This is a genomic window from Streptomyces sp. NPDC023838 (assembly GCF_040639555.1).
Taxonomy (GTDB): Bacteria; Actinomycetota; Actinomycetes; order Streptomycetales; family Streptomycetaceae; genus Streptomyces.
Map to the genome: position 1 here is coordinate 1 of NZ_JBFAAD010000028.1, position 55,032 is coordinate 55,032.

At 71.4% G+C, this 55,032-nt stretch carries 56 protein-coding genes (1 of these 56 only partly in view); 21 read left to right on the plus strand and 35 right to left on the minus strand.

The window, feature by feature from the left end:
- Positions 1-193: 193 nt before the first annotated feature.
- Positions 194-1,024 (minus strand): NYN domain-containing protein, encoded by an 831-nt coding sequence (locus AB0G17_RS27730; RefSeq protein ID WP_361388688.1) that lies wholly within the window; start codon positions 1,022-1,024, stop codon positions 194-196.
- Between the two features lie 369 nt (positions 1,025-1,393).
- On the opposite strand from AB0G17_RS27730, the gene AB0G17_RS27735 reads away from it, so the two are divergent.
- Complete coding sequence (locus AB0G17_RS27735) at positions 1,394-1,546, plus strand: hypothetical protein (RefSeq protein ID WP_361388447.1); 153 nt, start codon at positions 1,394-1,396, stop codon at positions 1,544-1,546.
- 107 nt (positions 1,547-1,653) lie between these two features.
- On the opposite strand, the gene AB0G17_RS27740 is transcribed toward AB0G17_RS27735, so the two are convergent.
- The 4 genes from AB0G17_RS27740 to AB0G17_RS27755 form a co-directional block, all read right to left on the minus strand.
- Complete coding sequence (locus AB0G17_RS27740; RefSeq protein WP_361388450.1) at positions 1,654-2,259, minus strand: MarC family protein; 606 nt, start codon at positions 2,257-2,259, stop codon at positions 1,654-1,656.
- 205 nt (positions 2,260-2,464) lie between these two features.
- On the minus strand, positions 2,465-3,328 hold the full coding sequence (locus AB0G17_RS27745) for a PHP domain-containing protein (RefSeq protein WP_361388453.1): 864 nt from the start codon (positions 3,326-3,328) through the stop codon (positions 2,465-2,467).
- Between the two features lie 113 nt (positions 3,329-3,441).
- On the minus strand, positions 3,442-4,080 hold the full coding sequence (locus AB0G17_RS27750) for a DUF6758 family protein (RefSeq protein WP_361388456.1): 639 nt from the start codon (positions 4,078-4,080) through the stop codon (positions 3,442-3,444).
- An 81-nt stretch (positions 4,081-4,161) separates the two neighbouring features.
- Positions 4,162-4,746, minus strand: coding sequence for a suppressor of fused domain protein (locus AB0G17_RS27755; RefSeq protein WP_361388459.1), 585 nt, complete (start codon positions 4,744-4,746; stop codon positions 4,162-4,164).
- A gap of 425 nt (positions 4,747-5,171) precedes the next feature.
- Between AB0G17_RS27755 and AB0G17_RS27760 the strand changes: the two genes are divergently transcribed.
- Positions 5,172-6,299, plus strand: a complete 1,128-nt coding sequence (locus AB0G17_RS27760; RefSeq protein WP_361388462.1) for a magnesium and cobalt transport protein CorA — start codon at positions 5,172-5,174, stop codon at positions 6,297-6,299.
- Here the strand turns inward: AB0G17_RS27760 and AB0G17_RS27765 are convergent.
- Positions 6,277-7,131 carry a DMT family transporter gene (locus AB0G17_RS27765; protein WP_361388691.1) on the minus strand — a complete coding sequence of 285 codons (855 nt, stop codon included), beginning with the start codon at positions 7,129-7,131 and terminating at the stop codon, positions 6,277-6,279. The two genes, AB0G17_RS27760 and AB0G17_RS27765, sit on opposite strands and share 23 nt — an antisense overlap.
- Before the next feature lie 182 nt (positions 7,132-7,313).
- Here AB0G17_RS27765 and AB0G17_RS27770 point away from each other — a divergent pair, with 182 nt between their 5' ends.
- The gene (locus AB0G17_RS27770; protein ID WP_361388465.1) at positions 7,314-7,829 is read left to right on the plus strand and encodes a hypothetical protein; all 516 of its coding nucleotides are present in this window, start codon (positions 7,314-7,316) and stop codon (positions 7,827-7,829) included.
- Between the two features lie 199 nt (positions 7,830-8,028).
- On the opposite strand, the gene AB0G17_RS27775 is transcribed toward AB0G17_RS27770, so the two are convergent.
- Positions 8,029-8,787 (minus strand): hypothetical protein, encoded by a 759-nt coding sequence (locus AB0G17_RS27775; protein WP_361388468.1) that lies wholly within the window; start codon positions 8,785-8,787, stop codon positions 8,029-8,031.
- A 216-nt stretch (positions 8,788-9,003) separates the two neighbouring features.
- On the opposite strand from AB0G17_RS27775, the gene AB0G17_RS27780 reads away from it, so the two are divergent.
- Genes AB0G17_RS27780 through AB0G17_RS27790 form a run of 3 tightly spaced genes read left to right on the plus strand, consistent with a single transcriptional unit; the run spans position 9,004 to position 12,023 of the window.
- A complete protein-coding gene (locus AB0G17_RS27780; protein ID WP_361388471.1) occupies positions 9,004-10,275 on the plus strand; it encodes a CBS domain-containing protein in 1,272 nt (423 codons plus the stop codon).
- Positions 10,268-10,849, plus strand: a complete 582-nt coding sequence (locus tag AB0G17_RS27785; RefSeq protein WP_361388474.1) for a DUF1003 domain-containing protein — start codon at positions 10,268-10,270, stop codon at positions 10,847-10,849. The genes AB0G17_RS27780 and AB0G17_RS27785 overlap by 8 nt, the downstream gene beginning before the upstream one ends.
- A 40-nt stretch (positions 10,850-10,889) precedes the next feature.
- Entirely contained in the window at positions 10,890-12,023 is a 1,134-nt protein-coding gene (locus tag AB0G17_RS27790) for an Mrp/NBP35 family ATP-binding protein (RefSeq protein WP_361388477.1), read from the plus strand.
- A 158-nt stretch (positions 12,024-12,181) separates the two neighbouring features.
- Here the strand turns inward: AB0G17_RS27790 and AB0G17_RS27795 are convergent, their stop codons facing one another.
- The 5 genes from AB0G17_RS27795 to sigE all read right to left on the minus strand — a co-directional run bounded on the left by AB0G17_RS27795 (position 12,182) and on the right by sigE (position 17,190).
- The gene (locus tag AB0G17_RS27795) at positions 12,182-12,859 is read right to left on the minus strand and encodes a hypothetical protein (protein WP_361388480.1); all 678 of its coding nucleotides are present in this window, start codon (positions 12,857-12,859) and stop codon (positions 12,182-12,184) included.
- A 164-nt stretch (positions 12,860-13,023) separates the two neighbouring features.
- Entirely contained in the window at positions 13,024-13,488 is a 465-nt protein-coding gene (locus AB0G17_RS27800) for a sec-independent translocase (protein ID WP_361388483.1), read from the minus strand.
- Between the two features lie 154 nt (positions 13,489-13,642).
- A complete protein-coding gene (locus AB0G17_RS27805) occupies positions 13,643-15,391 on the minus strand; it encodes a trypsin-like peptidase domain-containing protein (protein ID WP_361388485.1) in 1,749 nt (582 codons plus the stop codon).
- Positions 15,392-15,478: 87 nt separating this feature from the next.
- Positions 15,479-16,417 carry a zf-HC2 domain-containing protein gene (locus AB0G17_RS27810; RefSeq protein WP_361388488.1) on the minus strand — a complete coding sequence of 313 codons (939 nt, stop codon included), beginning with the start codon at positions 16,415-16,417 and terminating at the stop codon, positions 15,479-15,481.
- Positions 16,414-17,190 (minus strand): RNA polymerase sigma factor SigE, encoded by a 777-nt coding sequence (gene sigE / locus AB0G17_RS27815; RefSeq protein ID WP_361388491.1) that lies wholly within the window; start codon positions 17,188-17,190, stop codon positions 16,414-16,416. The genes AB0G17_RS27810 and sigE overlap by 4 nt, the downstream gene beginning before the upstream one ends.
- Positions 17,191-17,342: 152 nt before the next feature.
- On the opposite strand from sigE, the gene AB0G17_RS27820 reads away from it, so the two are divergent.
- Positions 17,343-18,047 carry an O-methyltransferase gene (locus AB0G17_RS27820; protein WP_361388694.1) on the plus strand — a complete coding sequence of 235 codons (705 nt, stop codon included), beginning with the start codon at positions 17,343-17,345 and terminating at the stop codon, positions 18,045-18,047.
- A gap of 125 nt (positions 18,048-18,172) precedes the next feature.
- On the opposite strand, the gene AB0G17_RS27825 is transcribed toward AB0G17_RS27820, so the two are convergent.
- A complete protein-coding gene (locus AB0G17_RS27825) occupies positions 18,173-18,340 on the minus strand; it encodes a DUF3117 domain-containing protein (protein ID WP_009997451.1) in 168 nt (55 codons plus the stop codon).
- Between the two features lie 310 nt (positions 18,341-18,650).
- Between AB0G17_RS27825 and AB0G17_RS27830 the strand changes: the two genes are divergently transcribed.
- Positions 18,651-19,451, plus strand: coding sequence for an enoyl-CoA hydratase-related protein (locus AB0G17_RS27830; RefSeq protein ID WP_361388494.1), 801 nt, complete (start codon positions 18,651-18,653; stop codon positions 19,449-19,451).
- Positions 19,452-19,513: 62 nt separating this feature from the next.
- On the opposite strand, the gene AB0G17_RS27835 is transcribed toward AB0G17_RS27830, so the two are convergent.
- On the minus strand, positions 19,514-20,092 hold the full coding sequence (locus tag AB0G17_RS27835) for a DNA-3-methyladenine glycosylase I (protein ID WP_361388497.1): 579 nt from the start codon (positions 20,090-20,092) through the stop codon (positions 19,514-19,516).
- Positions 20,089-20,412 (minus strand): DivIVA domain-containing protein, encoded by a 324-nt coding sequence (locus tag AB0G17_RS27840; protein ID WP_361388500.1) that lies wholly within the window; start codon positions 20,410-20,412, stop codon positions 20,089-20,091. The genes AB0G17_RS27835 and AB0G17_RS27840 overlap by 4 nt, the downstream gene beginning before the upstream one ends.
- 161 nt (positions 20,413-20,573) lie before the next feature.
- On the opposite strand from AB0G17_RS27840, the gene folP reads away from it, so the two are divergent.
- The gene (gene folP / locus AB0G17_RS27845; protein ID WP_361388503.1) at positions 20,574-21,434 is read left to right on the plus strand and encodes a dihydropteroate synthase; all 861 of its coding nucleotides are present in this window, start codon (positions 20,574-20,576) and stop codon (positions 21,432-21,434) included.
- A 270-nt stretch (positions 21,435-21,704) separates the two neighbouring features.
- On the opposite strand, the gene AB0G17_RS27850 is transcribed toward folP, so the two are convergent.
- Both AB0G17_RS27850 and dapE read right to left on the minus strand, forming a co-directional pair.
- Entirely contained in the window at positions 21,705-22,463 is a 759-nt protein-coding gene (locus AB0G17_RS27850) for a TIGR00730 family Rossman fold protein (RefSeq protein WP_361388506.1), read from the minus strand.
- Between the two features lie 76 nt (positions 22,464-22,539).
- On the minus strand, positions 22,540-23,619 hold the full coding sequence (dapE, locus tag AB0G17_RS27855; RefSeq protein ID WP_361388509.1) for a succinyl-diaminopimelate desuccinylase: 1,080 nt from the start codon (positions 23,617-23,619) through the stop codon (positions 22,540-22,542).
- Positions 23,620-23,772: 153 nt separating this feature from the next.
- On the opposite strand from dapE, the gene AB0G17_RS27860 reads away from it, so the two are divergent.
- Positions 23,773-24,741, plus strand: a complete 969-nt coding sequence (locus AB0G17_RS27860; protein WP_361388512.1) for a hypothetical protein — start codon at positions 23,773-23,775, stop codon at positions 24,739-24,741.
- Positions 24,742-25,028: 287 nt separating this feature from the next.
- On the plus strand, positions 25,029-25,481 hold the full coding sequence (locus tag AB0G17_RS27865) for an ATP-binding protein (protein ID WP_361388514.1): 453 nt from the start codon (positions 25,029-25,031) through the stop codon (positions 25,479-25,481).
- 130 nt (positions 25,482-25,611) lie between these two features.
- Here the strand turns inward: AB0G17_RS27865 and AB0G17_RS27870 are convergent, their stop codons facing one another.
- Complete coding sequence (locus AB0G17_RS27870; RefSeq protein WP_361388517.1) at positions 25,612-26,706, minus strand: bifunctional succinyldiaminopimelate transaminase/glutamate-prephenate aminotransferase; 1,095 nt, start codon at positions 26,704-26,706, stop codon at positions 25,612-25,614.
- 118 nt (positions 26,707-26,824) lie between these two features.
- Positions 26,825-27,160: a ferredoxin gene (gene fdxA, locus AB0G17_RS27875; protein WP_067163693.1), complete on the minus strand. Its 336-nt coding sequence runs from the start codon at positions 27,158-27,160 to the stop codon at positions 26,825-26,827.
- A gap of 141 nt (positions 27,161-27,301) precedes the next feature.
- On the opposite strand from fdxA, the gene AB0G17_RS27880 reads away from it, so the two are divergent.
- Positions 27,302-28,300 (plus strand): GNAT family N-acetyltransferase, encoded by a 999-nt coding sequence (locus AB0G17_RS27880; RefSeq protein ID WP_361388520.1) that lies wholly within the window; start codon positions 27,302-27,304, stop codon positions 28,298-28,300.
- A 46-nt stretch (positions 28,301-28,346) separates the two neighbouring features.
- On the plus strand, positions 28,347-29,186 hold the full coding sequence (locus AB0G17_RS27885) for a transglutaminase-like domain-containing protein (RefSeq protein ID WP_361388523.1): 840 nt from the start codon (positions 28,347-28,349) through the stop codon (positions 29,184-29,186).
- Positions 29,187-29,205: 19 nt separating this feature from the next.
- Here AB0G17_RS27885 and AB0G17_RS27890 read toward each other — a convergent pair whose 3' ends face one another.
- The 8 genes from AB0G17_RS27890 to AB0G17_RS27925 all read right to left on the minus strand — a co-directional run bounded on the left by AB0G17_RS27890 (position 29,206) and on the right by AB0G17_RS27925 (position 36,891).
- A complete protein-coding gene (locus AB0G17_RS27890) occupies positions 29,206-29,820 on the minus strand; it encodes a response regulator transcription factor (protein WP_361388697.1) in 615 nt (204 codons plus the stop codon).
- Positions 29,821-29,834: 14 nt separating this feature from the next.
- Positions 29,835-31,058, minus strand: a complete 1,224-nt coding sequence (locus tag AB0G17_RS27895) for a sensor histidine kinase (protein WP_361388526.1) — start codon at positions 31,056-31,058, stop codon at positions 29,835-29,837.
- A complete protein-coding gene (locus AB0G17_RS27900; RefSeq protein WP_361388529.1) occupies positions 31,055-31,795 on the minus strand; it encodes an ABC transporter permease in 741 nt (246 codons plus the stop codon). Before AB0G17_RS27900 ends, AB0G17_RS27895 begins: the two co-directional genes overlap by 4 nt.
- Positions 31,792-32,715 (minus strand): ABC transporter ATP-binding protein, encoded by a 924-nt coding sequence (locus AB0G17_RS27905; protein ID WP_361388532.1) that lies wholly within the window; start codon positions 32,713-32,715, stop codon positions 31,792-31,794. The genes AB0G17_RS27900 and AB0G17_RS27905 overlap by 4 nt, the downstream gene beginning before the upstream one ends.
- Positions 32,716-32,884: 169 nt before the next feature.
- A complete protein-coding gene (locus tag AB0G17_RS27910; RefSeq protein ID WP_361388535.1) occupies positions 32,885-35,080 on the minus strand; it encodes a hypothetical protein in 2,196 nt (731 codons plus the stop codon).
- A gap of 165 nt (positions 35,081-35,245) precedes the next feature.
- A complete protein-coding gene (locus tag AB0G17_RS27915) occupies positions 35,246-35,668 on the minus strand; it encodes a DUF6113 family protein (RefSeq protein ID WP_361388538.1) in 423 nt (140 codons plus the stop codon).
- Positions 35,668-36,555, minus strand: a complete 888-nt coding sequence (gene mshB / locus AB0G17_RS27920; protein WP_361388541.1) for an N-acetyl-1-D-myo-inositol-2-amino-2-deoxy-alpha-D-glucopyranoside deacetylase — start codon at positions 36,553-36,555, stop codon at positions 35,668-35,670. The genes AB0G17_RS27915 and mshB overlap by 1 nt, the downstream gene beginning before the upstream one ends.
- Positions 36,556-36,696: 141 nt before the next feature.
- Entirely contained in the window at positions 36,697-36,891 is a 195-nt protein-coding gene (locus AB0G17_RS27925) for a hypothetical protein (RefSeq protein WP_101389912.1), read from the minus strand.
- Between the two features lie 202 nt (positions 36,892-37,093).
- Between AB0G17_RS27925 and AB0G17_RS27930 the strand changes: the two genes are divergently transcribed.
- Positions 37,094-39,223, plus strand: coding sequence for a prolyl oligopeptidase family serine peptidase (locus AB0G17_RS27930; protein WP_361388544.1), 2,130 nt, complete (start codon positions 37,094-37,096; stop codon positions 39,221-39,223).
- An 88-nt stretch (positions 39,224-39,311) separates the two neighbouring features.
- Here AB0G17_RS27930 and AB0G17_RS27935 read toward each other — a convergent pair whose 3' ends face one another.
- On the minus strand, positions 39,312-40,376 hold the full coding sequence (locus tag AB0G17_RS27935; RefSeq protein WP_361388547.1) for a hypothetical protein: 1,065 nt from the start codon (positions 40,374-40,376) through the stop codon (positions 39,312-39,314).
- 449 nt (positions 40,377-40,825) lie between these two features.
- Between AB0G17_RS27935 and AB0G17_RS27940 the strand changes: the two genes are divergently transcribed.
- From AB0G17_RS27940 to AB0G17_RS27960, 5 genes are all read left to right on the plus strand, one after another.
- Positions 40,826-41,854 carry an ABC transporter permease gene (locus AB0G17_RS27940; protein WP_361388550.1) on the plus strand — a complete coding sequence of 343 codons (1,029 nt, stop codon included), beginning with the start codon at positions 40,826-40,828 and terminating at the stop codon, positions 41,852-41,854.
- A 29-nt stretch (positions 41,855-41,883) separates the two neighbouring features.
- Complete coding sequence (locus AB0G17_RS27945) at positions 41,884-43,671, plus strand: ABC transporter substrate-binding protein (RefSeq protein WP_361388553.1); 1,788 nt, start codon at positions 41,884-41,886, stop codon at positions 43,669-43,671.
- A 64-nt stretch (positions 43,672-43,735) separates the two neighbouring features.
- Entirely contained in the window at positions 43,736-44,713 is a 978-nt protein-coding gene (locus AB0G17_RS27950) for an ABC transporter permease (RefSeq protein ID WP_361388556.1), read from the plus strand.
- A 64-nt stretch (positions 44,714-44,777) separates the two neighbouring features.
- The gene (locus tag AB0G17_RS27955; protein WP_361388559.1) at positions 44,778-45,845 is read left to right on the plus strand and encodes an ABC transporter ATP-binding protein; all 1,068 of its coding nucleotides are present in this window, start codon (positions 44,778-44,780) and stop codon (positions 45,843-45,845) included.
- A gap of 26 nt (positions 45,846-45,871) precedes the next feature.
- Positions 45,872-47,005 (plus strand): dipeptide ABC transporter ATP-binding protein, encoded by a 1,134-nt coding sequence (locus tag AB0G17_RS27960; protein WP_361388562.1) that lies wholly within the window; start codon positions 45,872-45,874, stop codon positions 47,003-47,005.
- A gap of 207 nt (positions 47,006-47,212) precedes the next feature.
- Here AB0G17_RS27960 and AB0G17_RS27965 read toward each other — a convergent pair whose 3' ends face one another.
- From AB0G17_RS27965 to AB0G17_RS27985, 5 genes are all read right to left on the minus strand, one after another.
- Positions 47,213-48,247 carry a dipeptide ABC transporter ATP-binding protein gene (locus AB0G17_RS27965; RefSeq protein ID WP_361388565.1) on the minus strand — a complete coding sequence of 345 codons (1,035 nt, stop codon included), beginning with the start codon at positions 48,245-48,247 and terminating at the stop codon, positions 47,213-47,215.
- Positions 48,240-49,214: an ABC transporter ATP-binding protein gene (locus tag AB0G17_RS27970; protein ID WP_361388568.1), complete on the minus strand. Its 975-nt coding sequence runs from the start codon at positions 49,212-49,214 to the stop codon at positions 48,240-48,242. The genes AB0G17_RS27965 and AB0G17_RS27970 overlap by 8 nt, the downstream gene beginning before the upstream one ends.
- 13 nt (positions 49,215-49,227) lie before the next feature.
- Positions 49,228-50,271: an ABC transporter permease gene (locus tag AB0G17_RS27975; protein ID WP_361388571.1), complete on the minus strand. Its 1,044-nt coding sequence runs from the start codon at positions 50,269-50,271 to the stop codon at positions 49,228-49,230.
- The gene (locus AB0G17_RS27980) at positions 50,264-51,187 is read right to left on the minus strand and encodes an ABC transporter permease (RefSeq protein ID WP_361388574.1); all 924 of its coding nucleotides are present in this window, start codon (positions 51,185-51,187) and stop codon (positions 50,264-50,266) included. The genes AB0G17_RS27975 and AB0G17_RS27980 overlap by 8 nt, the downstream gene beginning before the upstream one ends.
- Positions 51,188-51,259: 72 nt before the next feature.
- Positions 51,260-52,888, minus strand: coding sequence for an ABC transporter substrate-binding protein (locus AB0G17_RS27985; protein ID WP_361388577.1), 1,629 nt, complete (start codon positions 52,886-52,888; stop codon positions 51,260-51,262).
- A gap of 181 nt (positions 52,889-53,069) precedes the next feature.
- Between AB0G17_RS27985 and AB0G17_RS27990 the strand changes: the two genes are divergently transcribed.
- Positions 53,070-53,357, plus strand: a complete 288-nt coding sequence (locus AB0G17_RS27990) for a hypothetical protein (protein ID WP_361388580.1) — start codon at positions 53,070-53,072, stop codon at positions 53,355-53,357.
- Positions 53,354-53,746, plus strand: coding sequence for a hypothetical protein (locus AB0G17_RS27995; protein ID WP_361388583.1), 393 nt, complete (start codon positions 53,354-53,356; stop codon positions 53,744-53,746). Before AB0G17_RS27990 ends, AB0G17_RS27995 begins: the two co-directional genes overlap by 4 nt.
- Before the next feature lie 110 nt (positions 53,747-53,856).
- Here the strand turns inward: AB0G17_RS27995 and AB0G17_RS28000 are convergent, their stop codons facing one another.
- Positions 53,857-55,005, minus strand: coding sequence for a dipeptide ABC transporter ATP-binding protein (locus AB0G17_RS28000; protein WP_361388586.1), 1,149 nt, complete (start codon positions 55,003-55,005; stop codon positions 53,857-53,859).
- A protein-coding gene (locus AB0G17_RS28005) for an ABC transporter ATP-binding protein (protein ID WP_361388589.1) crosses the window boundary here: on the minus strand, positions 54,998-55,032 show its 3' end. Its footprint extends 1,021 nt past the window's final position; the window shows 35 of its 1,056 coding nt (coding positions 1,022-1,056); its start codon lies off the right edge, out of view — the gene reads right to left on this strand; the stop codon is at positions 54,998-55,000. The genes AB0G17_RS28000 and AB0G17_RS28005 overlap by 8 nt, the downstream gene beginning before the upstream one ends.

Below are 55,032 nucleotides of genomic sequence, written 5' to 3' on the forward strand. Positions count from 1 at the left end.
CAGCGTGAACGCGTGACCTGCCGCAGGCGAACACCGCAACCTGAAACAGGAGACGCCTCACGTGGCGACCCACGACCTCAAAACCAGGTCACTAGCAGCAAGCACCGCACCGAAGCCGACCGGAACCACCGGACCTACCGGACCCACCGGACCCACCGGACCCACCGGACCCACCGGACCCACCGGACAGGCCCTAGTACTGCGACTGCAAGTGCTGCCAGAACCCGTCCCGCAGCGCCCGGCGCAGATCCGCGTGCCCCCGCAGCGACCGCTGGAGCAGCCGTTCCGCCTCGACCAGGAGGTCCTGGTCGACCGGGCCCGGCAGATACGGGTGGCCCGGCAGCAGCTGCGCCAGGGCCGCCCGGCCCCGCTCGGACAGCCAGGTCGCCGCGATCTGCGCACCCACGAACCGCACGTCGTCCCGCGTCGGGGTCGGCCCGCTGTCCTCGTACATCGTCACCGGCCGCCGGGTGACGTACGGCTTGCAGAAGTCGAGGTCGAACGTGCGCTGGCTGTCGACCTCCCACAGCAGCGGCTCCGCCTGGTTGCGCCCCTCCGCCGCCTCGATGCCCCAGAGGTGGACCCGGGCGCCGTACCCCTGCGCCGCCTCGACCGCCGAGACCAGGTCCTCGTCGCCGCCGATGAGCGCCGCGTCGCTGATGGCGCGGTGCCGGGCGAGGGACTCCAGGTCGGAGCGGATCAGTGAGTCGACGCCCTTCTGCTGGTTGTTGGCGTTGAGGTTGCCGAGGCGGACCTTGACGTCCGGAAGCTCGGCGATCGACTGCTGCTCGGAGGTGTGGATGCGCCGGCGCGCGCCGTCGTACCAGTAGACGCGGAGCAGCCGGCTGTCCGCGAAGATCGTGCGCGCCTTGTCGATGAACGCCTCGATCAGGCCCTCGGCGTCGAGGTCGAAGGACCGGCGGTCCTCGGTCCCGGCGACCAGCAGGCCCGCCGCCGCGTAGACATAGCCGGCGTCCACGAAGATCGCGTGCGTGGAGGGCGTCTTCGCCACCTCGGCCAGCATCCGCCGCAGCAGCTGGTTGGTGCGCTCCAGCTGGGCGCCGATGTCGGACGCGAAGGAGTCGCCCGGGGAGCCTGGGGCGCTCGTACCGCCCGGGTGGTCCGGGCCGCCGGGCCTGCCTGTGGTGTCGCCTGCTTCGCTCATCGGCTCCATTCTCCGTGGCGTGAGCGACCCCACACAACCGGTCGCCTTACCAGCCAGTATTTAGACCGTGAAAAAATTTCCTTAGCGTAGGGAATGTTTGCCAAGGGCAACCCGTTGAACAGACGTAACGGGCGGGCAACCGTCCGGACTCCGTGAGGGTGCAGGCTGAAGCCGCGCCACCCCGCACCAGCAGTTCTCCTTCAGGAGGATCAGACGAAGGGAGAAGCCATGCGCTTCGAAATCATGCGCCTCAACGACGTCGACGGCTCCGCCGTGGACAGCACCGTCGTGGACGCCGCCTCCGTCAACCGGATCGTGCAGCAGGCCGCCGCAATCGGCCAGCGCATCTACATCCGCCCGCTCGAAAGCTCGGCTTCGTAACGCGTAAGGATCTTCTACGCGGCAAGCCGAAGCGCCCCCGCACCGATCGGTGCACGGGGGCGCTTTTTGCTGCGGCGGACGGGGCCGGGACCGAGCCCTGGGGCAGGTCAGCTGCCGTGGATCACCTGGGTGACGCCGTTGATGATCTGCTGCACCGCGAGCGCGGAGAGCATCATGCCCGCGAGCCGCGTCACCAGCACCACACCGCCGTCCTTGATCACCCGGATGATCAGCAGCGAGTACCGCATGACCAGCCAGAGCACGATGTGCATCGCCAGGATCGCGGTCCACACCGCGACCTGACCGCCGAACGTGTCGTGGTTCTGGACCGCGAGGATCACCTGCACGATCGCGCCGGGACCGGCGAGCAGCGGCATGCCGAGCGGCACCAGCGCCACGTTGACGTCCTTGGTCTGCTTCGGCTCCTCCATCTTGCCGGTGAGCAGGTCGAGCGCGATGAGCAGCAGCAGCAGACCGCCCGCGATCATCAGCGCGGGGACGTCGATGTGCAGATACGCCAGGATCTGGTTGCCCACCAGACCGAACACGGTGATCACGCCGAGGGCCACGGCCGCGGCCTGCCACGCCATCTTGCGCTGCACCTTGGCGGGGCGGCCGGAGGTGAGCGCGAGGAAGATCGGTGTGATCCCGGGGGGATCCATGATGACGAAAAGGGTGAGGAAGAGGGAGCCGAAGACGGCAGCGTCGAACACGGTGGTGCCTTGCAGGAAGAGGGATGTACGGGGAAAGGGGGACCCCGCATGGCGGAGTCCTCCGGGGAGGGCAAGCGAAGGGGCCGGGGCTTGGCGGACTTGCGGAAGGCCGGGGCGGTACCGGCGCCCCTTGAGGGGCGCGGGGAACTGCGCGACCAGCCACAGACAACCCGCAGCCGAACAGACCGCACTCCTCGCGGAGCGCTCAGCGGCCGGTTCCGCCCGCGCCCGGGACGGGGAACGCGCCCGTCGCACGGCGGGTGATCTCGCCGTAGATCTCGGGGTCGGTGGTGCACTCCCCGAGCCGCGCGGCCTTGCGGCCGCCGTGGTAGTCGCTGGAGCCGGTGGTCAGCAGACCGAGCTCGGCGGCCAGTGAGCGCAGCCGCGCGCGCGTGGGCGCGTCGTGGTCCGTGTGGTCGACCTCGATGCCGTCGAGGCCGGCCGAGGCGAGCTCGGCTATCACCGTCTCGGGCACGACCCGGCCGCGCTTGAGGGCGAGCGGGTGCGCGAAGACGGTGACCCCGCCGGCGGCCTTGACCAGCCGGATCGCGTCGAACGGGTCGAGCTCGTGCTTGCCGACGTACGCGCGTCCGCCGTCCGCCAGCCACTCGGGCACGAACGCGTCCGACACCGAGCCGACGACGCCCAGTTCGACCATCGCCTCGGCGACGTGCGGGCGGCCGACCGAGCCGTCGCCCGCGATCCGCGCCACCTGCTCCCAGGTGACGGGGACGCCCAGCTCCTGGAGCTTGGCGACCATCCCCCGGGCGCGCGGCACCCGGTCGTCGCGGACCAGTTCGCGCTCGCGCGAAAGTTCCGGCTCCTCGGGGTCGAAGAGGTACGCCAGCATGTGCAGCCCGATGCCGTCGACGCGGCAGGAGAGCTCGGCGCCGGTCACCAGGGTCAGCCCGGCGGGCAGCGCCGCGGTCGCCTCCGCGTAGCCGCGGGTGGTGTCGTGGTCGGTGAGCGCGACGACGTCGAGACCGGCGGCCGCCGCGTTGCGGACGAGCTCGGCCGGGGTGTCCGTACCGTCGGAGGCCGTGGAGTGGGTGTGCAGATCGATGCGCACGCGTGACTCCAGGGCGTAGAACCGGCAGGGGGGACAATCAAGGATAACTGCGCGTAGCCCCTGTCCCGCCCGTAACGGCTGTGGCGGTCACCGCACTCGGGCGCGCAGGGGGATCAGGAGAGGATCCGCGGCGACAGCGCCCCGCACGGCACCAGCTCGACCTCGGCGCCGGCGTCGCGCAGATCGGTGAGGACCAGCTCGTCGTAGAGCAGCAGCCCCGACTGCTCGGGCCAGACGATCGCCCACAGCCACAGGCCGCGCGCCTCGCCCGCGAAGACCGCGCGGTCGTCGGGCGTGCCGGTCACGTGCCACAGCGGGGTGGGGCGCCCGGCCGCGAGGACCTTGGCCTGCGGCGGTTTGTCGACGCTCATGTACGGGCCGGGGTCGGGGCCGTCGATGCCCGCGTACCGCGCGCCAAGGCCCACGCCCAGCTCCTCCGCGACGAGCAGCAGCTCACCGATGCCGCCCAGCGGGCCGGGGCCGGAGCAGGCCACGGCGGTAGCGCGCCCGCCGCTGCGGTCGTCGCCCGCGCACGCCACCCCCGTGAAGAGCCAGCCGATCGGCAGCGGCCACGGCATCCAGATGGGCACCTTCGCCCGGTGCACCACGACGCCGAGGGCCTCGACGCTCGGGGGGACCACCGGTTGCAGCGGATGCACCGTCCCGTGCAGATCGCACTGCCAGGAGTCGGCAAAGAGACCGGGCGCCCTGACCCGGCCTCCGCACTTCGGGCAACTGGGTTCGCCCCTCATACATGCCAACGGTCCTCCCCGTCCCGCGCCGCGTCAAGGACGATCACCCGTCCGGCGTGTGGCAACCGGTGACGAAAGGCCCTAGTCCAGGCGTACCGACGTACGCAGCGGATCCCGCAGGTCCGTCCCGTTCGCCAGCCAGCGCTCCTCCAGCTCCTGCGCCCCCCGCACCCGCTTCCAGGCCGCCTCGTTGGCCGTCATCGGCAGCAGCGGCAGGAAGCGGACCGGGTCCATCGGGTCGTCGAGCTCCAGGTCCTCGACGAGCCCGCCCGGCTCGGCCACCAGGACCGAGCTGAACGGCGCGCCGGGCCACAGCGGTTCCCCGATGTCGAGCGAGGCGCCGGGGGCCACGATCACGCCCTCGACCTGCGGGGTGGAGGCGAGGACGGCGAGCGGCCGCAGCACCTTGTCCGTGTCGGCGAGCCCGGCCCGTACGGAGAGGACCAGCTCGGCGCGCGGGCCCTTGACCGGGTCGGCGAGGGCGGCGGAGGGGTCGGTCATGGGCTGGGCCGACATGCCGAGCGTGGCGTAGCGGACGATGTCCCCCTCGGCGAAGCGCAGCACCTCGATGCGGTCCGTACCGAGGAAGGTCACCGCGGCGCGCGCGTCCGGTTCACCGAGGGCGGTGCGCAGCCTGGCCTCGACGAGAGCAAGAACATCAACCATGCAGCGAGCATAGAAGGCGTATCGAACGGGCAAAGTGCGGACTTGACACTTGCGCCGACTGATAGTCTTGGCCGCTGTTCAGGGCAGCAGGAAGTCCCTCACGGGGGACCGGCCGGAGGAGGTGGGGCTGCGATGGATCGAAGTCGGCCTGGCAGTACCAACCGCTCTTCCGTGCGCCTTCGTTGTTCCCTGTGATCGAGACCTCCTTACCCGGCCGTTCCACCGGGAAACCTCTGAGTCTCATGGCATTTCGCACGACGGAAGAGCACATCGCCTCGCCCAGTCCGTTTCAGTAGCGAACGCCGTCACCGCACTCGCGGTACCGCCCGCTTTGCGGACGTACGCAGATACGCACTCGTCGCGTCACGTCCCCATTCCGGGCAGTGCCACGCCCGCCGGCGGCCTCTCCGCGAAGGAGTCCTGCCATGTCCATGATCCGTGACCTGCGCGCCGCGGTCCGCCCCTCGCTGCGCCCGTCGCTGCGCAAGGCCAGCGCCCCGCACAACTCGTACGACCCCACCCGCGACCCCTCCGCCAGCAGCGCCGTCGTCGACTGCGCGGTCTACCGCGACGGGCTGCGCATCGAGGCCGACTCCTGCCTCTCGCCGCGCGAGGCGATGCGGTACGTCCGAGAGGACGGCGGCTTCGCCTGGATCGGTCTGCACGAGCCCACCGAGGCCGAATTCGCCGGTATCGCGGCCGAGTTCGGGCTGCACCCGCTGGCCGTGGAGGACGCGGTCCACGCCCACCAGCGGCCCAAGCTGGAACGGTACGACGACACGCTCTTCACCGTCTTCAAGACCGTCCACTACGTGGAGCACGCCGAACTCACCGCGACCAGCGAGGTCGTGGAGACCGGCGAGGTCATGTGCTTCACCGGCCGGGACTTCGTGATCACCGTCCGGCACGGCGGCCAGGGCTCGCTGCGGGCGCTGCGCAAGCGCCTCCAGGACGACCCCGAGCTGCTCGCCAAGGGCCCCTCGGCCGTGCTGCACGCCATCGCCGACCAGGTCGTCGACGGCTATCTGGCGGTCGTGGACGCGATGCAGGACGACATCGACGAGGTCGAGATCGACGTCTTCTCGGCCCCGACCAAGGGCAGCCCGCGCGGCACGGACGCCGGGCGGATCTACCAACTCAAGCGCGAGGTCCTGGAGTTCAAGCGGGCGGTCTCGCCGCTGCTGCGGCCGATGCAGCTGCTCAGCGAGCGGCCGATGCGGCTGGTCGACCCGGACATCCAGAAGTACTTCCGGGACGTCGCCGACCACCTCGCGCGCGTGCAGGAGCACGTCGTCGCCTTCGACGAGCTCCTGAACTCGATCCTCCAGGCCAATCTGGCCCAGGCCTCGTTCGCCCAGAACGAGGACATGCGCAAGATCACCTCATGGGCGGCGATCATCGCCGTACCGACGATGGTGTGCGGGGTGTACGGCATGAACTTCGACCACATGCCGGAGCTGCACTGGAAGTACGGCTATCCGCTCGTCCTGGCCGCCATCGCCGGCAGCTGCCTCGTCATCCACCGCACGCTCAAGCGGAACGGCTGGCTCTGACGACCAGCGCCAGCCCGCCGAGGATCACCACGAGCGCGGGCCAGGCGAGCGCGGGCGGCCGCTGGCCCAGCCAGAGCGCCGCGATGAGGGCGGCGCCCGGCGTCTCCAGGAGGATCGCCGTGGACGTCACGGAGGCCCCCAGGCCGCGCACCACCCGGTTGAGCAGCGAGTGGCCGAGCAGCTGCGCGGCGACGGTGAGCGCGGCCAGCTTGACCCAGGTGACCCCGGAGTACGAGGTGAGGTCCGCCCCGCTCGCCAGACAGGCGCCGAGCAGCCCGGCGGCGGCCGTCCCGTAACAGAGGTAGGTGTACGGGACGGTGTCCACGGTCCGCCGGACCTCGGCGCCGAGCAGCACGTACCCGGCGGCTGCGACGCCACCGCCGAGCGCGAGCGCGTCACCGGCGAGGGCGCGCGGCGAAGTGGTCATGTCGATGCCGGTGAGCATCACGACGCCCGCGCAGGCGACCAGCGTTCCGGCCCAGACCATGGCGGGCGGCCGGTGGCCGCGCAGGCGCAGCGCGATGGTGGTCCAGATCGGCGTCGTGGTGCACAGCGCGGTCGAGGACGCCACGGACGTCATCCGCAGGCTCGGCAGCCAGAGCCCGAAGTGCAGCGCGAGCAGCGCCCCGGCGGCGACCGCGAGGCCCACCTCGCGCCGGGTCAGCCCGCGCAGCTGCGCCCGGTACCTGACCGCGGCCAGCGGGGTCAGCGCGCCGACGGCCATGGCGTTGCGCCAGAACGCGATGGCCAGCGCGGGGGCCGCCGTCGCGGCGATGAGCGGCGCGGAGAGCGACACGCTGGCGATGGCGACGGCGAGCAGCGCGAGGTCCAGCCGGGGGGCGGCCGGAGCAGCGGCGGCCGAGGCCGGGGTGGCGGCGGGCGCGGTGGTGGCGGCGGGCGCGGGGGTGGTGGGCACGACGAGAGAGTAAGGCGCTAAACATATTTACGGAACTGTCGATCCAGGCTGTGGACAACGCCGACACCCCCGTACCGGCCGTCCCATAAAGTGACCCCATGACACCTGCGCTGCTCGACCGGGCCCTCGTCGAGGAGGCCACCAAGAAGTCCGGGCTGATCTGGGTGCGCGGCACCGGGACCGCCGACCGCGCGCTGTGGCACGTGTGGCACGAAGGCGCCGCGTACGTGGTGGGCGGCGGCCCCGGCGAGCAGCCCCTCGAAGGCCTGGTCGACGGCGGCACCGCCGAGGTGACCGTCCGCAGCAAGGACAAGGGCGGCCGCCTGGTGGCCTGGACAGCGGCGGTGAGCGAGGTCGCGCCGCACGGCGAGCTGTGGGAGGCGGTGGCCACCGAGCTGAAGGCGAAGCGGCTGAACGCGCCGGACGGGGAGGCGGTGACGGGGCGCTGGGCGCGGGAGTGCCGGGTGCTGCGCCTGGCGCCGGTCGAGGTCAGCACGGAGATGCCCTCGGGCTCGCTGGCGGCCCGCCCGGTCGAGACCCCGGCGACCACCCGCCAGCCGATTCCGGCGGCGCTGCCGAAGCTGCTGCTGAAGCGGAAGCGGAAGCGGGCCTGAAGGTCGGTGGTTCGTCTGCGGACCGTCTGGGTTGCTCGCGCAGTTCCCCGCGCCCCTATGAATGCCGCTGCGCGGCAATCCCCTGGGCGGACCGGAGGGGCGCATCTTCAGGGGCGCGGGGAACTGCGCGACAGCCACAGACGGCCCGCAGACGAAGAACGAGCCGTTCCGCGGAGCGGGCAGGCGCAGGGGCCGGGCCCTACGTCTTCGGGAGTTGGCGGCCGTAATCCACCGTCGCGTCCTTCGACGGAGCCGCCAGGGCGAAGTCCTGGTTCCAGTCGACCAGTTCGAGCACGCCCGCACCGCCCGCGCGCTCGAAGCGCAGGGGGTACGGGATGCCCTGGAGCGAGATGTCGAGCGTGCCGCCCTCGCCGTCCTTGCCCGCCTTGACGCGGATCGTGCGCACCCCGCCGACCTTGGACCGGTCGCCCTTGGACAGCTCGCCCTGGAGCCCGAGCATGCCCCTCAGGAGCGCGCTCTTGTCCGTGAAGCCGCGCAGCTCCTGGTAGGAGGGGTCGCCCGAGGGCACCTTCACGTACTTGTCGTCGAGCTGCTTGCCCACCGCGGCCGCGCTGCCGGAGTCGCCGGAGCCCTTGTCGTCCCGGTGCGACCAGAACCCCGCGTCGGCCTTCAGATAGAGCTCGTCGCCCACCCGCAGCAGCCCGAACGTCGTGTTCTTCGAGGTGACCGTGCCGGTGGCGCCGGTCCCCTTCAGCCGCATGTCGATCTTGTACGAGCCGCCCTTGCTGACCAGCGTGCCGCTGAGGTGCACCGCGTCGGCGCCGTCCGCCGCCGTGCGCGCCTTGCCCTCGATGTCGGTGGCGGAGAGCTTGCCGACGCCGTTGGTCCCCTCGTCCGGATCCGAGGCGCACGCCGTGACGGCCGTGGCGAGCCCCGCGCAGAGCGCGACGGGGAGCGCGGCCCGGCGGGCGCGCACGGACAGGGAGCGAGTGGTCACCGGCACACGGCCTTTCGTCGGAGCGCGCGAGGTGGGGGGCGCGAAGTCGGGGTCGGCAGACCGCACCCTACCCGGGCCGTCTACGCTGCCCAGCAGAGAGCCGTACGGACGCCCCTCAAAGGCGTACCGGATGGTCACCGGCTAGCCTGAATCAGATATTCAGCGCCATTTCAGGCCACGACAGGGTCGGATCACGCTCAAGAGGAGGCGCACGGCATGGCGGCAGGCGCCCCCCGGATCTTCGTTTCGCACCTCTCCGGCGTCGCCGTCTTCGACCCCAACGGCGACCAGGTGGGCCGGGTACGCGACCTGGTCGCGATACTCCGCGTCGGCCGCCGCCCGCCCCGGCTGCTCGGCGTCGTCGTCGAAGTGGCCGGCCGCCGGCTGATCTTCCTGCCGATGACCCGGGTCAGCGGGGTGGAGTCCGGCCAGGTCATCACGACCGGCGTGGTCAATCTGCGCCGCTTCGAGCAGCGCCCCACCGAAAGGCTCGTCCTCGGCGAGCTCCTCGACCGCCGGGTCACCCTCGTCGAGTCCGGCGAGGAGGTCACGGTCCTGGACGTGGCCATCCAGCAGCTGCCCGCCCGCCGCGACTGGGAGATCGACAAGGTCTTCGTACGCCGGGGCAAGGGCGGCGCGCTGCGGCGCAAGGGCGAGACCCTGACCGTCGAGTGGTCCGCCGTCACCGGCTTCTCCCTGGAGGAGCACGGCCAGGGCGCCGAGAGCCTGCTCGCCACCTTCGAGCAGCTGCGCCCCGCCGACCTTGCCAACGTGCTGCACCACCTCTCCCCCAAGCGCCGCGGCGAAGTGGCCGCGGCCCTCGACGACGACCGGCTCGCGGACGTGATGGAGGAGCTGCCGGACGACGACCAGGTGGAGATCCTCAGCAAGCTGAAGGACGAGCGGGCCGCCGACGTCCTGGAGGCGATGGACCCGGACGACGCCGCCGACCTGCTCTCCGAGCTGCCCGAGGAGGACAAGGAGCGGCTGCTGACCCTGATGCAGCCGGACGACGCGGCGGACGTGCGCCGGCTGCTCTCGTACGAGGAGCGCACCGCGGGCGGTCTCATGACCACCGAGCCGATCGTGCTGCGCCCGGATGCCACGGTCGCCGACGCCCTCGCGCGCGTACGCCAGCAGGACCTCTCGCCCGCGCTCGCCGCGCAGGTGTACGTGTGCCGGCCGCCCGACGAGACGCCGACCGGGAAGTACCTGGGCACGGTGCACTTCCAGCGGCTGCTGCGGGATCCGCCGTTCACCCTGGTCTCCTCGATCGTGGACAACGACCTGCCGCCGCTGTCCCCGCAGACCCCGCTGCCCGCCGTGACCGCGTTCCTCGCCGCGTACAACATGGTCGCCGCGCCCGTCGTGGACGACAGCGGCTCGCTGCTCGGCGCGGTCACCGTCGACGACGTGCTGGACCACCTGCTGCCCGACGACTGGCGCGAGGCGGAGTTCCACGCCTCCGAGGGGGGCTCGGATGGCTGACCGCACCGAGGAGCGCGACCGCACGCGCGCGGCGGGGGCGAGCGCCATGCCGCGCGGCCCGCGCGCCCGTCTCGACCAGCCGCGCGCGCCCCGGCTGCGGCTGCTGCCGGCGTACGACCCGGAGGCGTTCGGCCGGTTCTCCGAGAAGATCGCCCGCTTCCTGGGGACCGGGCGGTTCATCGTCTGGATGACCCTGGTGATCATCCTGTGGGTGGTCTGGAACATCTTCGCGCCGCCGCCGGTGCGCTTCGACGAGTACCCGTTCATCTTCCTGACCCTCGCCCTGTCCCTCCAGGCCTCGTACGCGGCCCCGCTGATCCTGCTCGCGCAGAACCGGCAGGACGACCGCGACCGGGTCAACCTGGAGCAGGACCGCAAGTCCAACGAGCGCTCCATCGCCGACACCGAGTACCTCACCCGGGAGATCGCCGCGCTGCGGATGGGCCTCGGCGAGGTCGCCACCCGGGACTGGATCCGCTCGGAACTGCAGGACCTGATCAAGGAGATGGAGGACCGGCGCGTCGTATTCCCGCCGGAGGCTCCCTACAGAAGTGACGAATCAGACCGCCGCTAGGCCTTTCCGGGGGCGGCACCCGGCGCCGTACCATCTCCATATGGTTACGGATGACGCGGTGCGCGAAGCACTGGCGACGGTGAACGACCCAGAGATCCACCGCCCGATCACTGAGCTCGGCATGGTCAAGACGGTCGAGATCGGGACGGACGGGGCGGTCGCTGTCACGGTGTACCTGACGGTCTCCGGCTGCCCGATGCGCGACACGATCACGAAGAACGTGACCGAGGCGGTCGAGCGGGTCGAGGGCGTCACGCGCGTCGACGTCACGCTCGACGTGATGAGCGACGAACAGCGCAAGGAGCTCGCCGCGTCGCTGCGCGGCGGCACCGCCGAGCGCGAGGTGCCCTTCGCCAAGCCCGGCTCGCTGACCCGGGTGTACGCGGTGGCGTCCGGCAAGGGCGGCGTCGGCAAGTCCTCGGTGACGGTGAACCTCGCCGCGGCGATGGCGGCGGACGGGCTGAAGGTCGGTGTCGTCGACGCCGACATCTACGGGCACTCGGTGCCCCGCATGCTGGGCGTGGACGGCCGTCCCACCCAGGTCGAGAACATGATCATGCCGCCGTCGGCGAACGGCGTGAAGGTCATCTCCATCGGTATGTTCACCCCGGGCAACGCGCCGGTGGTCTGGCGCGGGCCCATGCTGCACAGGGCGTTGCAGCAGTTCCTGGCCGACGTCTACTGGGGCGACCTCGACGTCCTGCTGCTCGACCTGCCCCCGGGCACCGGCGACATCGCGATCTCGGTGGCCCAGCTGGTCCCGAACGCGGAGATCCTGGTCGTCACCACCCCCCAGCAGGCGGCCGCCGAGGTGGCCGAGCGGGCGGGCTCGATCGCGGTGCAGACCCACCAGAAGATCGTCGGCGTGGTCGAGAACATGGCGGGCCTGCCCTGCCCGCACTGCGACGAGATGGTCGACGTGTTCGGCACGGGCGGCGGCGAGAAGGTCGCGGAGGGCCTGACGAAGACGACCGGCGCGAACGTGCCGGTGCTCGGCTCGATCCCGATCGACGTGCGCCTGCGCGAGGGCGGCGACGACGGCAAGCCGGTGGTCCTCTCCGACCCCGACTCCCCCGCGGGCGCGGCCCTGCGGGCGATCGCGGGCAAGCTGGGCGGCCGCCAGCGCGGCCTGTCGGGCATGTCGCTGGGGATCACGCCGAGGAACAAGTTCTAGGCAGCGGATACGAGTAAGGGGCGCCCACAATGACGGGGCGCCCCTTACTTGTGCCCGAGGTTACGTCTGCCCGAGGCACGGCCCCCTGGGGGCGCGGGGAACCGCGCGGCCAGCCCAGCACGCTCCGCAGACAGACACCCGCCCACCGCAGCGGAGCGTCACGCGTACGACGTGATGTCCTTGACCACGGCGAACCCGAGCCCGTACGCGCTCAGGCCGCGCCCGTACGCACCCAGATGCACCCCGCCCCCGGCGGAGCCGGCCAGCACCCACCCGAACTCGGACTCCCGGTAGTGGAACGGCGTGGCGACCCCGTCGACCGGCAGCGAGAGCGTGGTCCAGTCCGCCCCGGCCAGATCGTCCGCAAGCTCCCACGCCGCCTCGGTCTGCTGGTCCAGCCAGTCGTTGCGCAGCACGTGGTCCATCTGGGCGGGCCAGGTGAACGAGAGCAGCCCGGAACCGGCCAGCCACGCCGCGGAGGAGACCGAGGTGGCCTCCAGCACCCCCGTACCGTCGCCGCTGCGCCGCGTCGGGTTGGCGGGGACGCTCACGACCACCGCGAAGCGCTCGCGGTCGGCGGCGGAGCGGTCGGCCGCGTCGGGCCGTATCGACGGCTCGTCGCCGTGGCCGGTGGACCCGTGCTGCACGGTGCCGTCCGCCGCCGTGGCCACCTGCATCAGCCAGCGCGGCCCGGTGAAGGCCTCGTCCAGGCCGTACCAGGCGAACGGCGCCCGCAGATAGCCGTCGACCGTACGCCGGGCCGCCGGCACCCCTTCCGGTGTGGACGGGGTGTCCTCGGTGGGCCCCTGTGCCGTAACCCGACTCGTCGTCTCCACTGCCCGGCCGCCTCCTCGATCCGTAGGTGTCCGGAGCGGCCCGCCCCCCTCGGGCGACCTGGCTGCCGGACCTATGGAGGATAGCCACCCCGGCCGTGCCCACCGGGAATGACGGTCCGGACGTGGCTCAGATTGACGTCCTGTACGAAATCCGGGGGGTTGTGTCAGGTGGCGTCGGCGTCGAACGGGGGGCGCTCGCCGGGGTCGAGCTTCTCGCGCTTCTTGAGGAGGTCGGGCGTGCCCGCGACCCCCGCCGCCGAGCCGTTGGCGGCCGTCGTGGCGGCGGCGGACCCGGTCACGCTCTCGCGGCCGTGCACCGCGTCCGCGACCTCTTCCATGTCCTTGCGCAGGTCGAAGCTGTTGCGGATCTCCTTGAGACCCAGGTCGTCGTTGTCCATGAGCTGCTTGCGTACGAACGTCTTCGGGTTCAGGTCCTCGAACTCGAAGTCCTTGAACTCCGGGCCGAGTTCCGCGCGGATGTCCGCCTTGGCGGTCTCCGAGAAGCTGCGGATCTTACGGATGAACCCCGACACGTCCTGGATCAGCTTGGGCAGCTTGTCCGGGCCGAAGATGAGCACAGCGAGGACCACGAGGGTGACGAGCTCCATGGGCCCTATGTCGTTGAACACCTGCTGCTCCTCGTGGCTCTGCTCCCGGGTCCAGTCATGGACCGCTCCACGGTACCCGCCGAAACTGTCGAAACGGTACCTTCCCGGTGACCTTTGGCCGCCGCTTGCCCCACGGGTGACCGAGAGGGACCCATGGGGCAGGGCGGGCAGTACGTCAGGAGGTCGCCGAGCCGAGGGTCAGGGTGAGCCGCTGCTCCTGGCCGCCGCGCTTGAGCGTCAGCTCCAGACGGTCGCCGGGGCGGTGCGAGCGGATCTTGACGATCAGCTCCTCGGCACTGTGCACCCGCTGGCCGTCGACCTTGGTGATCACGTCCTCGGGCTTGATGCCCGCCGTGGCACCGGGGCCGCCGGGCAGCACGGACGGCTTGCCATCGGCGGCCTTGGTGCCGACCCGGGCGCCGTCGCCGGTGAACTTCATGTCGAGCGTCACCCCGATGACCGGGTGGGTGGCCTTACCGGTGTTGATCAGCTCTTCGGCGACCCGCTTGCCCTGGTTGACCGGGATCGCGAAGCCCAGCCCGATGGAGCCGCCCTGGCCGCCGCTGCCGCTGTTGCCCGCGGCGCGGATCGCGCTGTTGATGCCGACGACGTGGGCGCGCGAGTCGAGCAGCGGGCCGCCCGAGTTGCCCGGGTTTATCGGGGCGTCGGTCTGGAGCGCGTCGACATAGCTGACGTCGCTGCCGTCGCCCTTCTCGCCGCCCGCCGTGATCGGGCGCTCCTTGGCGCTGATGATGCCCGAGGTGACGGTGTTGGAGAGGTCGAAGGGGGCGCCGATGGCCACCACCGGGTCACCGACCTGGACGTTGTCGGAGTTGCCCAGCGGCAGCGGCTTCAGCCCGGAGACACCGGTGACGCGGACCACGGCGAGGTCGTACCCGGAGTCCCGGCCGACCACCGTGGCGCGGGCGGTCTCGCCGCCGCTGAACGTCACGCTGATGTCGCCGGACGAGCCCGCGGGCTCCACGACGTGGTTGTTGGTGAGGATGTGCCCGGCGTTGTCGAGCACGAAGCCGGTGCCGGTGCCGGACTCGCTCTCCCCTCTGACGTGCAGAGTGACCACGCCCGGCAGGGCGCTGGCGGCGATCCCGGCGACGCTGTCGGGCGCGCGCCCGGTGGGCCCCTTGCCGGCCTGCGGCAGATCGACGTGCGTGGTGCCGGTGCGCTCGATGTACGCGCCGACGCCGCCGCCGATGCCGCCCGCGACCAGCGCGAGGACCACGGCCCCCAGGACGAGCACCCCGCGCCGCGACTTCCGCTTCCCCGGCACCCCGGCCGTGCTCAGCGGCCGCCCGGCCGCACCCCAGGGGTCGTACTGCATCCACTGGGACGAGGGCGGGGCAGGAGTCGCGCCTTCGGGGACGGGGTACGGGGCCGGGGCCGGGGCTGGAGTCACACCCTCGGGTACGGGGTACGGGGCCGGGGCCACGCCTTCCGGTGCGGGGTACGGCGCCGGGGCCGGGGCCTCCGGGGTCGGGTACGCGCCCTGGGGCGGCACCGGCCCGGCGGGCGGTGCCGGACGCTGCACGGGCGGCGCGGGCGCCCACGGCCCGGGCCCGCCGTACGGCGGCGTCCCGTACGGATCCGGCGCGTGCAACGGCCGCCGGGGCGGCTCGGTGCCCTCGGGCCGGGCGGGGTCGTGGTCGGGCTCATCGGCCGGCGCGGGCGGCGCGAGCCGATACGCGGACTCGTCCTCGACGGGCTCCCCCGGAGCGAGCGCGTACGGCCCTTCCTCGTCGCCAGAACCTTCCGGCGCCCCGGAAGCCCGCACCTCCGTCGCCCCAGGAACCACCGAATCACTGTGAACCGGCTCACCCTGGACCGACGCGTCCCCGCCCACCGGCTCACCCGGCACCGGCGCCTGCGGCGCCATCCCCTTGGACCCGGTGGGCTTCCCGTCGTTCATGCTCTCCCCGCAACTGTGCCGCGTGCCCCCGGGGGCACCCCTCCCACGGATTCAACCAGGTTTGCCGGGAGGAGCGCAGGGCACGGGTCAGTGACGGGGAGCCGCCAGAGGCGTCGGCGACGAGGACGGGGTCGCGCCCGGGAGCGCGGGCACGGGCGAGCCCGGCCGCACCGCCAGGGTGGCGACCGCCGGCCGTATCAGCGGAGGCAGTGACGAACTGCTCAGCAGAGCCGCGCGGAAGGGATTGCCGAACGGCTGCGGGGCCGGCTGGGACGGCACTCCGTTGAGCCCGGCCAGCCCCATCGCCACCGGCGCCGTGGACTCCGGGGCCACCGGTGCGCGCGCCGAACCGCCCCGTCTGCGCTCCGACTCCATGGACAGGGGCGACAGGGGCGCCCGCGAGGCGGGAGTGGCCGACGGGCTCTGGGCGCGCAGCGGCGTGACCGTGCTGCCCGAGCCGTCGCCCCGGGCGCTCGTCTCCGCTCCTGAGTCCGACGGGACCGCGCCGCCGAGCGCGATCGCCGCCAGGGAGACCGCGCTGGCGGCGGCGAAGGCGATTCTGCGCCCGCGCCACGGCGAGCCGGAACGCTCCTCGGAGCGGGCCACTTCGTGGATCCGGAAGCCGCGGCCGGGCAGCCCGCCGCCGAGAACGGTCGCATGGGCCCCGCCGGGCACATAGCCGAAGCCCCCGACCGGGTCGTGCGGATCGCTCAGGGCTCCGGGCGAGAAGACTCCGCCGGCAAGGCGGCCCCCGCCGAATGGTCCCCGACCGTCGTCGTCACCTCCGGGTCCCCCGGGCAGCCCCTGGAGCCGGGCCAGCAGGCCCTCGGAGGGGGCGGGTGGTGCCGTCTGCGCGAAGACGCTCTTGACGCGGCGCTGCGCGTCGGCCTCCGCCTTGCACTTGGGACAGGTGGCCAGATGCGACAGGACCCGCTCGCGCGCGTCATGGCTGAGCTCGCCGTCGACCAGGGCGGCGAGGCGGTCCCCCAGGTGCTGCTCGGCGGGGGTGGGACTGGTGCCGGTCACGCGGTCCCCTCTCCGGCCGCCCCCGGGGCGCCTGGCGCCACCCCCGCGAGGGCACGCTGCTGCTCGGCACGGGCCTCGGGCGAGCGGTGCTTCAGGGCCTTGCGCAGATGCGAGCGGCCGCGGTGGATCCGGCTGCGCACGGTGCCGAGCTTCACGCCGAGGGTGGCGGCGATCTCCTCGTACGACAGGCCCTCGATGTCGCAGAGGACGACGGCGGCGCGGAACTCGGGCGCGAGGGTGTCCAGCGCCTGCTGGACGTCGGCGTCGAAGTGCGCGTCGTTGAAGACCTGCTGGGGGGAGGGGTCGCGGCTGGGGAGGCGCTCGGCCGCGTCGTCGCCCAGGGCGTCGAAGCGGATGCGCTGGCGGCGGCGGACCATGTCCAGGAAGAGGTTGGTGGTGATCCGGTGCAGCCAGCCCTCGAACGTGCCCGGCGTATACGTCGACAGCGAGCGGAAGACGCGGACGAAGACCTCCTGGGTGAGGTCCTCGGCGTCGTGCTGATTGCCCGTCAGGCGGTAGGCGAGGCGGTAGACGCGGCCGCTGTGCGTGCTGACGATCTCCTCCCAGGTGGGAGGGGTCCACGCCGGGGAATCCGCGTCGGCGAAGGTCGCGGTGGCTGCGGATGCTGCGGCGGTGGAACTGTCAGCGGTGTAGGTCACGGATTTCGGCTCACCCGCCGACCTGAGAAAGCGCCGGAGCACTCCTCCCCGATCCACAGGCGCAGCCGCACCTCCCCTGTCGGCTCTGGTGGTGTCCAGCGGAGCCCCTACCATAGCCACCTCGCCCGTTAGCTCCGGATAAGAATCTTTACGCGCATTTGGGGCCGGCTTCGTGCCCCTCGAACCGCGTTGCTTCCCGGACCGCTCGGGGACCGGGATTTCGTACTCGTACATGTCTCCCCCCGCCCTTCATAACGCCCGGTCCCATCTGCGGGTTCCCGGGCGCAGCGGATACAGTCACCGTTGCGCGCCAACTACGGGGACAGGAGAGGGCCATTACCGCCAACCGGCAGACGAGCTGGGCGTTCGCCGACGCCTTTGTCGCCGAGGACGACGCGCTGCGCTGGGCCCGCGAGCGGTCCCGGGAGGCAGGACTGCGTTCGGTGTCCCCGGGGACCGGCGCGGCGCTGCGCCTGCTCGCTGCCACCGCCGACGCCAAGGCGGTCGCCGAGATCGGCACCGGAACCGGCGTCTCCGGGATCTATCTGCTCCAAGGCCTGCGGCCGGACGGCGTGCTGACCACCGTCGACCCCGAGGCGGACCGCCAGCAGTTCGCCAAGCAGGCGTTCCGCGCGGCGGGCTTCGCCGGGAACCGGGCGCGTTTCATCCCCGGGCGCGCTCTGGAGGTCCTGCCGCGCCTCGCCGACGGCGGATACGACCTGGTGTTCTGCGACGGCGACCGTACGGAGTCCCTGGACTACCTCGCTGAATCGTTGCGCCTGCTGCGGCCCGGCGGGATCGTCTGCTTCGAAGGAGTCTTCGCCGACGGCCGTACGGTCGACTCCGGCGTCCAGCCCGCCGAGGTACTGCGGCTGCGCGACCTGCTGCGGACCGTACGCGAGAGCCAGGAGCTCGTCGGGTCGCTGCTGCCGGTCGGCGACGGCCTGCTGTGCGCCGTGAAGCGCGGCTGACGGCGTTCCGCGGGGCCGCGTGGCTCCGGCGACCGCTCCGCGCGGCCCCGAAAACTACTCCGCCCCGGGCCGGTACGTGTGTACCGGCCCGGGGCGGGGGCAGATTATGGGTCAAGCCCGCTGAATCAGCCGACGACCTTCTTCAGAGCGTCACCGAGCGCCTCGGCCTCGTCCGGGGTCAGCTCGACCACAAGCCGTCCGCCGCCTTCGAGCGGAACGCGCATGACGATGCCCCGCCCCTCCTTGGTCACCTCGAGCGGGCCGTCGCCCGTCCGCGGCTTCATGGCCGCCATGCTGTTTCCCCTTCCTGAAACCAGCTCATCGCAGCCGGCGGCCCCATGACAGGCACCGTGTTACCGGCATCGAACACATTGCTTCCAGGTCATTATCCCGCATCGCAGGACCCGATGACCAACATCGGTCGGCATCGCTTGCGCAACGCGCTCTATCAAAACCACCCAATTCGGCGATCCGCCTGCGATACTTCGCCACCCCCGGTCCGGGCGGTGGCCGAGATTGTTTGACGCAGGTCACATGTGCGGCGCCGATGATCTCCGCCATGCTGGGCGGACACGACACCGCAAACCGAGGGGACCCATCCCAATGGCCGACACCGTGCTCTACGAGGTGACCGACGGGCTCGCGACGATCACGATCAACCGTCCCGACGCCATGAACGCCATGAACACCGAGGCCAAGGTCGCCCTGCGGGACGCGGTACGGGCCGCCGCGGCGGACCCCGCGGTACGGGCGGTCCTGCTCACGGCGACGGGCCGGGCGTTCTGCGTGGGCCAGGACCTCAAGGAGCACGTGGCCCTGCTCAAGGCGGACCGCGAGGCGGGCACCGGCTCCACGATGAGCACGGTCCGCGAGCACTACAACCCGATCGTGAAGGCCCTCACCGAGATGCCCAAGCCGGTCGTGGCCGGGGTGAACGGGGTCGCGGCGGGCGCTGGCTTCGGCTTCGCGCTGGCCGCCGACTACCGGGTGGTGGCGGACACGGCCGCCTTCAACACCTCGTTCGCGGGGGTCGCGCTGACCGCCGACTCGGGCGTCTCCTGGACGCTCCCGCGCCTGATCGGCCACTCCCGCGCCGCCGACCTGCTGCTCTTCCCGCGCTCGGTCCCGGCGCGCGAGGCGTACGACCTCGGCATCGTCAACAAGCTGGTCCCGGCCGCCGAGCTGGCGGCCGAGGCGGCGGCCGTGGCCCGCGCGCTGGCCGACGGCCCGACGCTCGCGTACGCGGCCCTCAAGGAGTCACTCGCGTACGGGGCGGGGCACTCGCTGGCCGAGGCGCTGGAGAAGGAGGACGAGCTCCAGACCCGGGCGGGGGCCTCCGAGGACCACGGGATCGCGGTGGCCGCGTTCCTGGCCAAGGAGCAGCCGAAGTACGTGGGCCGGTAGAAGTACCTCTCCGTTGGGCCGAACGGGGTACGCGCAGGCCGCGTACCCCGTCCACGCGCGCGTCAGGCGCCCCTGGCGACGCAGTCGGCGAGGTGGTCGTCCACCAAGCCGCACGCCTGCATCAGCGCGTACGCCGTCGTGGGGCCGATGAAGCGCAGGCCGCGCTTCTTGAGCGCCTTGGACAGCGCCGTCGACTCGTCGGTGACCGGAGGAACGTCCGCCAGGGTGCGCGGGGCCGGGCGGGAGGCGGGGTCCGGGGCGTGCGACCAGATCAGCTCGTCCAGCTCGCCGGGGGCCCAGTCGGCCAGCACGCGCGCGTTGGAGAGGGTCGCCTCGATCTTGGCGCGGTTGCGGATGATCGATTCGTCGGCCAGCAGCCGCGCCGCGTCCTCGTCCGTGAACGCGGCCACCTCGGCGATCCTGAAGTCGGCGAAGGCGCGCCGGAAGCCCTCCCGGCGGCGCAGGATGGTGATCCAGGAGAGGCCCGACTGGAAGGCCTCCAGGCACAGCCGTTCGTAGAGGGCGTCGTCGCCGTGGACCGGGCGGCCCCACTCGGTGTCGTGGTAGTCGACGTAGTCCGCGGTGGACAGCCCCCACGGGCAGCGCAGCCGGCCGTCCGGGCCGGGGATGGCGGTGCTCACTCGGGCTGCTCCTCGTCGCGGGGGGCGTGGGCGGCGCTGAGCGCCTCCTGCAGGTCGGCGATCCGGTCGTCGCGCTCGGCGAGCTCCGCGGCGACGCGGCTCAGTACGTCGTCGACGTCGGCCATCCGGTAGCCGCGCGCGGCCACCGGGAGCCGCAGCGCGTCGATGTCCGCGCGCTCGACGGGGCGGCCCGCGGGCAGCGGGTCGGAGAGCCGCTCGGGGCCCGTCTCGGGCAGTACGGCACCGTCGCCGCCGCCCACCACGGCCAGCGTGACCGCGGCGACCACCACGACCATGGCGCTCAGCAAGAACCAGAACACGCGCGAAGCCTCTCCCCGGAAGCCGGAAACCGTCGGGTCCGATCGTGCCATGCGGAGCTGGGAGTTAGGGTCTGTCGGGCGGCGCAGGCCCGACCCGCCCGACACGGAACCGGACCCGGAGCCCGAGGTCACGGGGGTCTTACCCGAGGAGGAAACAGCGGATGCTGCGGCTGGGACGGCGCGAGTTCGACGCGCACGAGCCGGTGATCATGGCGATCGTCAACCGGACCCCGGACTCCTTCTACGACCAGGGTGCGACGTTCCGGGACGAGCCCGCGCTGGCCCGCGTGGAGCAGGCGGTGTCAGAGGGGGCTGCCATCATCGACATCGGCGGGGTCAAGGCGGGCCCCGGCGAGGAGGTGACGGCCGAGGAGGAGGCGCGGCGCACGGTCGGCTTCGTGGCCGAGGTGCGGCGGCGGCATCCGTCCGTGGTGATCAGCGTCGACACCTGGCGCCATGACGTCGGCGAGGCGGTCTGCGAGGCGGGCGCGGACGTGCTGAACGACGCGTGGGGCGGGGTCGACCCGAAGCTGGCGGAGGTCGCGGCGCGGTACGGGGCGGGTCTGGTGTGCACGCACGCGGGCGGCGTGGAGCCGCGCACCCGGCCGCACCGGATCGCGTACGAGGACGTGATGGAGGACATCCTCCGGGTCACGGTCGGCCTCGCCGAGCGGGCGGTCGCGCTCGGGGTGCGGCGGGACGGAATCATGATCGATCCCGGTCATGACTTCGGCAAGAACACCCGCCACAGTCTGGAGGCGACCCGGCGGCTCGGCGAGATGACGGCGACGGGGTGGCCGGTCCTGGTCTCCCTCTCCAACAAGGACTTCGTCGGCGAGACGCTGGACCGGCCGGTCAAGGAGCGGGTCCTCGGGACGCTGGCCACGACGGCGGTGTCGGCGTGGCTGGGGGCGCGGGTGTACCGGGTGCACGAGGTCGCGGAGACCCGTCAGGTGCTGGACATGGTGGCATCCATCGCGGGCCACCGGCCGCCGGCGGTGGCCAGGCGGGGGTTGGCTTAGCCGCACTTCCCCCGCGCTCCGGACCACCCAGGGGCGGGGGGAACTGCGCGAGCAACCCACCACGGTCCGCAGCCGAAGGGCAGCCCTCGGAGAGTCTCGGGAAGGGGCGGGGTGGGGCGCTGTCGGCCTGAGCCTGTGCGGGAGAGTCGGCGGGCCGGTCCGGCCGCTCCTCGGGCGCGGAGTTCCGGCTGCGGGCCGGTGTGCCGCTGTGCCCACCCGTGCCGCCCCCAGCGGCACGCATGCCCACAGCGGCGCGGGGTGCACCGGTCCCTACCGCCCCACCTCCTTCGTCACCAGCGCCACCGCCTCCTCCACACTGTCCGTGACGTGGAAGAGGAGCAGGTCGCCCGCGGAGGCCTTCCCGCCGGCCACCACCGTGTCGCGGAGCCAGTCGACCAGGCCCGACCAGTACTCCGAGCCGAACAGGACGATCGGGAAGCGGGTCACCTTGCCGGTCTGCACGAGCGTGAGCGCCTCGAAGAGCTCGTCCAGCGTGCCCAGCCCGCCGGGCAGGACGACGAAGCCCTGTGCGTACTTCACGAACATCGTCTTGCGGACGAAGAAGTAGCGGAAGTTGACGCCGATGTCGACATGCGGATTGAGCCCCTGCTCGAAGGGCAGCTCGATACCGAGGCCGACCGAGACGCCGTGCGCCTCACGCGCGCCCCGGTTCGCCGCCTCCATCGCGCCCGGCCCACCGCCGGTGATCACGGCGAAGCCCGCGTCGACCAGCGCGTGGCCGATCTGCACGCCCGCTTCGTACTCCAGTGAGCCCACCGGCGTACGGGCCGAACCGAAGACGCTGATGGCGCTGGGCAGTTCGGCGAGCGCGCCGAAGCCCTCCACGAACTCGGACTGGATGCGCATCACCCGCCAGGGGTCGGTGTGCACCCACTCCGAGTCGCCCTCGGTGTCGAGGAGCCGCTGGTCGGTGGTGCCGGGCTGGACCTGGTCGCGGCGGCGCAGTACCGGCCCGAGCCGCTGCTCCAGCCGCTGTTCGCCCGGAAACTCTCCCTCGGGGTTGGCCATTGCGTGCTCCCTCCGCTGGCTGGTCATATGACGCGTCCGGCCAGGGTAGGACGACTTACGTTACGAATGACGAGATTCAGGCAGTCAGCCAGGCGTGAAGTCGCCGTTCACAGTGGGTGATCCGGTCGACGGCGACGTGCTCGTCCCGCTTGTGCGCGTACAGGGCGTCGCCGGGCCCGTAGTTGACAGCGGGGACGCCCAGTGCGCCGAAGCGGGAGACGTCGGTCCAGCCGAACTTGGGCTGCGGGGTGCCGCCGACCGCCGCCATGAAGGCCGCGGCGGCCGGGTGCGAGAGCCCGGGCAGGGCCGCGCCCGAGTGGTCGTCGACGGTGAACTCCGCGATGTCGCACTCCGCGAAGACCTCGCGGACGTGGGCCAGCGCCTCCTCGGCGCTGCGGTCCGGCGCGTAGCGGTAGTTGACGGTGACCGCGCACGCGTCGGGGATGACGTTGCTGGCGACGCCGCCCTCGATCCGTACCGCGTTCAGGCCCTCGTGGTACTCCAGACCGTCGATCACCGGCCGGCGCGGCTCGTACGCCGCGAGCCTGGCCAGGATCGGGGCGGCCGTGTGGATGGCGTTGGACCCCATCCAGCTGCGCGCGGAGTGGGCCCGCTCGCCCGTCGTGTGCAGGATGACCCGCAGGGTTCCCTGGCAGCCGCCCTCGACCTGGGCGTCGGAGGGCTCAAGGAGGACGGCGAAGTCGCCCTCGATCCAGTCGGGGTGTGCGTCGGCCACATGCCCGAGACCGTTGAGGTGTGCGGCTACCTCTTCGTTGTCGTAGAAGACGAAGGTGAGGTCGCGGTTGGGCTCGGGGACGGTCGCGGCGATGCGCAGCTGGAGCGCCACGCCGGACTTCATGTCCGAGGTGCCGCAGCCCCACAGGATGCCGTTCTCGTCGAGACGCGACGGCACGTTGTCGGCGATCGGGACGGTGTCGATGTGCCCGGCGAGGATGACCCGCTCGGACCGGCCCAGGTTGGTGCGCGCGACGACGTTGTTGCCGTGGCGGTCCACGGTCAGGTGCGGCAGCGTCCGCAGGGCCGCCTCGATCGCGTCCGCGAGCGGCTCCTCCGTCCCGCTCTCCGACGGGAAGTCGACGAGCCACGCGGTGAGCGCGGGGCCGTCCAGGGTCAGGTCGAGTGCGCTGTCTGCCATGGCCACGACCCTAGCGCGCACACCCCGACCAGGGCCGGGGCGTCCACAAGCGCGCGGCGGGGGCCGGACGGCGGCGGGCCCCGGCCCCTTCTCCACCGTCCTCCCCGCCCACCCCCGCACCGTCCCCGGGCCCCCGCCCCGCCCTCCAGTACGGTGGTCCCCGTGTCCCAGCCCGTCACCCCCCACCGACCCGTCAGGCGCGGCCGCCTCTTCCGTATCGTGGCCGCGGCCGTCGTGCTGCTCGCCGTCGCCGGATATCTGGTGGTGCAGTACGTGAGCGGGGGGCCGGGGGCGCCGAGATGCACGGTGGGGTCGGGGGACGACACCTACCGGCTCAGCCCCGAGCAGGCCGAGAACGCGGCGACCATCTCCGCGGTCGGGACCTCGCGCGGGATGCCCGAGCGGGCCGTGACGATCGCGCTCGCCACCGCGCTCCAGGAGTCGGGCCTGCGCAACATCACGCACGGCGACCGCGACTCGCTCGGCCTCTTCCAGCAGCGGCCCTCGCAGGGCTGGGGCACCGTGCAGCAGATCATGGACCCGGTGTACTCGGCCGGGAAGTTCTACCAGCGCCTGGCCGAGGTGCCCGGCTACTCGCGGCTGCCGCTCACCGTCGCCGCGCAGAAGGTCCAGCGCAGCGGCTTCCCACAGGCCTACGCCAAGCACGAGCCGGACGCCGCGCTGCTCACCGCCGCGCTCACCGGCCGCACCCCCGCCGCGCTGACCTGCACGATCGCCAAGGACGCCCGCCCCGGCGACCCGGCGCGGGTCCGCGCGGAGCTGGCCCGCGCGTTCGGCGCGGGCGTAGCTCCGGACAAGGGCGAGGGGCGCGAGGTCACCGTCCCGGTGCGCACGCCCGCGCACGCCGGCGCCGAGGGCGGCGCCGAGCAGCACGGCTGGGAGCTGGCCCACTGGGCGGTCGCGCACGCCGCGGCGTTCCGCGTCGAGCAGGTCTCCTACGCCGGGCGCACCTGGCGCGCGGAGGGCTCCCGCAAGGGCTGGCACACGGACGACACCGACGCCGAGGCATCCGGCGCCACCGGCCGGAACGCGGGCGGCGAGACCGGCGGCGCGGAGAATTCCGGGGCCTTCGGCCAGGTCCGGATCCAGCTCGCCGGATAGCGCGCGACACGCGTTCGGACGGCCACCCGTGCGGGGCACAGATGGCTTTCGCGTACACCGTTTCGTACACCCACCCCCGCGCCCGCCGGAAGAATCGTCAATTCCCTTGGAAACAAAGGGATCGGAAGTGTTCAGCGTATTGTCGCGACGGTTCATTTGCCGTTTTTATCCGAACCCGATAATGCGACGCATTGCGAACTCTTTACCTGGCGCCTCCGCAACCTCCGCCGCACCCCGAGGAGTTGTCACAGCGTCCGAACGCCGTTCCTCCCGTCTCAAGGAGCATCATGTCCCTCCCCCTGACCCGTCGGATCGCCCGTGCCGCACTGCTCATCGCGGCGGGTGCAGTTCCCGTGGTCGGCGCGGCCGGCGCGGCGAGCGCCGCGGCCCTTCCGGAGACCCCGAACCTGGGCGGCCTGACCGCCCTCGACGGCGCGAGCCTCGGCAACACCGCCGACGGCGCCGCGCAGAAGGCCACCGGCCTGGCGGGCGACGCCGGCAGCAAGGCGGTCAAGCAGGCGGTCCCGGCCGCGGGCAAGACCGTCGGCAAGGCGGGCAAGACGGCGACCCCGGCGGCCCAGAAGACGGCCGGCGACGCCGCGGGCAACGCGGGCGACCTCCTCGGCTCGACCGCCAAGTCCACCAGCGTGGACGGCCTCCCGACGACCGGCCAGCTGCCGACCGGCGGCCTGCCCTCCACCGGCCAGCTGCCCCTCAAGGGCCTGCCCCTCGGCGGCTGAGCCGAGCGGCCGCGCGCCGCGCGGCACACGCCGAAGGGGCCCCGGGATCCTGTCCCCGGGGCCCCTTCTCGTGCCTGCGAGCCGGTCCGTACGACTTCGTACGACTTCGTACGACTTCGTACGCGCGGAGCTATCCCAGCCGCTTGACGGCCGCCTCGACGCGCTCGTCCGTCGCCGTAAAGGCCACCCGGACGAACTTCTCGCCCGCCTCGCCGTAGAAGTCGCCGGGCGCCACCAGGATGCCGAGCTCGGCGAGGTGTGCCACCGTCTGCCAGCAACCCTCGTCGCGGGTCGCCCACAGGTAGAGGCTGGCCTCGCTGTGCTCGATCCGGAAGCCGTGCTTGACCAGCGCCTCGCGCAGGGCGGCGCGGCGGGCCGCGTACCGCGCGCGCTGCTCCTGGACGTGGACGTCGTCGCCGAGCGCCGCCACCGTGGCCGCCTGGACGGGCGCGGCCGTCATCATCCCGCCGTGCTTGCGGATCTGGAGCAGCTCGCCCAGCACCGCCTCGTCGCCCGCGAGGAAGGCCGCGCGGTAGCCCGCGAGGTTGGACCGCTTGGAGAGCGAGTGGACGGCGACGATGCCCTCGTACGTACCGCCGCAGACGTCCGGGTGCAGGACCGAGACCGGCTCGGCCTCCCAGCCCAGTTCCAGGTAGCACTCGTCGGAGAAGACGAGCACGCCGTGCTCGCGCGCCCAGGCGACGATCCGGACCAGCTCGTCCTTGGCGAGGACCCGGCCGGTCGGGTTGGACGGCGAGTTCAGCCACAGAAGCTTGAGCCCGGCCGGGTCGAGCCGGGTCGGGTCGTCGTAGACGACCGGCGTCGCGCCGCAGAGGCGGGCGCCCACCTCGTACGTCGGGTAGGCGAGCCGGGGGTAGGCGACCTTGTCGCCCGCGCCGAGGCCGAGCTGGGTCGGCAGCCAGGCCACCAGCTCCTTGGACCCGACCACCGGCAGCACGTTGCGGTGGCCGACGCCGACCGCGCCGAGCCGGCGCCCCACCCATCCGGTGAGCGCGTCGCGCAGCTCCGTGGTCCCCCACACCGTCGGATAGCCCGGCGAGTCCGCGGCCTCGACCAGCGCTTTCTGAACGAGCGCCGGGACCGGGTCGACCGGGGTGCCGACGGACAGGTCCACGATGCCGTCCGGGTGGGCGGCGGCCGTCGCCTTGTACGGCTCGAGCTTGTCCCAGGGGAAGACGGGCAGGCGTGCGGAGACTGCGCCCACGGAGGTGCTCACTTTCTCGTACCGGGTTCCGTACTACTCGGTTCCGTACGGAGGAAACGCCTCGGTCCCGTAGGGCGGCGGGAGCCGTACGGGACCGGGGGGACACGCGGTGTCGGTGTCAGTGCTCGCTGTCAGCGTTGATGTCGGCGGGCAGCGCGGCGATGAACGGGTGGTCACGCTCGATCAGGCCGAGCTTGGAGGCACCACCGGGCGAACCGAGCTCGTCGAAGAACTCGACGTTCGCCTTGTAGTAGTCCTTCCACTCCTCCGGGGTGTCGTCCTCGTAGAAGATGGCCTCGACCGGGCAGACCGGCTCACAGGCGCCACAGTCGACACATTCGTCCGGGTGGATGTAGAGGGACCGCTTGCCCTCATAGATGCAGTCGACCGGGCACTCTTCGATGCATGCCTTGTCCTTAAGGTCGACACAAGGCTCCGCAATGACGTAGGTCACGCTGTCGTTCCTCCTCGATAGGGCGCGGCGGGCCGGTCTGCGGCTCCGTCCACGTGGCGCGCGGGAGCGCGGCGTCGTCGATGCCCACACCTAGTATCTCCGTTCCGGGGCGCGATCCGAACAGGAGGGGCGAAGAGAGCTGTGGAGTTCACCACCGGCGGACGCTTGATCGTCAGAATCACGCCGGAAGATCAGGGCAAACGCGTATCAGTCAGACACCTGGCGAGGTCCGGGGAGCGGGGCGAGAAGTTCACCGACACGGTCGGCGTGCTCACATCGTGGGATGCCGGGGTGCTGTCGATCGTGCGCAGGAACGGGGAGACGGTCCACGTCCCGGAGCGCGAGATGGTCGCGGGCAAGGTGATCCCTGCCGAGCCCGCCCGGCGCCGTGGCCCGGCCGCCACGTTCCGGGAGTTGGCGCTGGTCAGCGCACGTGCCTGGCAGCCCGTGGAGAGCGAGGCGCTGGGCGGATGGACGCTGCGGGCGGCCGGCGGATTCACCCGCCGGGCCAATTCGGTGCTGCCGCTCGGGGACCCGGGGATGCCGCTCGCGGACGCCCTCGCGCACGCGCACGCGTGGTACACGGCCCGTGGCCTTCCCACGTATGTACAGACGTCCACCGGCGCCGAGGGGACCCAGGAGCGGCTCTGTGCCGATCTTGAAAGGTTTGGGTGGGTTCGCGAGGTAAGCGCCCAACTGCGGATCGCCGCACTTGCCCCGATCGGGGACCTCGACGCGGACGTGTCCCAGGTCGCGCTCTCCCGTTCCGTCGGGCCGGGCTGGCTGAGCCGCTACCAGCGCACGGGCACGCCGGGACCCCATGTGCTGAAGGTTCTGGAGAGCGGCCCCTCGACGTGGTTCGCGACGGTGGCCGGGGAGGCGGGCGCGGCGCCCGCCGCGATCGGCCGGTGCGTGGTCGACGGCCGGTGGGCGGGGTTCATGGCGGTCGAGGTGGACCCGGCGCAGCGCCGCCGGGGGCTCGCGACGGCCGTGATGACCGCGCTGGCCCGCCAGGCCCTCTCCGAGGGGGCGTCGGCGGCGTGGCTCCAGGTCGAGGCGGACAATGAAGGGGCGCGGGCCCTCTACGACGCCCAGGGCTTCGCCACCCACCACACCTACCACCACTTCCGGCAGCGCTGAGCGCGGACCGGACTTTCCGATCTCCACGAGCGGGTACGAGGCGTTTATGGACCCCGAAAACCCCGGCGCCGAGGACTGGCGGCGGCAGTTCACCGAGGAGGCCCGGTCCGAGCGGCCGGACCTCGCCACCCTGTGCCTGCTGATCGGCGCGGTGGCCGATCCGGAGCTCGGGCAGCGGGGCCTCGACGACGCCCAGATGGAGCTGGACCGGCTGGCCGGCCTGCTCCCGTACGGCGTCCCGGGGGCCCGCGCCTGGGCGCCGGCCCTGGCCGAACTCCTCGGCCGCGGCTGCGGGTTCCGCGGCTCCCCGGCCGAGTACCAGCGCCTGGAGTCTTCGCTCCTGCCGGAGGTCCTGCGCCGCCGCCGGGGCCTGCCGATCCTGCTCTCGGTGGTCTGGATGGAGGTGGCCCGCAGGGCCGGGGCGCCGGTGTACGGGGTGGCCCTGCCCGGCCACTTCGTGGTGGGCTTCGGCAGCCCCGAGGAGCGGGTCCTGGCGGACCCGTTCGACGGGGGCCGGCCACTGACGGGCGCGGACGCGGAGCTCCTGGTGGCCGGGGCCACCGGCGCCCCGCTCGACCCGTCGATGCTCACCCCGGCCGACCCGCTGGCGATCGTGCTGCGCATCCTCAACAACATCCGGGCCTGGGCGGCGGCCCGCCCGGAGCAGAGCGCGGTCGCCCTGTGGGCCCTGGACCTCTCCCTGCTGCTGCCCACCCATCCGGCCCGGCTGCGCTACGACCGCGCCCAACTCCTGGTCCAGCGCGGCGACTTCCTCGCGGGCGCGGCGGAACTCGACCTGTACGCGGACGTCCTGGAGGCGGTGGAACCCCGCACGGCCGAGACGGTCCGGGGGCGGGCGCGGGCGGCCCGGGCGATGCTGAACTGACGCCGGGCCCGTAGGGTTCCTACAGCCAGCCCTTCTCGCGGGCGATGCCCACCGCCTCCGCCCTGTTGCGGGCCGCCAGCTTCTGGATGGCCATGGAGAGGTAGTTGCGGACCGTGCCCTGGGAGAGGCAGAGGCTGCGGGCCAGTTCCGCGTTGGTGGCGCCGTTCGCCGCCGCGCGCAGGACGTCGCGCTCGCGGTCGGTCAGCGGGTTGGCGCCCTCCGCGAGCGCCGCCACGGCCAGCGTCGGGTCGATCACCCGCTCCCCCGCGAGCACCTTGCGCACCGCGGCCGCGAGCTGGGCGGCCGGGGCGTCCTTCACCAGGAACGCGTCCGCGCCCGACTCCATCGCGCTGCGCAGATAGCCGGGGCGGCCGAAGGTCGTGAGGATCACGATCTTCAGCTTCGGCAGCTCGCGGTGGAGGACGGCGGCGGCCTCGATGCCGGTCATCCCGGGCATCTCGATGTCCAGCAGCGCCACGTCGACCTCGTGGGCCCGCGCGGCTGCCAGCACCTCGTCGCCCCGCGCGACCTGGGCGACCACCTCGAAGTCCGGCTCCAGGCCGAGCAGCGCCGCGAGCGCCTCGCGGACCATGGACTGGTCTTCGGCCAGCAGGAGTCGGATCATGAACCGGATCCTAGGGCCTGTCGTCAAATTCCCGTCTGTCCTGCGACGCCTGGCACGCACTCTCGGGAGGCCAGCGGGATGCGCGCGGTGAGCGTGAAGCCCTTGCCGCACGTGGCCTCGACGCTGCCGCCGACCTTGGCCAGGCGTTCCGCGAGCCCGGTCAGACCGTTGCCCGGGACGGCGGCGCCGGGGCCGCCCCGGCCGTCGTCGGCCACCCGCAGCTCCACGAACCGCCCGTCGAGCGTCTGCCGTTCGCCGAGCGTGACCAGGCACCGCTTGGCCGCGCTGTGGCGCACCACGTTCGTGATCGCCTCGCGGACCACCCAGGCCAGCGCCTCCTCCGCGCCCGGGGGCGCCCCGGGCGGCAGTTGGGCCTCGGACTCGGCGGGCAGGTCCGCGGCGACCCCGGCGGCCGTCAACGCGGTGCGCGCGCCCGCCAGTTCCCCGGTGAGGGTCGCCCTGCGGTATCCGGTGACCGCTTCCCGTACGTCCACCAGGGCCTGGCGGCTGACCTGTTCGATGTCGGCGACCTGCTGGGCCGCCTGGTCGGGGTGGTCGGGGAGCATCCGGCCCGCCAGCTCGCTCTTGAGCGTGATCAGGGAGAGCGAGTGGCCCATCAGGTCGTGCAGGTCGCGGGCGAGGCGCAGCCGCTCCTCGTTGGCCGCCAGCTGGGCCACAGTGGCCCTGGCCTGGCGCAGCTCCACGGTCGTACGGACGAGATGGCGCACGCCCGTCATGGCGAAGCCGCCGAGCAGGGCCGGGATCGCCAGGCCCGGCACGAAGTCGCCCCAGTCGCCCTTGGTGGTCAGGCCGGCCAGGGCCATCGTGGCCGTCGCGCCCGGGATCGCCCACCTGGCCAGCGGCAGCGGCAGCACCGCCCCGCAGCCGACCGACACGTACACGAAGAGCACCAGCCAGGGCGCGCCCAGGGTCAGTGAGGTGATCACCGCGATGCAGGCCAGGGAGACCAGTATCGAGGCGACCGTGACGCGGGCGAAGGGGCGGGCGGTGTGACGGAAGACCAGGGCCAGATAGACCGCGACGAACGCCACCAGGGCGATCCAGCCGAGCGTGGTCGCCCACGCGGTGTGCTGCTCCTTGAGGAGGTCGGACACCGGGGCGCCGAGGAACGCCAGCCAGATGCCGATCCACAGCAGCTTGCGCAGCGCCTCCTGACGGTTCTCCGGCGGTCGGCCGATCGTGGCCACGGTTGCCTCGGCCCCGCGGTCTTCCGTCACGCTCGTCACGCCTTCAGGGTGTCCTTCCGGTACAGCCAGGCCGCGCCGCCCGCGAAGAGCAGGAAGTAGGCGGCGAGGACGGCCACGTCCTTGGTGGCCGGGGCGTTGCCCGCCTCGATGGCCTGCCCGAGGGCAGCGTACGCGTGGGTGGGCAGCCACTTGGCGAGCGACTGGAGCCAGGGCGCGAACGTCGTCGTGGGCATCCACAGACCGCCCAGGATGGAGAGGCCGAAGTAGATGATCATCGTGATCGGACGGACCGCGTCACCGCTGGCGAGGTAGCCGATGGCCACGCCGAGCGCGGCGAAGCAGAGCGAGCCCGCCCAGATGGAGCCGGTCAGCGCCAGCCACTGCCAGGTGTCGAACCGCACGTCCTTGACGGTCGCGGCGACCAGGAAGACCACCACGATGCACGGCAGGGTCACCACGGCGGCGCTCGCGATCTTCGCGAGGACATAGCCGCGGCCGGGCAGCGCGGTCAGCCGCAGCTGGCGCACCCAGCCCTTCTCGCGCTCCTTGGCGATCTTCTCGCTGTTGCCCATCAGGACGGCGGTGATCGCGCCGAACGAGGCCATCGAGACCATGAAGAAGGCGGGGAAGGTCAGATCGGTGCCACCGATCTTGTCCGTGGTGTTCTGCGACCCGGAGATCATCAGGTAGAGCGCCGACGGGTAGATCACCGAGAAGAACATGAACTTCTTGTTCCGCAGGGTGCGGGTGATTTCGAGCTTGATCAGGGTGTTCATGCTGCCTTGGCCTCCTCGGCCTCGGTGATGGCGACGAAGGCCTGCTCCAGGCCGAGCCCGGCGACTTCGAGGTTGCGCGGGTACAGGCCGAGCCCGTACACCGCGTGGACGGTGGCGTCGGCGTCGGTCGACTGGAGGCGGACCGTACGGCCGGAGATGTCGAGGCCCGACAGGAACGGCAGCTCCCGCAGGACCGACTCGTCGATCACGCCCTCCAGGTCGAAGGCGATCCGCCGCGCGCCCGCCTTCGCCTTGATCTCGGACGCGGTGCCGTCGGCGAGGAGGCGGCCCTTGTGCAGGACCAGGACGCGGTCCGCGATCGCGTCCGCCTCCTCCAGGTAGTGGGTGGCGAACAGGACCGTACGGCCCTGCTGCGCCTGCTCGCGCATGGTCGCCCAGAACGCCTGGCGGGCGGTGACGTCCATGCCCGTGGTCGGCTCGTCAAGGACGATCAGGTCGTTGGCGCCGGCCGTGGCGAGCGCGAAGCGCACGCGCTGCTCCTGGCCGCCGGAGAGCTTGTTGACCATCCGGTCGGCGATCTGCCCGATGCCCGCGCGGTCCAGGACCTCCTCGACCGGGTGCGGGCGCGGGTGCAGATCGCAGGCGAGCTTGACCAGCTCGCGGACCCTGACCTCCTCCATCAGACCGCCGCTCTGGAGCATCGCGCCGACCCGGCCGTCCTTGATGGCCTGCTCGGGCGTGGTGCCGAAGAGGCGCACCGAGCCGGCGTCGGCCTTGCGCAGGCCGAGCAGCAGGTCGAGCGTGGACGACTTGCCCGCGCCGTTCGGCCCGAGCAGCGCGACCGTCTCGCCGGGGTGCAGCTCCAGGGAGAGGTCCGCGACGGCGTGGACGTCGCCGTAGCTCTTGCTCACGTGCTCGAAGCTCACCACGGAGGTGGAGATGGAGGTGGTTGTGGTCATGCCCCAAGGTTCGCCCGCAGGGCGGGGGCGGAGGCAGTGCCGGGTGTCGTGAGTGTCGGATGACAGATGTCATACGGGCGGCATGACACGGCCCCCGCACACCTTGGGCGTACGGGGGCCGGGCACAGCCGTGCAGGTCAGCTCGGGTTCGAGTCGCCCGGGGGCCGGGTCAGCTCGGGTTCAGGTCGATCGTCACGACGCGCTCTGCCGGGGTCTTGCCGCGCAGCGCGCTCTGCATCGCCTTGGCCACGTCGTCGGCCGTCAGCTGGTGCTTCTGACCGTCACCCTTCATGATCATCACACCGTCGAAGGTGCTGCCCATGAGCTGCTCGATGGCCTTCTTGTCGTAGACCTCGACCAGCTTCCCCTCGATCGGCTTCATCGAGAGGATCTTCGGGAGCGACTTCACCGGACCGAAGTCGATCTTCTTGCCGCCCGCCTTGACGCTGATCAGGCCGGACATCGCGGGCTTGGCGAACTCGTTCATCGCCCGGTCGATCTCGGCCTGGGTGATGGTGGGCTGGCGCCCGGCGACCGGCAGCCGCACCTCGTTGGGCCTGCCCGTCTCGACCTGCGCCCGGTACGCGTCCTTGACCGAGATCATCGAGCGGTTGACGTCGAGGCTCTTGCCCGCCTTGCCGGGGACGGCCACGGCCTTGCCCGGGACGAACTTGATCGTGCCCTCGACCGCCGAGCCCGACGCGCCCGCCAGGTCGGTCAGCGCGACGCCGAGCTTCTCCTCGTCGACCGGGATGACCGGCTCGGCGACGCGCTTGCCGCCGAAGAGGGAGGAGATGACGGAGACGGGGTTGTAGTCGCTGCCCGCCGCGTTGCGCACGGTCGCCTGGCTGTCCAGGGCGAGGCCCGCCTTGTCCGGGGCGAGCGTCTCCTTCTTGCCGTCGACGCTGAGCCGCAGCGGCTGGGCCGCGCGCTTGCCGAGCGTGGCGTCGAGCTTGGCGACGGCCTGCTCCTTGCTGCCGCCGCCGATGTCGACGCCCAGGACGGTGGTGCCCTTGGGGACCTCGGAGTGGTTGAGCAGCAGGCCCGCGCCGTACGCGACACCGGCCGCGGCGAAGGCGGCGACGCCGAGCAGGACCAGCTTGGAGCGGCCCTTCTTCTTGGCGGGCGCGGGTGTGCTCGGACGGGCCGGGGCGGGCGGCTCCTCGGCCGGGCCCGGGTCGTCGGACAGCCGCGGAGTGAGGTCCGGACCGCCCGCGCCGGGCGCGAACGGGGAGCGGCTCTCCGCCGGTACGACCGGGATCCCGCTGGTCAGCGTGTCACCGGAGACATGGCCGGCCGGCGGGGGCGAGCTCACTCCACCGCCCCCGGCACCCGGCACCGGGGCCGGGGTCTGCGGGGTCAGGATCGCCGTGTCGTCGGACATCCGGGGCCCGGGCGGCGCCACGGGCCCGGGCCGCACGCCCTGGGCGCCCAGGACCGGGGAGCCGTGACTCGGCGTACCGCCGGGACCCTGCGCACCCAGCACCGGGGTGCCGTGGCTCGGGGTGCCCTGCGGGCCGCCCGGCGCGCCGCCGAGCCGCTGCTGGCCCTTGCGGCTGCCGACCGGGCGGGTGGGTAGCGCGGAGGTACCGGTGACCGGGCCGGTGGTGGGCCCGGCGGGGCCGCCGTTCCCGCCGAGGGCGGAACGGCCCGAGCCGTTGGCGGCGGCGGAACCGGCGCGGAAGCCGTTGACACCGGTGGAGCCGGTGGCGTCGGGGCCACCGGGCGCGAAGCCGTTGGAGCCGTTGTTGCCGGGGCCGCCGGGTGCGAAGCCGTTGCGGTCGCGGTCGCCCGGCGCGAAGCCGTTGGAGCCGCTCGTGCCCGCGGAGCTGCCCGGCGCGAAGCCGTTGGAGCCGTTGGAGCCGTTCGTGCCCGCGGGGCCGGTCGGGCCGGGGGCGGGGCCGCCGCCCTCGGTGCCGTTGGCGGGCGCGCCCTGCGGGCCGTCCGAGAAGTACGGGAGGTTCGCGCGCGGCGTGCCGGACGGCGGGGTCGTGCCGGAGCCCGCCTTGCGCGGCGCGAACCAGTCGCTGGCCGGCTTCTCCTCGGCGGCGGGAGCGGCGGCGGCCTCCTCGGCCTCCGCCGCGGCCTGCTGCATGCGCTCGCTCTCCGCGGCGGACGCCTTGTCGGCCTCGCTCACGGGCGTTCTCATCACGACCGGCGGGATGGGCCGGGACCCGGGGATGTTGATCCGGATACGCGTCGTCAGCGTGGTCTCGGTCTTCGGCTCGTCCGGCTCGGCGGCGGCGGCTTCCGGGGCGTCGTGCGCCGGAGAGTGCGGCGTTCCGTACGGCGGGGTACCCGACGGGTACGCAGCTCCGCCGCGCCCCTGGGGGCCGGAGGTCGAACTGTCAGTTTCACGACTCAAGGCAGGTTCTCTCCCGATCGGCTCCGCCACCCGCTCTTGTCTCGTGTGCCTGTGTGCGGGCGGCTCGGCGGCGCGCACCACCATACTGGCCGCCGCCGATACGCACCGGGCGGCCCGGGGAAGCAGGGCACCACACCCTGTACTGCGCCGCCGCGATCGCGTACGTCACTTGCCCGTGCGGACCGAATCACGGGGCGGTTGCAGCAGGTTGCCGATCGTGGCACAGATCACAGCCGCGGCCATCCCGCCGAGCAGGAAGACGTACGAGCCGAGGCCCGCGCCGAAGACGAAGTCGCCTTCGGGCCTGGTGGCGGTGAGGAACAGCACCGCCACCAGCCAGCCCGCGCCCGCCGAGCCGACCCCGGCCCGGCTGCCCGTCAGGTCCGTACCGACGTAGAAGAGTCCGGCCGCGGCGGCCAGCGAGAGCAGCAATCCGCCGGGGAACCAGGCGGCTTGGACGAGCGCGCCCGTGGCCCCGGTGAGCGCGCCGAGCACGAACAGGGCCACGAAGGCGGCGATCCGCCCGGGGCGGGCGCCCGCCGTACGGGAGTTGACGGACGGACCGGACTTAGGGGATGTAGTGCTCATCACACACCCAGCCCGGCGAACAGGTCGTGCTCGCGGACATCGGCCGGGGCTCCGGACCGGCCGCGCGCCAACTCGTAGTACTCGACGGAGAAGAGCGGCTGGCCCAGGTCGTTGGAGAGCGCGAAGAACGGGCCGTCCACGGCGATCTGGGTGAGGTGCGCGCGCATCGCGGCGGCCTTGGCGGCGGCGTGCGCGGCGCCGTCGATCTCGGCGGTGATCTGCGCGTCCTCGACGACGCCCGGGATGTCGGTGACGTCCGCGATGCCGGCGAAGGAGGCACCGGAGGCGCGCAGCCGGGCGAAGCCGGCCTCGGCCACCGGGCGCGGCACCCGGTTCCAGTAGATCTTGGCGATGGTGTGCGGCTCGCCGAGGTCGGGGCGGTAGCCCGGCTCGGCGGCCAGTTCGGCGGCGCGCATCGCCACCCGGTGAGCCTGGATGTGGTCGGGGTGGCCGTAGCCGCCGTTCGGGTCGTACGTCACCAGGACCTGCGGGCGGACCTCGCGGATCACCTCGACCAGGTGGGGGGCGGCGTCCTCGACGTCGGTGTTCCAGAAGGCGCCCGGGCGGTGGTTCTGCTCCAGGCCCATCATCCCGGAGTCGCGGAAACGGCCGGGGCCGCCGAGGAAGCGGTGGTCGGTGACCCCCAGCTCCTTCATCGCGGCCGCCAGTTCGACGGTCCGGTGGGCGCCGAGGCGGTCCTCCCGGTCGGCGGTGAGGTGCGCGAGGTCGGGCGGGATGACCTCGCCCTCTTCACCGAGGGTGCAGGTCACCAGGGTGACCAGGGCGCCTTCGGCGGCGTAGCGGGCCATGGTGGCGCCGTTGTTGATCGACTCGTCGTCGGGGTGCGCGTGCACCAGGAGCAGCCGCCGGGCGGGGAGATCCGTCATACGGGACAGCCTACGAGGCATGCCGCACGGCGGCATGCCTCGGATCCCCCGGCCGCGACGGGAGGCGTCGCGACGGTCGGAACGGGAGTGCCGGAACGGGACTGCCGGAACAGAAGTGCCGGAACGGGAGTGCCGGAACCGTCAGAACTTGATGTCGCTGATCATGCCCGCGACGTTGTTGCTGAGGTCGTTGATGGTGGGCGCCATGGACGAACTGGCGAGGTAGAACCCGAGCAAGGTGCAGACCACCGCGTGTCCGGCTTTCAGCCCGGACTTCCTGACCAGCAGGAAGACGATGATCGCCAGCAGCACCACCGCCGAAATCGAGAGTGCCACGGCGGTTCACCTCCATCTGTCGGTCGGGCAGAGCCAGTCGGTCGGGCAGAGCTACGTGCCTGGGGGCATGCAGATGTCATACCCACCCCCCACTATGGATCATAACTATCCGGCGGAACGCATTGATCGGTGCACGGGCGCACAAGGGGCGCACACCCCCCACGTACGAGCAGGTGCGGACGGGTGCCGCTAGGTTCGCCCCATGACCTCAATTGCCCCTGGGGAACCCTCGTTTCCCCGTCAGTACGCCAGGACCCAGCGCTTCACGCTCGGTGCGCCCCGCGCCTTCACGGTGGCGCCGGACGGCAGCCGGGTGGCCTTTCTGAGGGCCCCTGGGGGTACGGATCCGGCCAACAGCCTCTGGGTGCTCGATCTGGAGGACGGCGCGCGCGAACGGCTCGCGGCGGATCCCCGGGCGCTCCTCGGCGGAGCCTCTGAGGAGCTGTCGGAGGAGGAGAAGGCGCGGCGCGAGCGCAGCCGCGAGGGCGCGGCGGGCGTCGTCGGCTACGCGACGGACGCGGCGGTGGAGTTGGCCGCCTTCGCGCTCTCGGGCCGGCTGTTCACGGCCGAGCTGCGGGCCGGCACCACCCGTGAACTGCCCGTCCCCGGGCCGGTGATCGACCCCCGCCCCTCGCCCGACGGCCGCCTGGTCGCCTATGTGGTGCGGGGCGCCCTGCGGGTCACCGGGGCGGACGGCGAGGGTGACCGGGTGCTCGCCGAGCCGGAGTCGCCGGAGGTCACCTACGGTCTCGCGGAGTTCATCGCGGCCGAGGAGATGGACCGCTCGCGGGGCTACTGGTGGTCGCCCGACGGGGACGCGCTCCTGGTGGCGCGGGCCGACGAGAGCCCCGTGCGGCGCTGGTGGATCGCCGACCCGGCCAACCCCGACCGCGAGCCGCAGCGGGTCGCCTATCCGGCGGCGGGCACGCCCAACGCCGAGGTGCGGCTGTTCCGGTACGGGCTCGACGGGTCCCGGACCGAGATCGTCTGGGACCGGGTGCGCTACCCGTATCTGGCGCGGGTGCACTGGTCGGCGGCGGGCGCCCCGCTGCTCCTGGTGCAGGCGCGGGACCAGCGCCTTCAGGTGCACCTGGCCGTGGACACGGAGTCGGGGAAGACCCGGACGGTCCATGTGGACGAGGACGCGGTGTGGCTGGATCTCTTCCCCGGCGTCCCGGCCTGGGCGCCGGACGGCCGGCTGGTCCGGATCGCGGACGAGGGCGGGGCGCGCGTCCTGGCGGCGGGCGACCGTCCGCTGACCGGAGGGCAGCTGCAGATCCGGGCCGTGCTGGACATCGGAGCCGACGACATCCTGGTCTCGGCGTCGGCCGGCGAGGCGGCCCGTGCTCCCGAAACCGGGGAGATCCATGTGTACCGGGTCAATGAGCTGGGTATCGAGCGGGTTTCGGAGGGTGCGGGAGTGCACTCGGCGGTCCGGGGCGGACCGGTGACGGTTCTCACTTCGGCCCGTCCGGACAGCCCGGGCACCACGGTCCGGGTGGAGCGGGACGGCAAGACGGTCGCGGTGGTCGACTCGCACGCGGAGACTCCCGTGCTCACGGCCCGGGTCCGGCTGACCGAGGGGGGCGCACGCCGCATCCCATGCGCCGTGCTGCTCCCCGCCGATTACTCGGAGGCGGACGGTCCCCTTCCTGTCCTGATGGATCCCTACGGCGGGCCCCACGGCCAACGCGTGTACGCCGCCCACAACGCCCATCTGACCTCGCAATGGTTCGCCGACCAGGGCTTCGCGGTGATCGTGGCCGACGGGCGCGGCGCCCCCGGCCGCTCCCCCGGCTGGGAGAAGGCGATCCGGGACGACCTCACGCTCACCCTCGACGACCAGATCGAGGCGCTGCACGGCCTGGCGGGCAGCTTCCCGCTGGACCTGGGCCGGGTGGCGATGCGCGGCTGGTCCTACGGCGGCTATCTGTCGGCGCTCGCGGTGCTGCGCCGCCCCGACGTCTTCCACGCGGGGATCGCGGGCGCGCCGGTGACCGACTGGCGCCTCTACGACACCCACTACACCGAGCGCTACCTCGGCGACCCGCAAGCCGGCCCCTCGGTCTACGAGGCGAACTCGCTGGTCACCGACTCCGGGCTGTCCCAGCCGGCCGAGCAGCACCGGCCGTTGATGATCATCCACGGTCTCGCGGACGACAATGTGGTCGCGGCACACACGCTGCGGCTCTCCTCGGCCCTGCTCGCCGCCGGACGCCCCCATGAGGTGCTGCCCCTCACGGGCGTGACCCATATGACCCCGCAGGAACAAGTGGCGGAGAATCTGCTGCTGCTCCAAGTGGACTTCCTGAAGCGCTCGTTGGAGATCTGAAACCCGGGAGCCCGGACCCTGGGAGCCGGGAGCCGGGGAGCCGGGAGCCTGGAGACCCGGGCCCCGCCGCTCGCCTCCCTCGCCGCCCTCACCAGCCCGGCGGCGGTGAGGCGGGCGGCGGGGGCGGTCCGAAGCCCGGGGGCGGCGGGCCGAAGCCGCCGCCGTGGCTGTCCCTGGGCGCCTGGGGCGAGTAGGGCGCGTACGGCGGGTACTGCGGCTGCCAGGGCGACCCGGCCGCGTCCGCCGGGTCCTCGGGGCCGCGCCTGGCGAGCACCGGGACCAGCAGGAGCCCCACGACCAGCTGGAAGAACCACGTCAGCACCTGCAACTGGACGGCGGTGTCCAAGTGGCCGAAGCGGTCGAGCAGTTCGAACCGTACGGCCAGGCTGATCCCGACGCCGCCGGAGGCGGCCAGGATCGCGGCGGCTGTCAGGCCGAGCGGCCGTACGTGGACGGCTCGCGCGAGGCCGCCGGCCGCGGCCGTCAGCGCGATCGCCACCAGGACGACCGCCATCCAGCCGCCCGGCACCCAGAGCAGGGGCAGGCGCTTGCCGCTGAACCGCGCCCGGTACTCCTCGCCGGGGAGTTCCACGGCCCAGTAGATCTCCCAGGCCAGCCCCACCAGACCGGCGGCGCCGAGCAGCACGAACGCGGTGAGCGCGGCGCCCGCGCCCGGCCGGGCCGCCGGGCGCGGCCCCGGGGCGCCGTCGGGCCTGCGTCCGGCGGCGGCCGTGATCACCAGGGCGAGCCCGGCCGCCAGCGCCGCGAAGGTGCTGAGCAGCGCCCGCCGGTGCAGATCGTGCAGGGCGGTCGAGTCCGTCCAGTCGTCGTGGTGGAGCACCCACAGGGACGACACCCGCAGCGCCGCGGTGACGGCCCCGACGCAGCACAGCACGGCCGCGGCGGCCGGTGAGCGGGGCACGACCGCGGCCGCCACCGCGTAGACCACGAGGAGGACGAGGTCGAGGACGCCGGTGGTCAGCGGGGTGCCGCCGTGCTTGGGCGCGCCGGACCAGAACCACCACAGGTCGGCCAGGCTGCGGGCGGCCTGGACGTCACGGGCGAGCCAGGCGGCGGTCAGCACGGCGAGGAAGGCGCACAGGACGGCCCCGGTCAGCCGGGCCCCGGCCGTGAGTGTCTGTGGCTGCGTCATGCCCCTTGCCGTCCCCCCGGTTGGCGTACGAGCGAGCGCCTGCTCGGGCGAATCCTCCACCCGCGGTGCTCGGATGGACAAGAGGGGGTGCGTGGCTCGGTCGGGGCGGAGGCGGCCGGCCGGGGCGGTCTGGCCACCCCGGTCGGCCTACGGCACCCGCACGGCCGTACGGTGTTCAGCGTGACGCGTTCGTATATCGGTGATGCGTCAGTCAAGTTGCCTGCTTGTTAACGAAATTGATGGGCATTTATGGAGCCATGTCGCCCGCTCCGCCGCCCTGTCAAGCACGCAGTCGCCTCGATGTGCGAAATCTTGTGCCAAGTTCTCCCGTGATCACACACCAGCATGCTCAAACCCCTTGACGCACAAGGCCGGGCCCATGAATGTTCCGGTCAATCAATGACGCCTTCGGGCGCCGTTCGACTCTCTCGGTGCGGGGGCTATCCGCGATGACGAGTTCAACCCAGGCCGCCACAGAACCAACTGATCCTCTTCCGCCTGGCGGGGATTCCGGTACGGGCACGGGACTGACGGCGACCGAACTCATGGGACGCTCTCCCGGCCGCCTCGCATGGGCGCGGTTCAAACGCGACCGGGTGGGCATCGCCTGTGCCGTCACGGTGCTCGCCTTCATTCTCATCGCTTTCGCGGCACCCTTGATCGCGAAGCTGTACGGGAAAGATCCTTATCAGCTCTACGGCCAGGACCGCGGGCTGCTGAACAGCTACGGCATTCCGCTGAAACCCAACGGCGGTATCGACGGCGACTTCTGGTTCGGCGTCGAACCGAACCTGGGCCGCGATGTGTTCACGCTGCTGATCTACGGGATCCGCACCTCGCTGTTCATCTCGCTGGCGGTCACTGTGGTCTCGGTCGCCACCGGGGTGCTGATCGGCCTGGTCCAGGGCTATCTGCACGGCAAGGTCGACTACTTCCTGGGCCGGTTCTCGGACCTGATGCTGTCGTTCCCGCAGCAGCTCTTCTTCATCGCCTTCACCCCGGTGATCGTCGCGCTGTTCGTCTCGCCCCGGGACGAGGAGCCCACGTACGTACGTATCGTGGCGCTGATCCTGGTGCAGTTCCTGCTCGGGTGGATGGTGGTGGGCCGGCTCGTGCGGGCCCAGGTGCTCTCGCTGCGCGAGCGCGAGTTCATCGAGGCGGCCCGGCTGAGCGGCGCCTCGAACTGGCGGATCATCCGCAAGGAAGTCCTGCCGAACATCTGGTCGACGGTCCTCGTCCAGGCCACACTCCTTCTTCCGGCCAATGTCACGGCGGAGGCGGGACTTTCCTTTCTCGGCGTCGGCATCCAGCCGCCGACCCCGGACTGGGGTCTGCTTTTCCAGTCGGGCGCCTCGTACTTCGAGTCCGACGTCACCTTCATGTTCTTCCCCGGCATCGCGATGCTGATCTTCGTCGTCGCCTTCAACCTGCTCGGGGATTCGGTCCGGGACGCACTCGACCCCAAGACCGTCCGCTGAACCGTCCACATCCTGACAGGCAGGAATCAATGAGAATTCGCAAGGCGCGCTACGCCTCCGCGTTTCTGGCGGCAGGGGCATTGACACTCACGGCCGCGTGCAGCAGCGGTGGGTCCGACGACGGCAAAAAGGGTTCCGGCGGCGACGGCGGCAAAAAGGCGTCGGTGCAGAACTTCGGCATCGGCACCAAGGCCGACTCCACCGGCCCGGCGGTTCCCGTCGACGGAGCCAAGCCGGGCGGCACGGCCTACGACCTGGACCAGGCGGGCTTCGACTATCTCGACCCGGGCCAGCAGTACGTCAGCGACATGCTCTCGCTCCAACTGCTCTACAACCGCTCGCTGACCGGCTACAAGATCGACGCCAAGACCGGAAAAACGATTCTGGTCGGCGACCTCGCCACCGACACCGGCACCTCCTCGGACGGCGCCAAGACCTGGACGTACACGCTCAAGGACAACCTGAAGTTCGAGGACGGCACGCCGATCACGTCCAAGGACATCAAGTACGGCATCGAGCGGCTCTTCGCGGACTACCAGACGCAGGGCCCGCAGTACGTCCAGAAGTGGATGTTCGGCCCCGACTACCGCAAGGCCTACACGGGCCCGTACGCCGGCAAGGAGCTGCCCGACACCGTCCTGGCGACGCCCGACGACAAGACCATCGTCTTCCACTTCAAGGACGCCCACGCGGACGCCCCGTACGCGATGTCGATGCCGAACGTGTCGCCGGTGCCCAAGGCCAAGGACGACAAGCAGAAGTACAACAACCACCCGGTCGCCTCCGGCCCGTACAGGATCGCGGACTACAAGCCGGGCAAGTCGCTGTCCTTCGTGCGCAACACCAACTGGGACCCCAAGAGCGACCCGATCCGCAACGCCTACCCCGACAAGTGGGAGTTCCAGCTCGGCATCGCCGAGCCGGGCCTCACCAACCGGATGGCCGCCCAGTCCGGGCCCGACAAGTACGCCGTGAACATGTCCGGCTCCGCCGACCCGTCGAAGATGCAGACGCTGACGACGGACTCGCAGTACAAGTCGCGGACGGTCAACGAGTACCAGCCGTACGTCGAGGTCATGAACATCAACACCAAGCGGATCACCAACCCCAAGGTCCGCCAGGCGATCATGTACGCCTTCCCGATGCAGCAGGTGCAGCAGGCGTTCGGCGGCGGTGCGCAGGGTGAGCTCGGCACCACGCTGATCAGCCCGACGGTGGCCGGCTGGCAGAAGTTCGACCCGTTCGGCAAGCTCGCCAAGCCCATGGGCGACCCGGAGAAGGCCAAGGCGCTCCTGAAGGAGGCCGGGGTCACCACGCCGGTCAAGCTCTCCTACGCGTACGCCAACACCCCGCGCTGGCAGAACGTCTCGCTGACCCTGCAGAAGGCGCTGGAGAAGGCCGGCTTCCAGGTGGAGCGCAAGGCCATCGACCCGACCTCGTACTACACGGTGGTCGGCAAGGTGAACACGCCGTACGACATCTACCGCACCGGCTGGGGCGCCGACTGGCCGAGCGCCTCGACCGTGGTCCCGCCGACCATGGACGGCCGCAACCTCCAGGACGGCACCAACAACTACGCGTTCCTGAACGACCCGAAGGTGAACTCCGAGATCGACCGGATCATGGCGCTCACCGACATCAGCAAGCAGAACGACGAGTGGCGCAAGCTCTCCGAGTACGTGCTGCAGAGCGACACCTCGCAGATCCCGTTCATCTACGACAAGTACTTCAACCTGCATGGCGACGGCCTCGGCGGCGTCACCTACAACCAGGTCTTCGGCACCATCAACCCGAGCACCATCTTCGTGAAGCAGTAGCAGTGGCGGCCCGGTCCCCGGCCCGGCTCACGGGCCGGGGACCGCATACAGACGGAAGAGTCCGATGCTCCGTTTCCTCGTGCGACGACTGCTCGGCGCCGCGGTCATCCTGCTGCTGATCAGCGCCATCACCTACTTCCTCTTCTTCTTCCTGCCCTCCGACCCCGCGCTGCTCTCGTGCGGCAAGAACTGCGACCCGCAGAACGTCGCGCTGATCCGCAAGAACCTGGGGCTCGACCATCCGATCTGGGTGCAGTACTGGCACTTCATGGTGGGCATCTTCGCCGGGCGCGACATGCCCGTCGGGCACTGCCCGGCGCCCTGCTTCGGCTACTCCTTCGCCGACCAGCAGCTGGTGTGGAACACCATCTCCGACCGCTATCCCACGACGCTCTCGCTGGGTGTCGGCGGCGCCGCGATCTTCCTGACCGTCGGCGTCGGCCTCGGCCTGGTCTCCGCCTGGCAGCAGGGCAAGCTCTTCGACCGGGTCGCGAGCGCGGCCTCGCTGCTCGGCCAGTCCGTGCAGATCTACTTCATCGGCCCGATCGCGATCCTGCTGCTCTCCACCAAGGTCCATCTCTTCGACCGCGGCCACGACCCCGACTGGGCCGGGGACCCGGCCGGTTCGGTGGCCGGACTGCTGCTGCCCTGTCTGATCCTGTCGGTGATCTTCTGGTCGAACTACAGCAGACAGACCCGCTCGCTGATGGTCGAGCAGATGTCGGAGGACCACATCCGCGCGGCCCGCGCCAAGGGCATGAGCTCGCGCTACGTCTTCCTGCGGTACGCGCTGCGCGGTGCGATGGCCACCGTCATCACCATCTTCGGCGTCGACCTCAGCGCGGTGCTCGGGGGCGCGATCATCACCGAGGTCACCTTCGGCCTCCACGGCCTCGGCTCGCTCTCGGTGCAGGCCGTGCTCCGCAGCGACCTGCCGCTGGAGATGGCCGTGATGCTCATCGGCGCCACGATCATCGTCCTCTGCAACATCGTCGTCGACATGGCGTACGCCTTCATCGACCCGCGGATCCGGCTCTCCTGAGCGCGTGCCGACCCTCACGGTCCCGGAACCCCGGGGCCCAGGAACCTCCGGAGGAGAACCGTCCGTGAGCACCCTCAGCCAGCCCGAGGCGCAGCCGGTCGCCGAAGCGTCCCGCGGCTTCCTCTCGGTCCGTGACCTGTACGTCCACTTCGCCACCGAGGACGGCACCGTCAAGGCCGTCGACGGGCTCTCGTTCGACCTGGCGCGCGGCTCGACGCTGGGCATCGTCGGCGAGTCGGGCTCCGGCAAGTCCGTCACCAACCTCGCCGTCCTCGGTCTGCACAACCCGCGCAACACCACGATCCGGGGCGAGATCCTGCTCGACGGGCAGGAGCTGACCGGCGCCTCGGAGCGCCGGCTCGCCCAGCTGCGCGGCAAGAAGATGGCGATGATCTTCCAGGACTCGCTGGCCGCGCTCTCGCCGTACCACACCGTGGGCCGCCAGATCGCCGAGCCGTACATGAAGCACATGGGCGCCTCCCGCAAGGAGGCCCGCGAGCGCGCGGTCCAGATGCTCGGCAAGGTCGGCATCCCACAGCCCAAGCTGCGGGTCGACGACTATCCGCACCAGTTCTCGGGCGGGATGCGCCAGCGCGCGATGATCGCGATGGCGCTGGTCTGCGACCCGGAGCTGATCATCGCGGACGAGCCGACGACCGCGCTCGACGTGACCGTCCAGGCGCAGATCCTCGACCTGCTCAAGGACCTCCAGCAGGAGACCGGCTCCGCGATCATCATCATCACCCACGACCTCGGCGTGGTGGCCAAGACCGCGGACGACGTGATGGTGATGTACGCGGGCCGCTGTGTGGAGCGCGGCACGGTCCGGGAGATCATGCGCGCGCCCCGCCACCCGTACAGCTGGGGGCTGCTCGGCTCGATCCCCCGGCTCGACTCGCCCGTCGACCTGCCGCTGGTGCCGATCCCGGGGGCGCCGCCGAGCCTGCTCGCGCCGCCGCCGGGGTGCCCCTTCCATCCGCGGTGCGCCTTCCCGGACCAGGTCGCGGGCGGTGCGTGCCGCAGCGACCGCCCGGTGATCCCGGACGACGAGCCGCACGGGGCCGCCTGCCATCTGACGCCCCATCAGAAGGCCACCATCTTCGCCGAGCAGATCCAGCCGCGGCTGCGCTGACGCCGACCAGGAGTCGAGAACACATCATGAGCGAACAGCTGAGCCTCACCAAGGTGCCGGTCCCGCGCGACCAGGAGGGATCCGGTCCGTCCGCGCCGCTGCTCGAAGTGGCCGGACTGGTCAAGTACTTCCCGATCACCAGCGGTCTCGTCCTCAGACGCCACGTCGGGGACGTACGCGCGGTGGACGGCGTCGACTTCACCATCGGGCAGGGCGAGAGCCTGGGCCTGGTCGGCGAGTCGGGGTGCGGCAAGTCGACCACCGGCCGGCTGATCACCCGCCTCCTCGAACCGACCCGGGGCACCATCACGTACGAGGGCCGGGACATCAGCCACGCCACGCGCAAGGAGCTGGCGCCGATCCGGTCCGAGATCCAGATGATCTTCCAGGACCCGTTCGCCTCGCTCAACCCGCGTCAGACGGTCGGCGACATCATCTCCAACCCGATGGCCGTCAACGGCGTCAATCCGCCGGGCGGCCGCGAGAAGCGGGTGCGCGAGCTGCTGGAGATCGTCGGGCTCAACCCCGAGCACTACAACCGCTTCCCGCACGAGTTCTCCGGCGGCCAGCGCCAACGCATCGGCGTGGCCCGGGCGTTGGGCCTGCGGCCCCGGCTGATCGTGGCGGACGAGCCGGTCTCCGCGCTCGACGTGTCGATCCAGGCGCAGGTGGTCAACCTGCTCCAGAACCTCCAGCGGGAGATGGGGATCGCGTTCCTGTTCGTCGCCCACGACCTGGCGATCGTGCGGCACTTCTCGCAGCGGGTGGCCGTGATGTACCTGGGCCGCATCGTCGAGATCGGCGACCGGGCCTCCATCTACGAGCGGCCCCGCCACCCCTACACGCACGCGCTGCTCTCCGCCGTGCCGGAGGCGGTGGTGGACGACGAGGGCGAGGGCCGCGAGCGGATCCGGCTCGCCGGTGACGTGCCGTCCCCGATCGACCCGCCGTCGGGGTGCCGGTTCCGTACGCGGTGCTGGAAGGCGGCCGAGCGCTGCGCCTCGCAGACACCGCCGTTGGTACGGCTTGAGGGCAACCGGGAGGGGCATCTGACCGCGTGCCATTTCCCCGAGGAACCGACGGTCGCGGCGCGGGACGAGGACGTGGTGCTCGATCCCGCGCTCGCCGCGATCGAGGAGGCGACGGACACAGCCCATTGACCCGAGTTCGTAGTGCCTCCGCTCGGGCCGGGGCCCGCGTCCGTACACCCCAGTCACCACCGCGGGCGCGGGCCTTGGCGTGTGTACGGATCCTTCACCTGCGGGCCGGTGGGGGCTGGTCGCGCAGTTCCCCGCGCCCCTCACATGCTCGGCTTCGCCATCGCACTCGCCCGTACCCCCGGCCCACCACCGGGCCGCGGCCCAAACTCACTCCGGTGGCACTACCTGCTTCTCCTCCGCGAAGTGGCAAGCCGAAGGGTGGTGGGCCGGGCCCTCCAGCAGCTTGAACACCGCCGGGACCGCCAGCTCCGGCACCTCCAGGGCGCACCGCTCCTGCGCCTTCCAGCACCGCGTGCGGAACCGGCAGCCCGACGGGATGTTCGCCGGGGACGGCACATCGCCGGTCAGGATGATCCGCTCCCGGTGCTCGCGCGCCGACGGATCCGGCACCGGCACCGCGGAGAGCAGCGCCTGGGTGTACGGGTGCGTCGGATGGTCGTAGATCTCCGCGTCCCGGCCGATCTCCACGATCCGGCCGAGGTACATCACCCCGACCCGGTCGGAGATGTGCCGCACGATCGACAGGTCGTGCGCGATGAAGACGTACGACAGGGAGAACTCGCTCTGCAGGCGCTCCAGGAGGTTGACCACCTGCGCCTGGACCGAGACGTCGAGCGCGGACACCGGCTCGTCCGCCACGATGATCTCGGGTTGCAGGGCCAGCCCCCGCGCGATGCCGATGCGCTGGCGCTGGCCGCCGGAGAACTGGTGCGGGTACCGGTTGATGTACTCCGGGTTGAGGCCCACGACGTCCAGCAGGTCCTGCACCTTGCGGCGCCGGTCGCCCTTGGGAGCCACCTCGGGGTGGATCTCGTACGGCTCACCGATGATGTCCCCGACCGTCATCCGCGGGTTCAGGGACGTGTACGGGTCCTGGAACACCATCTGGATGTTGCGGCGGACCGCGCGCAGCGCCTTGCCGGACATCTTCGTGATGTCCTGGCCCTTGTACTTGATCCGGCCCGCCGTCGGCCGCTCCAGGTTCACCAGCATCCTGGCGACCGTCGACTTGCCGCAGCCGGACTCCCCGACGATGCCGAGGGTCTCCCCGGCCGCCAGGTCGAAGGAGACCCCGTCGACCGCCTTCACCGCGCCGACCTGCTTCTTGAAGAGGATGCCCTGGGTCAGCGGGTAGTGCTTGACCAGGTCGCGCACCTCCAGAATCGCCTCCGCCTCAGCCATGGAGGCACTCCTTCCAGAAGTGGCACGCGCTCCTGCGGCCCTCGGAGACGTGCGCCAGCGGCGGGACGTCCGTACGGCACACGTCCTGCGCCATCGGGCAGCGCGGATGGAAGGCGCAGCCCGAGGGGATGTGCATCAGGTTCGGCGGCAGGCCCTTGATCGCGTACAGCTCCTGGCCCTTCTGGTCCAGGCGCGGGATCGATTCGAGCAGACCCTTGGTGTACGGGTGCGCGGGCGCCTGGTAGATCTCGTGGACCGGCGCCTCCTCGACGATCCGGCCCGCGTACATCACCGCGATCCGGTCCGCGACGTCCGCGACCACCCCGAGGTCGTGGGTGATCAGGATCAGCCCCATGTTCATCTCGCGCTGGAGCTCCGCGAGCAGCTCCATCACCTGGGCCTGGACGGTCACGTCGAGCGCGGTGGTCGGCTCGTCCGCGATGATCAGCGCGGGCTCCAGGGCCATCGCCATGGCGATCATGATGCGCTGGCGCATACCGCCCGAGAACTGGTGCGGATACTGCCCGACCCGCTCCTTGGCGGCCGGGATCCGCACCCGGTCCATCAGCTCGACGGCCTTGGCCTTCGCCTCCGTACGGGACATCCCCCGGTGCACCGTGAACATCTCGCCGAGCTGCGCGCCCACGCTGAGCACCGGATTGAGCGAGGACAGCGCGTCCTGGAAGATCATCGCCATCCCGGAGCCGCGCACCTTGCGCCGCTCGTCCTCCTTGAGTCCCAGCAGGTCCCGGCCCTGGAAGACGATCTCGCCGCCGGTGATCCGGCCCGGCGGCATGTCCAGGATCCCCATCACGGCCTGTGCGGTCACCGACTTGCCGGAGCCGGACTCGCCGAGCACGGCCAGCGTCTCCCCGGCCGCCACCGAGTAGGTGACCCCGTTGACGGCCTTGGCGATCCCGTCCCTGGTCCTGAACTCGACCTGGAGGTCGCGCACTTCGAGCAGCATGGCGTCCAACTCCTCAGCGCAGCTTGGGGTCGAGGGCGTCGCGCACCGCGTCGCCGAGCATGATGAACGCGAGCACCGTGACCGCCAGCGCCCCGGCCGGCCACAGCAGCATGTGCGGCGCGTTGCGGATGTACTGGGAGGCGGCCGAGATGTCGATGCCCCAGGAGACGGACGGCGGCTTCAGCCCCACGCCGAGGTAGGAGAGCGTGGCTTCGAGGGAGATGTACGTGCCGAGCGCGATGGTCGCCACGACGATCACCGGGGCCACCGCGTTGGGCGTGATGTGGCGCAGCAGCATGCGGGAGTTGGAGGCGCCGAGCGCGCGGGCCGCCTGGACGTAGTCGTTCTGTTTGGCGGTGATCACCGAGCCGCGCGCGATGCGGGCGATCTGCGGCCAGCCGAGCAGGATCATGAAGCCGATCACGGGCCAGACGGTGGTCGAGGTGATGACGGACAGGAACACCAGACCGCCCAGGACCACGGGGATGCCGAAGAAGATGTCGGTGATCCGGGAGAGCAGCGCGTCCCAGCCGCCGCCGAAGAACCCGGCGAGACCGCCCAGGAACGAGCCGATGAGCGCGACCCCGAGGGTGGTGCAGACGCCGACCGTGACCGAGGTGCGCGCCCCGTAGACGGTCCGGGTGTAGACGTCGCAGCCCTGGCCGTCGTAGCCGAAGGGATGGCCGGGCCGGGAGCCCAGCTGCGCCTTGGAGAGGTCGCACTTGAGCGGGTTGCCGGAGGCGATCAGGGACGGCCACAGCGAGATGACGACCAGGAAGAGGATGATCAGGCCGGAGATGATGAAGACGGGGTTGCGCCGCAGGTCCCGCCAGGCGTCGCCCCAGAGGCTGCGCGGCTTGCCGGCCGGGCCGGTGCCTTCCGGGCCGCCAGGAGCCCGTCCGCCGGGGGCGGCTGATGTCTGCTGCTCGAGGGTCGCGCCCTCGCTGATCGCGAGGTCCATGGGGCCGCTGGTGCCGGTGGGGGCGATGGCTCCCTGGCCGACGCCGCCGGCGCCGGTCGCGGAGATCGCACCTTCGTCGAAGTCGGGCTCAGGCATAGCGGATCCTCGGGTCGAGTACGGCGTACAGGAGGTCGACGACGAGATTCGCCACCAGGAACACCAGCACCAGAACGGTCACGAAGCCGACGACGGTCTGGGTGCTCTGGCGCAGGATGCCCTGGTAGAGCTGGTAGCCGACGCCGTGGATGTTGAAGATCCGCTCGGTCACGATCGCCCCGCCCATCAGGGCGCCCACGTCCGTACCGATGAAGGTGACCACCGGGATCAGCGAGTTGCGCAGCAGATGCCGGGTGATGACACGGCTTCTGGGCAGGCCCTTGGCGATGGCGGTACGGACGTAGTCGGCGCGGGAGTTCTCCGCGATCGAGGTCCGGGTGAGCCGGGTGACGTACGCGAGCGAGACCGAGGCGAGAACCAGGCCGGGGATGAGGAGCTCGTTGAACGGGGCCTCCGGGGACACCGAGGGCTTGATCCATCCCCACTCGACGCCGAGCAGCAGCTGGAGCACCAGACCGGTGACGAAGGTCGGGATGGCGATGACGACGAGGGTGAGGATCAGTACGGCGGTGTCGACGGGGCGGCCGCGCCGCAGGCCGGTGATCACGCCGAGGGTGATGCCGATGACGATCTCGAAGAGGATGGCGATGATCGTGAGCCGGATGGTCACGGGGAAGGCGGTCGACATCAGCTCGGTGACCTTCTGGCCGTTGAACGCGGTCCCGAAGTCACCGGTGAACACGTTCCCCATGTACGTCGCGTACTGCTGCCAGACCGGCTTGTCGAGGCCGAACTCCCGCTTGAGGCGGGTGGCGGTCGCCGGGTCGCACGCCTTGTCGCCGCACAGGCCCGCGATGGGGTCGCCCATCACGTTGACCATCAGGAAGATCAGCAGTGTGGCGCCGAAGAAGACCGGGATCATCTGCAGCAGACGCCGGATCACATAACGTCCCATGAACCGCTCCGAGAGTCTGGGAAGAGGTCCGGCCCGGCGCGCGGGGAGCGCCGGGCCGCACCTCCGCCGGCGTCAGCTGACCTTGATCTCGTTGTAGACGGGGACGCTGAACGGGTTCAGCGCGACGTTGGAGACCCGGGACGAGTAGCCGGCGCTGCCGTTCTGGTACCAGAGCGGGATGGCGCCCATCTGGTCCCGCAGCACTCCTTCGGCCTTCTGGAACAGGTCGATGGCCTTGCCCTTGTCCGTCTCGGCGTTGGCCTCGTCGACCAGCTTGTCGAACTCGGCGTTGGTCCACTTGCCGTCGTTGGAGGAGGCGTTGGTGTAGTAGAGCGGCTGGAGGAAGTTCTGGATCAGCGGGTAGTCCATCTGCCAGCCCGCCCGGAACGGCCCGGACATCTTGCTCTGGGTGATCTGGTTGCGGAAGTCGGCGAAGGTGCCGACCGGGTTGCCCACGCACGCCCGGTCGTTGCCCATCGCGTTGTTGACGCTGTTGCAGATGGCGTCGATCCACTCCTTGTGCGAGCCGGTGTCCGCGTTGTACGAGATCTTCACCTGGCCGCCGGGGATGCCGCCGCCTTCCTCGATGAGCTTCTTCGCCTGCGCCGGGTCGTACTTGCAGGCGTCGCCGCAGAGCCCGGACTTATAGCCGCCCGACGCGCCGAGCACCGGCGAGGTCCAGTCGGTGGCCGGGGTGCGGGTCTTCTGGAAGATGGTGTCGGTGATCTGCGCGCGGTTGATCGCCATCGACAGGCCCTTGCGGACCTTCGCCGCGCCCGGGGTGTTCCAGGCGTCGTCGTAGTACGGGAACGCGAGCGTCTGGATGATCCCGGCCGGGGTGTTGATGTACCGCCCGTCGAGGTCCGCCTTGACGTTCTTGAGCTGCGAGGCGGGCACGTCGTCGACGAGGTCGAGGTTGCCGGCGGTCAGATCGGTGTAGGCGGTGTTGTTGTCGGTGTAGACCTTGAGGTCGACCCCGCCGTTCTGCGCCTTGTCGGAGCCCGGGTAGCCGTCCCACTTGCGCATCTCCAGCTTGGAGCCCTTGGTGTACGAGTTCACCGTGTACGGGCCGTTGCCGACGGGCTTGGACAGCCAGGCGGAGTGGTCGTCGAAGAACGCCTTGGGCAGCGGGGCGAAGGCGGCGTAGCCGAGGGTGTCGGGCCAGGTGGAGAACTTCTGGTTGAGCTTGACGGTGAAGGTGCGCTCCCCGGTGACGATCAGCCCGGACAGCGTGTCGGCGCTGGGGTCGCCCTTGTCGGGGTGGACCTTGTCGTACCCCTCGATGTACCCGAAGAAGTAGGCGTTCTTCTGGTTGTGCTTGAGGTTGGCGCCGTAGTTCCAGGCGTCCACGAACGACTTGGCGGTCACCTTCTCGCCGTTGGAGAAGGTCCAGCCGTCCTTGACGGTCACCTTGAAGGTGGTCGAGTCGGTGGTCTCGATCTTCTCGGCGAGCATGTCCTTGGCGGCGCCGGTCTTCGAGTCGTAGCGCTTGAGCCCCCGGAAGAGCATGTCGAGGACCTTGCCGCCCTGCACCTCGTTGGTGTTGGCGGGCTCCAGCGGGTTCTGCGGATCACCCCAGGACGAACTCACGATGCCGGAGGCACCACCGCCGCCGCCGCTGTCTCCGCCCCCGCAGGCCGTCGCCGCGAGGGCGACGGCCGCCGCACATGCGGCCCACTTGGCATGCGTGGCTCCGCGCATGGAGTCCTCCTAGGGTCCCAAGTCTCACTTAGGCCCAAATATCACCCTGGAAGAGGACAAACTGCACGCCCACCGCGCCCGTTCGGGCGGGCGGATCGGGCCGGCCGGGAGGCGCGACGCACTGGTGTACTGAAAGTGGAGAAATGGTACACCTGGGCGATCTCCGGGGTACCTTGGAGCCATGGCTGATTCGACCATCAAGGTGCCCGAGGCCACACGCGACCACCTCGCCGCCCTCGCCAAGGAGCGCGGGACGACGATAGGAGCGCTGGTCGCCTCCCTGGCCGCCGAGCAGCTGACCGCCGAGCAGACCCGGGCCCGGGTCGCCGAGGCACGCCGGATTCTGCGCGAGCGCATGCACTCCACGCTCACGGACGAGGAATTCGACGCCACACCGCACGCGCTGGACCGCGTCTACGAGATCGCCCGGCAGAAGACCCAGGAGATCCTGCGGGGCAACGCCGCGTGATCATCCTCGACACCAGCGCCGTACTGGCGCTGGCGCGCGGGCACCGGAAACTGGAACGGGTGGCGGAGAACGCCGCCGCGTCCTCCTTCCGCCACCTCCTGATCCCGGCGCTCTGCCTGATGCAGGCCGAAATCGACGACGCGGGCTCCGGCATGAACGCCCTGGCCCTGCCGGGTATCGACATCGACCCGCTCGACACGGTCGGCTCGGTCGCCGTCGCGGCGATGGTCCGCGACGGGCTGGGCGGACCCGATGTCTGCCACGCCCTGTACACCGCCCTGCCAAGCCCCCAACGCCCCCAGACCGACCTCATCCTCACCGGCCGGGAGGACGACTACCCGCCGGGCACGGTCACCGTCGCCATCGACGACGAGCGGCTCGACGACTGAGGGGCGGCGGCCTGCCCGGCCGTGGAGGGCGGACCGCCGGGTACGCGGAAGGGGCGCCCGGGACCGTGAGGTTCCGGGCGCCCCTTCCGTACGACGCGGGTGGGACGCGGTCAGGCCGCGCCCACCACGTCCTTCTCCTCGGCGAAGTGGCACGCCGACTCGTGCGCGACCGGGCCGTCCTGACCCTGGAAGCGCACGGGCACGGCGAGCAGCGGCTCCTCGGTGGCGCAGCGCTCCTCCGCCTTCCAGCAGCGGGTGCGGAAGCGGCAGCCCGACGGCGGGTTGGCCGGCGACGGGACGTCACCGGTGAGGATGATCCGCTCACGGTGCTCACGCGCGTCGGGGTCCGGCACCGGCACCGCGGAGAGCAGCGCCTGGGTGTACGGGTGCGTCGGGTGCTCGTAGATCTCCTCGTCCGAGCCGATCTCGGCCAGCTTGCCGAGGTACATCACACCGACGCGGTCCGAGATGTGCCGGACGATCGACAGGTCGTGCGCGATGAAGAGGTAGGAGAGGTTGAACTCGTCCTGCAGCTTCGCCATCAGGTTGATGACCTGCGCCTGGACCGACACGTCGAGCGCCGAGACCGGCTCGTCGCAGATGATGATCTCGGGGTTGAGCGCGAGGCCGCGGGCGATGCCGATGCGCTGGCGCTGACCGCCCGAGAACTGGTGCGGGTAGCGGTTGATGTACTCGGGGTTGAGACCCACGACGTCCAGGAGCTCCTGGACCCTGCGGCGCCGGTCGCCCTTGGGAGCCACCTCGGGGTGGATCTCGAAGGGCTCCCCGATGATGTCGCCGACCGTCATCCGCGGGTTCAGGGACGTGTACGGGTCCTGGAACACCATCTGGATGTTGCGGCGGACGGCCTTCAGCGCGCGCCCGGACAGCTTGGTGATGTCCTGGCCCTTGTAGAAGACCTCGCCGGCGGTCGCCGTCTCCAGCGTCATCAGCAGCTTGGCGACGGTGGACTTGCCACAGCCGGACTCGCCCACGATGCCGAGGGTCTCGCCCTGGTAGAGGTCGAAGGAGACCCCGTCCACGGCCTTGACCGCGCCGATCTGCTTCTTGAAGAGGATGCCCTGGGTCAGCGGGAAGTGCTTGACCAGGTTGCGCACCTGGAGAATCGGCTCGCCGCGGTCGACCTTGACGTCGAGGAGCGCCTCGACCTCGGTCGTCGTCGACGCGTCCTTCTTCACGACGTCGGTGACGCTGGGAGTCGCGTCCACGGCCTCGTCCTTCTTGGCCGGCTCAGCCATGGATCGTCTCCTTCCAGAAGTGGCAGG

Excerpts from the sequence above, each read along its gene's own strand:
- AB0G17_RS27730 (WP_361388688.1), bottom strand. The coding sequence starts at position 1,024 with ATGCTGGCCGAGGTGGCGAAGACGCCCTCCACGCACGCGATCTTCGTG.
- AB0G17_RS27735 (WP_361388447.1), top strand. The coding sequence starts at position 1,394 with ATGCGCTTCGAAATCATGCGCCTCAACGACGTCGACGGCTCCGCCGTG.
- AB0G17_RS27750 (WP_361388456.1), bottom strand. The coding sequence starts at position 4,080 with ATGAGGGGCGAACCCAGTTGCCCGAAGTGCGGAGGCCGGGTCAGGGCG.
- AB0G17_RS27755 (WP_361388459.1), bottom strand. The coding sequence starts at position 4,746 with ATGGTTGATGTTCTTGCTCTCGTCGAGGCCAGGCTGCGCACCGCCCTC.
- AB0G17_RS27760 (WP_361388462.1), top strand. The coding sequence starts at position 5,172 with ATGTCCATGATCCGTGACCTGCGCGCCGCGGTCCGCCCCTCGCTGCGC.
- AB0G17_RS27770 (WP_361388465.1), top strand. The coding sequence starts at position 7,314 with ATGACACCTGCGCTGCTCGACCGGGCCCTCGTCGAGGAGGCCACCAAG.
- AB0G17_RS27780 (WP_361388471.1), top strand. The coding sequence starts at position 9,004 with ATGGCGGCAGGCGCCCCCCGGATCTTCGTTTCGCACCTCTCCGGCGTC.
- AB0G17_RS27785 (WP_361388474.1), top strand. The coding sequence starts at position 10,268 with ATGGCTGACCGCACCGAGGAGCGCGACCGCACGCGCGCGGCGGGGGCG.
- AB0G17_RS27790 (WP_361388477.1), top strand. The coding sequence starts at position 10,890 with ATGGTTACGGATGACGCGGTGCGCGAAGCACTGGCGACGGTGAACGAC.
- AB0G17_RS27805 (WP_361388485.1), bottom strand. The coding sequence starts at position 15,391 with ATGAACGACGGGAAGCCCACCGGGTCCAAGGGGATGGCGCCGCAGGCG.
- sigE (WP_361388491.1), bottom strand. The coding sequence starts at position 17,190 with ATGGTAGGGGCTCCGCTGGACACCACCAGAGCCGACAGGGGAGGTGCG.
- AB0G17_RS27825 (WP_009997451.1), bottom strand. The coding sequence starts at position 18,340 with ATGGCGGCCATGAAGCCGCGGACGGGCGACGGCCCGCTCGAGGTGACC.
- AB0G17_RS27830 (WP_361388494.1), top strand. The coding sequence starts at position 18,651 with ATGGCCGACACCGTGCTCTACGAGGTGACCGACGGGCTCGCGACGATC.
- folP (WP_361388503.1), top strand. The coding sequence starts at position 20,574 with ATGCTGCGGCTGGGACGGCGCGAGTTCGACGCGCACGAGCCGGTGATC.
- AB0G17_RS27850 (WP_361388506.1), bottom strand. The coding sequence starts at position 22,463 with ATGGCCAACCCCGAGGGAGAGTTTCCGGGCGAACAGCGGCTGGAGCAG.
- dapE (WP_361388509.1), bottom strand. The coding sequence starts at position 23,619 with ATGGCAGACAGCGCACTCGACCTGACCCTGGACGGCCCCGCGCTCACC.
- AB0G17_RS27865 (WP_361388514.1), top strand. The coding sequence starts at position 25,029 with ATGTCCCTCCCCCTGACCCGTCGGATCGCCCGTGCCGCACTGCTCATC.
- AB0G17_RS27885 (WP_361388523.1), top strand. The coding sequence starts at position 28,347 with ATGGACCCCGAAAACCCCGGCGCCGAGGACTGGCGGCGGCAGTTCACC.
- AB0G17_RS27900 (WP_361388529.1), bottom strand. The coding sequence starts at position 31,795 with ATGAACACCCTGATCAAGCTCGAAATCACCCGCACCCTGCGGAACAAG.
- AB0G17_RS27905 (WP_361388532.1), bottom strand. The coding sequence starts at position 32,715 with ATGACCACAACCACCTCCATCTCCACCTCCGTGGTGAGCTTCGAGCAC.
- AB0G17_RS27915 (WP_361388538.1), bottom strand. The coding sequence starts at position 35,668 with ATGAGCACTACATCCCCTAAGTCCGGTCCGTCCGTCAACTCCCGTACG.
- mshB (WP_361388541.1), bottom strand. The coding sequence starts at position 36,555 with ATGACGGATCTCCCCGCCCGGCGGCTGCTCCTGGTGCACGCGCACCCC.
- AB0G17_RS27930 (WP_361388544.1), top strand. The coding sequence starts at position 37,094 with ATGACCTCAATTGCCCCTGGGGAACCCTCGTTTCCCCGTCAGTACGCC.
- AB0G17_RS27935 (WP_361388547.1), bottom strand. The coding sequence starts at position 40,376 with ATGACGCAGCCACAGACACTCACGGCCGGGGCCCGGCTGACCGGGGCC.
- AB0G17_RS27940 (WP_361388550.1), top strand. The coding sequence starts at position 40,826 with ATGACGAGTTCAACCCAGGCCGCCACAGAACCAACTGATCCTCTTCCG.
- AB0G17_RS27945 (WP_361388553.1), top strand. The coding sequence starts at position 41,884 with ATGAGAATTCGCAAGGCGCGCTACGCCTCCGCGTTTCTGGCGGCAGGG.
- AB0G17_RS27950 (WP_361388556.1), top strand. The coding sequence starts at position 43,736 with ATGCTCCGTTTCCTCGTGCGACGACTGCTCGGCGCCGCGGTCATCCTG.
- AB0G17_RS27960 (WP_361388562.1), top strand. The coding sequence starts at position 45,872 with ATGAGCGAACAGCTGAGCCTCACCAAGGTGCCGGTCCCGCGCGACCAG.
- AB0G17_RS27965 (WP_361388565.1), bottom strand. The coding sequence starts at position 48,247 with ATGGCTGAGGCGGAGGCGATTCTGGAGGTGCGCGACCTGGTCAAGCAC.
- AB0G17_RS27970 (WP_361388568.1), bottom strand. The coding sequence starts at position 49,214 with ATGCTGCTCGAAGTGCGCGACCTCCAGGTCGAGTTCAGGACCAGGGAC.
- AB0G17_RS27975 (WP_361388571.1), bottom strand. The coding sequence starts at position 50,271 with ATGCCTGAGCCCGACTTCGACGAAGGTGCGATCTCCGCGACCGGCGCC.
- AB0G17_RS27980 (WP_361388574.1), bottom strand. The coding sequence starts at position 51,187 with ATGGGACGTTATGTGATCCGGCGTCTGCTGCAGATGATCCCGGTCTTC.
- AB0G17_RS27985 (WP_361388577.1), bottom strand. The coding sequence starts at position 52,888 with ATGCGCGGAGCCACGCATGCCAAGTGGGCCGCATGTGCGGCGGCCGTC.
- AB0G17_RS27990 (WP_361388580.1), top strand. The coding sequence starts at position 53,070 with ATGGCTGATTCGACCATCAAGGTGCCCGAGGCCACACGCGACCACCTC.
- AB0G17_RS28000 (WP_361388586.1), bottom strand. The coding sequence starts at position 55,005 with ATGGCTGAGCCGGCCAAGAAGGACGAGGCCGTGGACGCGACTCCCAGC.